Consider the following 57,671-nt stretch of genomic DNA (forward strand, 5'->3'; position numbering starts at 1 on the left):
GTTTTAAATGCTTTTATTGTTGTGTTTAGAAGACTTATTTTAGTATTTGAAACATGTAAATTGGAAAATATTATATGCTTTTTGTGTTACAATCAAATTAATAGTTTAGAAAAAGAATTGGTTGAATTAAAAAAAGAAAGAGAAGAACGATTAGAAACAGTGGTTAGAGACGCTGAAGAGATTTTAGCTGCTGTTGATTATTTTGCCAGGGAAAGTAATGTTGATATCAGAAGTTATCAAAAAAGAAATACAGATAATGGTTATCCCTTTACTTTTGAAATTCAGGGTGGATATTTTGAATTACTATCCTTTCTTCAAATGCTAGATAACTGGGATTATAGATTAGTTGTAGAAAATTTGACTGCCAGTAATGTTCAGCAGCAGGAAAATTTAATTTCTTTAAATTTAAATTTATTTTATCATCAGTCAGATGAGTTAAGAGAGTTTATAGAAAATTCAGCGGGGTGATTTAATGAAGATTTTCAAATTATTATCTATCGTTATTTTAATATTAATGATTAATAGTACAGCTTCTGCTTTAGATCTTGATGTGGAAAGTGATTTAAACGAATTTGCAGCTGCAAATAAACTAAGTAGTACTCAAATTAAAAATTTAAAAAACCCATTTTTTATAGAAATAGAAACTGATGAAATTTCAGATGAAATTGCGACAGAGGAAAATTATCTCACAGAAGAATTTACTGCTGTTGAGGAGAGTAATCAAGTAGAAGAGACAGTTTCAGAACCAGAGATAGTAATTGATGGAGTAATAAAAGCTGCTAATTCTAGAATGGCTTTAATTGTAAGTTATAACCAGGATAAACATCTTCTTAAAATTGGAGATATGATGAATGGCTATAGACTATCTTCTTATCAAAATGGAGAAGCAGTATTTATAAAAAATGGCAGTTCCATTAGAGTTAAATATTAAAAAATTTGAGGCATATTGATTGGAGGCAAAGTAAATGATAAAAATAAAGAAGATTTCTTTTATTATTTTAATATTGGTTATATCTTTAACAGCAGCAGCATCAGCAGGACCACAGGACAAAATAGAAGATATGAATTTCAGAAATGCTGATATTGTTGATGTGTTGAGAGCTATTGCAGAAGTGGCAGATGTTAACTTAATAACTGACAGCCAGGTTGGTGGTAATATTACTGTTCATTTACAGGATATTACTTTTGAAAAATCTTTAGATTTGATAACTAAAACAAGAGGATTAGATTATAAATGGGACAATAACACTGTAGTAGTTGCTCAGCCTGAAAAAATCGATCAAATCTATTCTAATTTAGTTACAGAGTTTGTTAAAGTTAACTCAAGTGACTTTGAGAATATAGGAATTATTGTTAAAGAAATATTTCCTGAAACATTAATTTCGATGGACATATCAAGAAGGCAGTTTATTATTAAAGGAGAGAGTAATCGAGTAGAAGAAATTAAAGAGATGATTAATAGGCTTGATTCTGCTAAAGTACTAAAAGGGAGTAGTGGAACAGATTTTGAAAATAGGGAAAGTGAAGAAACTAAACTATATAGTGAAAGTTACACTGTTTTAAATGCAGATTTAGCTGATTTAGAATCAAAATTACGTATAGTTAATTCAAACTTAAATTTTCAGGTTAACCCTTTAACAGAAACTATAACGATAAGTGGAGAAGAAGAATCAGTTAAGAGTATTTTATCAATGGCTAAAACTTATGATCAGAGTTTGGAGCCTGAAACTCGTAAAATGAGAGTTGACTATATAGATACTGCACAAATAACTGAAATAATAAATAAATTTTATCCAGACATTCAACTTCATGTTAATGCTAAAAGAAAAGAAATTATTATTAATGGGGCAAAAAATAAGCTTGACGGAGTATCAGAGTTAATTAAAGAGATAAATACGCCGCAATATCAGGTTATTATTGAGACCAGGGTAGAAGAAATCTCCTCAGATTTAACTAGAGAAATTGGAATGAAATATTCTGATTCAATGGATGTAGGGATTGGTGATATTATAATTGAAAGAAATACAGATCTTGATAAAATAGAAGATTTAACTTATAAATGGCCTGAAATTTTTAAATTGTTAGACACATCTTCTGACTCTAAAACTTTAGCCAGACCTAGCTTAATGACTTTAAATGGCGAAGAGGCTAATTTATCAATAACTGACAAAGAACCATATGCAGTTCAAGAAGAAGATGATGATGGGGATATTACAACTACCTGGGAACATGTTGAAGCAGGAGTTAAATTAACTTTTACTCCCTGGATTACAGAAAATGATGAAATTGAACTTAAAATTGCACCAGAAGTGAGCAGCTTTTATGAAATTAATCCAGATAGATATTCAAATATAGATACTACACCACCTCCAGCTACTAAAACCAGGAGTGTAGAAACTACTTTGCGTTTAAATAATAATGAAACATTTGTAATAGGTGGCTTAATTCAGACTGATGGAGAAGGAAAAATTACTAAAATACCTCTTTTGGGTGATTTACCTATCTTTGGTGAACTTTTTAAATCTCGCTCAAAAAGTGAATCGACTAATGAGTTATTGATTTTTGTAACTCCAAGAATTATTAAATATGGAGAAGAAATTGAAAATCAGGATTATATCAGAGATGACAATGTAGAAGTAGATTCTGATACTGAAAATTCTTCAGCAGAAAAAACTAAAGCAGAAATAATAAATGAGTATTTACAGGAAAGCGGTAAAAAAAGAAAAGAATTATTAGACAGTCTAAGAAAAAATAATGATAAAAAAGAAAAAGAATTTGAAGGTCTAACTCCTGAAGAACTAGAATCTATATTAGCAAATTAAGATTAAAAATGTGATAAATGTAATTAAAGCTTGGCTTTTAAGCTGGACTTTTTTTGTTAATTTATTATCAATTCAATTTTCAGCTTTATAAATCCTCAATAATTTCTAACATCTAAAATTTTGAGTACTTAATGTTTTTGTGTTACAATTATCATAATACTAATTTACTTAAGAAAAAGCAGTCATAAAAAGAGAGGGAGCATTCTTGTGGATATACTAAAAAAGAGTTTATTTGCTAAATTGATGGTTTTTTTAATTTTGGCTGGGATTATTATATTTGGAATACAAATTTATATCAGCAGTAATTATTATAGAGATAATATGAGAAGTGAGTCCGAAAAATATTTAAAAGAGAAATTGAGAGCGGAATCAGGTTATTTAAACAATGAGTTCACAAGAAGTCAGACTGGCTCAGAAAATATTGCGTCTTTGGTTGCTAATGATGTGAGCCATAATGAGGATCTTCTGTTTAATTATTTTGAAGATGTAATGCAGAATAATTCAATGATTGTTGGTGGTGGAGTATGGATGGAGCCAGGGAAATATATAGAAGGGCAGAAGTATTATGGTCCTTTTTTATATTTAGAGAATAACTCTATTCAGGTCTCCTGGGAATATAGTAATCAAGATGGAAACTATTTTCAGTATGACTGGTATCAAGATGGTCTAGGTCAAGAATCAGTCTGGTCTGAACCATATACTGATCCAATCTCAGGTGTACCAATGATCACTGTGTCTTCTCCTATTAGAAGAAATAATAAAGCAATTGGAGTTGTTACCTTAGATATAGGTTTAGCTAGGATGGAAGAGTATGTTGGCGGACTTGAAATAGGTAAAAACGGCCAGGCTTTTGTAATTAGTGATCAGGGAAATTTTATTGTTAACCAGAATTTAGAAAATGCAATGGAAACTAAAATAACTGATTCTGAAAGTTCATTATCAGGAATTGGAAATCAGATTATAAATGCTGATCAACCGGGTTTAACTAGAACAGTGATTAATGGTGAAGATTATTTGTTATCTTATCAGGAAGTTGGAAATAGTGGATTAAAACTAGTTTTAACACTGCCTGAATCAGAACTTGGAATTACTCAAAATGTAATTAATACCTCAGTTATTTCTGCAGCTGCAATGCTGGCTTTTTTACTAATCATTTATCTGCTTATTAAAAAGTTAGTGCTCAAATATCTAAGAATGGCAGTTGAACATGCAGAAAGTGTGGCTGCCGGAAATTTAATGGCTGAACTTCCAGCTGACTTTGTGAACAGAGAAGATGAATTTGGTCGTTTAGGATCTTCACTAAAAAATATGACTGATAATTTACAACAAATTCTTTCTCAAATTCAGTCGATGGCTCAGCAGGTTGCTGCTTATAGTGAGGAATTGTCAGCTTCTGGAGATGAGGTTGGTACATCTGCTGAAGAAGTAGGAATAGCTATTCAGAATGTTGCTGATGGAGCTGAAGAGCAGTCAATTAAGTTGGAATCTACAGCTGAAAATATAAATAATTTAAGTTCTAAAGTTCAGACAGTAGAAAAACAAGCTCAAGATATGAATCAGGTTTCCAGTGAAGTATTAAAAAAGGTTAAGAGTGGACAAAAATCGATTAATGAATCTATTGAACAAATTTCTAAAGTTGAAAAAGATACTAAAGAAGTTAGTGATGTAATTGAAAGATTAGGTCAGCGATCGGAAGAAATTGGTAAAATCGTTGAACTTATTAATAGTGTTTCCAGTCAAACTAACCTGCTTGCTTTAAATGCAGCCATTGAGGCGGCAAGAGCCGGGGAAGCCGGCAGAGGTTTTTCTGTAGTTGCAGATGAAATTAGAGAATTAGCTGAAGAATCTTCCCAAGCTACTGAAAATATAGCTGAGTTAATTAGTGCTATTCAAAAGGATGTTAATTTAGCTGTTGATCAGATGAATCAAAATACTGACCGGGTTAATCAAAGTTCTGCTAAGATTAATGAAAATGGCGAAATATTTGATAGGATCAGTGAAGAAATTGATAAATTAATTAATATTATCTTTAGTAGTGTGGAAAATATAAACCAGGCTGCTGAGACAAGTCAGGAAATTGAATCTGAAGTAGATGAAGTTAATAGAATTAGTCAGGATTTTGCCGGTAATGCGGAGGAAGTTGCTGCTTCTAGTGAAGAACAGATTGCTTCAACTGAAGAAATAGTATCTTCAGCTAAAAAATTAACAGAGATGGCAGAAGATCTGGCTGAAATATCAAATAAGTTTAAAATTTAAATAGGCATAGAGTAGTTAAATTAAATATAAGGTTGAGATTTATAATAATATATTATTTTTCTGGACTTTCCCCATTTTTTATATACTGCTGCAAAAAGGGGAGATGCAGGAATATTGAAATTTTTAGTCAATGAATCTTAACGAAATGAAGGAAGAAATAGGGTTGAACTGCAGGATGGAGTGAGCTAATCATGAGTCAGGAGGACTCATTGATTAGTGTGCCCTATTTCACACCCGAATTGAGTTTTAGATAAATCTAAAAATTTCGTTGATGACTAAAGCCCCCCTTTTGCAGCTTGAAAATAAATTTTGGGGAAACTCCTAATTATTTTTACATTGACATTAATAATAAAATGTAATACAGAGGTGGTATCATGATTAGTGTAAGATTATCTAAAGAACTTGAGGAAAAAATCAATAATTTATCCGAACAAAAAAATGTAACTAAGTCTGATATTATAAAAGAAGCTCTCGAAAAATATATTGAAGAACAAGAGAAACAAACTAAACCATATGAATTAGGTGTTGAACTTTTTGGAAAACATGGAAGTGGTAAAGGGAATTTATCTAAAACATATAAAAAGAAAGTGAGGGAAAAAATTAATGAAAAGCACCCTCATTGATGCAGGACCACTTATTGCTTTATTTGATAAAGATGATAAATATCATGAAAAAATAAAAGAATTTTTAAAGGAGTATCACGGTAGATTATATACATCTTGGCCTGTAATAACAGAAGTATTGCATATGTTAGATTTTAATGTTGAGGTACAAATTGATTTTTTAAAATGGATAAGAAAGGGTGCATTAAATGCTGTATCCCTAACTAAAGAAAGTATTACTAGAATTATTAATTTATCTAGAAAATATTTGGACGTACCTATGGATTTTTCGGATGCTACTCTTATTGTAATATCAGAAACTAAAAATATAAAAGAAATAATATCTATAGATGCAGATTTATATAATTTTTATATATATATATATATAGAAATGTTAGAAATGAATATTTGCAAAATGTGTTCAAATATCAATAAAAATTTACGATTATTTAGGGGGCTATATAGATACAACAAATATCCAGACACGTCGGAATTCCAAGTAATGTTACATGGTATTGCTAATTAGTAGATTGTGAAGCAAAAAACCTTCTGATTAATTAATCAGAAGGTTTTTTCTCTATTGAGTTTGTATTATTTAAATCATCAGCCCTATATGTCGTGAGGGCAATAAAATAAGGGAGATTGTTCCCTGATTAATCTATATCAAATTTTTTAATTATTTCTTCAAGATTTTCAGCTTTATTTGATAATTCATCTGCAATTGAAGACATTTCTTCAACAGTAGCGTTTTGTTCTTCACTGGCTGCTGCCACTTCTTCAGCAGATGCAGAAGTTTCTTCGGATACTCCAGCAATATTTTGAGCTTCTTCTGATATTCCAGAACTTAGCTTATTTGTTTTCTTGAATTCTTCTACAGAATTTGCCATTCCCTGATTTATTTTTTCTAAAGTTTTTCTAATATCCTTAAATGTTTTATTAGATTCATTTACAAGTTTTTCTCCACTTAGAATTTCATCTTCACTTCTATTCATTTCTTCTCCAACTTTATCGGTTGTTTTGGAAACTTCATCGATTAAGTCTTTGATTTTATCAGCAGAAGCAGAAGATTCTTCAGCTAATTCCCTAATTTCGTCAGCAACAACACTAAATCCCCTACCAGCTTCACCAGCTCTTGCTGCTTCAATAGCTGCATTTAATGCTAATAAATTAGTCTGGTCTGCTATATTGTTTATTAAATCAATAATGCTTTTTATTTCTTCGGAAATAGATTGTAATTCAGCAATATCTGTAGAAACAGTTCTCATAGCTTCAACTATATTTTCCATTTGTTGATTTAAATTATCCATCTTCTGAGAACCTTCATTAGTAACAACATTCATATCATCAGTATAATTTTGTACTTTTTGATTGTTTTGATTTAAATTGTTTAAGCTATCAACTAATTTTTGAATGTTTAAAGATACATTTTCTACACTTTTAGCCTGACTATCTGCTCCTGTTGCAACTTCCTGGATAGACATAGCAACTTGTTCTGATGTATTTCCTACTTCTTTTGAACTAACATCTAAAGTTTTAGATGTTTCAGTAACATCTTCTGAAGTGTTTTTAATATTTTGTACTAAATGCTTTAAGTCCTTTACCATTAAATTAAATGAATTACCTAAACTTCCAAGTTCATCTTTTCTGTTCACTTCTACACTAGCATTTAAATTTCCTTTAGCAACCTTATCCATTTCTTCTGAGTATTTTAAAATAGGTTTTATTACCTGTTTTGAAATGTATAAAATTATAGCTCCTAATAAAACAATTAATACTATAATGGATAAAATTGTAGTTGTTTTTAATATTTTTTGATTTGCTTGATAAGCTTCTTCAGTTGGTATTTGAGCAAAAACAGTTCCTCCAATTTCTTCAATCGGTAAATATGAGGCTAACATTTTTTTATTCTCATTTTGATATTCAAATACCGTATTATTTGAATTTAAAAGATCTTTTAAATTAAACCAGTTGCTAACATTGAAATTATTTTCTATAAGGTTTTGATTCGGATGTGCTAAAAGCTGGCCCTCTTTATTTACAAGAAAAGTATTTCCTGTTTCTCCCACTTTTGTTTCATTAATTAAAGTGCTTATTTGTTTTAATGAAATATCTCCACCGATAACACCAGATATTTGTCCTTTATCATTAACTACTTTTTTAGTAATAGTAATAATTAATTCACCTGTTGCTGCATCTGTATAAGTATCTGTCCAAATAGATGAATTTGAGTTTAAAGCATCTTTATACCAACCTCTATTTCTTGGATCAAAATCATCTCCAAGATCAGCATTTGGATAAGTTAATAATTCCCCATTTTTAGTTCCCATATAAATTAAATTAAATTGAGAATATTCTTTCCCAATATTAGTTAATGTTTTTTTAATTTCAGGTTTGTTCAAATTTTTAAAATTTGTTTCTTCTGCTGTATAATTTACAATTTTTTTACTTTCTTCTAAAAAAGCATTAATTTGTGATTGAACTGCTTTTGTTATATTTTTATTTCTCTGTTTAGCCAAAAGTGTAATTTCTTCTTTTACTACAGAATTAATAAAATAACCTAATGTTGTCAAACCAATTATCATAATTAATGCAACAATAACTATAATTTTTAAATTAAGTTTTTCGTTGATTTTTAAATTTTTAATAATATTATTCACATCATACCTCCTTTCTCCATTTTGATAAATTAATAACTCAATTGGTAATGGATGTTATTATATCATTTATTTTTTGTCTGGTCAATTGATTTTAGCAAAAAAAGGAGGTCCCTCTTTTGCTGCTATAAAGATAATTTTGGGGAAACCCCTTTTTTATGTAAAGATAGTAATTTTTAAACAAATAATAAAACTGCTAATCCTGCTAAAATAGGTACTGGAATTGCTAAAAGCAATCTAAGACCTACAATTTTAGGGCCAAAAAATATTAAGCCATAAGCAACCCTTCCAATTCCAATAGCACCATATCCCATTAACATTGCCATTACTACACTTATATGAGCCCCTTTATCATAAAGAGATTTAATGATAGGGTAAACAGCATAAGGGCCACCTTGTAGTAGACCGGCTAAAAGCCCACCTGCAGTAATACCCTTTAGACCTGAGCCTTCCCCTAAGAGATCACTAACCTTTTCTTCAGGAATTAGTAATCCAATAGCCTGCGAAATTAATAAAGCAGCTATAATTAAAGTCAGTAAGCTGGTAAAGGTTTGAAAAGAATTGATAACCCCTTTTTTTGCTACATTAGGTTTAACTATAAATAAATATGCATATAAAATAGCTGCACCTAATATAATAATCCTTTGTCCCCAACTTTTGCCAATGATAAAATTTATAATATCCATGATTTTCCTCCCTGTTTTGTTTTTTTTAATTATCTTTACCTATGTAAAATATTTCATTAGAAGATTTATATTAGTTTGACATTAAAGCAATTATAACAAATATAGTTTATAATTGCAACTATATATGCTGTGTGTTAAAATTATTATAGAAGATAAATTAAGGGTAAGAAAAGGGGGGTTATAAATGGAAGATTCTCTGGTAAGATATATTACTACAATTTCAAAATATATAAATTATTATATTAATAAGAAAGCAAATGAATTTAATTTAAATATAAAACAGGTGCATATTTTAAGAATTCTTTATAATAATGAAGGAATTAATCAGGAAGAACTGTCAGATATTTTTAAAACAGATAAAGTAACTATTTCCAAACTTTTAAGCGGACTAGTAAAAGAAGGGTATGTAGAAAAAAAGAAAAATGAAGCAGACAAACGTGTTAAAAATTTATATGTTACTAAAAAAGGAAAAAATATAAAAAAGGAAATAAATGATATATTGAAAAGTACTACAGAAATATTATCTTCTGGTTTTACAGAAAAGGAAAATGCTGTTATCAGGAAGCTGCTAAATCAAATGCTAGAAAATATTTATGAAGAAATAAATTTAGAAATATAATAAATGATATTGCCTAACACAGTGTCAGTGTTCCTGTATATACTAAAAACTGGCTTATTCTTGTGCAACATGATCTCTGTTATGTTTTTTAAAATACAGCTAAATGCTGCTTCATTATTTCTATTTAATTTGCTGGTATAATATGATAAGATTAGAATAATAATAAAAATCTGTGGGGTATTTAAATGGATAGATCAAGAAAAAGTAGACAGCATTATCAGAGAACAATGAATTTAATGATGGATAATAATATAACAGAAGCAATAAGTGAACTTAAATTATCACTGAAGTTTAACCCTCGTCATACTGCTTCACTTAATATGCTTGGATTCTGCTATTATCTTAAATGTCGTTTTGACAGAGCAGAAGAAATTTGGGAAAAAAGCCTTTCCATTAAACAAAATTATAATGAAGCAGAAGAATACTTGAACCTGCTTAAAAATGAAAAGTTTTCTAAAATGAGAAAAAAATATAAAGAGATGCTCTTCAGTGATGATAATAAAACCGGCAGAAAAATAAAATTTTTAAAAAAAGTTATAAAAGAATATGGTGATCTAATTGAGCCATATATTATTCTTGGCCTGACCTATATGCAGAAAAAACGTTTTAAAAAAGCACTCCAGTATTTTAACCAGGCATATGAAAAAGATAAAGGTAGTGCAAACATACAGAAATATATTATTGAAGCAGAAAATAAACTGTCACAAAGAAAGAAGATTCCGCCCAGAGTTTTAATTCCTGCTGCAGCAGTAATTATGGTGCTTATATTAGGTTTTACTTTCAATTCGCTGTTGGGAAATTTTGGTCGACCGCTTCCAGCAGGTGAAGAAAGCCAGCAGATGGCTGAAGTTAAAAACATGTCTGGAGAAAGCACTGATTTAGCAGCAGAAAATGTTAAAAAAACTGCTGATAGAAGGGTAAATACAGCAGATAATAATGATAATGATGTAGATTTAAATCAGGTTAGTAGGCAGAATAAAAAGAAATATGATCTTATGGATATCAAGTTTGCTGAAGATATTTTTGCAGGAATTGATTTTAGAAAATTTATAAATAATAGAGATAATAAACTTCGGCCGAATCAGTATAAAATAAGTGTGGAAAATCAGCAGGGAAAATCCCCCTCAAAAAATGTGGGATCAGAAATTGAAGAAAGAAATACAGATAAAAATAATGACAGTACAGTAATAGGAGAGCTAAGTGATCAGCAGCTTTTTAACCTTGCTGTAGATGTTTTTGAAAAAGGTAATTACAGCAGGTCACTTCCCCTTTTTGAAAAATTATATACTGAAGGGAAAAGGAATTATTTAATTAGAGAAGCTCTTTTCTTTCTTGCCAGAAACTATGAACGGCTTGGCGCTTATAAAAAAGCCAAAAATTATTATTACAGTTATATAAATACCTATCAGAAAAGCAATTATTATGATGAGGCACTCTATAATTTAGGTCTGCTTCTTTATGAAAATAATCAAGTTGAAGAGAGCCGGCAAATTATGAAAAAAATTGTGGAAGAAGTTCCCGACAGCCTCTATAATAATTCGCGAGTAAAAGCAATATTGGAAAATAATTAGAAAAACTTTATGAATCAGCCTTTTTATAGTTTAAATAATTAGATAAAATAACGATACTAGTTGAAAAAATGGTGGAAAAGAGGCAGAAAAAAATCAATTTCGGAGAAACTCCAATCTATTCAACAATTTTAATTTCAAATATATGCGGCCAGAGTTTACCTGTTACAAATAACCTGCCGGTATCTTCATCATATGCAATACCATTTAAAACATTTATCTCATGTAAATAATTATCCGGATTAATAATACCTGACAGATTTATCATAGAATTTATTTCTCCACTTTCAGGATTGATCCGTAAAATATAATCTTCAAACCAGATATTGGCAAAAATCTCACCATTTATATATTCCAGTTCATTTATATTAGAAATTTTTTCTCCATATGCTGCCACCTCTATTGTTCTGAGTACAGAAAAATTATCCGGATTTCTGTAATATATTTTATTACTTCCATTGCTCATTATCAGGTGCTGGCTGTCATTTGTCAGCCCCCACCCTTCACCTTTATAACTGAACTCTTTTAGCAAATTAAAATTCAGGTCATAAACATAAGCAGTTTTTGCCTTCCATGTTAGCTGATATATTTTATCATTCAGGATAGTTATACCTTCTCCAAAGTGATTGCCGGGCAGTTTTTTGATTTTTAATATTTCACCAGTATTTAAATTGATCTTTTTTAGTGATGACTTATCATACAGCCCGGTACTTTCATATAGGAATCCATTAAAAAACTCCAGCCCTTGAGTAAAAGCAGTGCTGTCATGTGGATAGGTATTAATAATTTTATAGCTGTAAGATTTAATTTTAGCAGATACAGCAGAAGGGGCGGCAAAAATAGTAATAATTATAAGTAATAATATCGTTTTTTTCATTAATATCTCCTTTCTTTTCCCTATTATAATTCTTCAGAAAAGTTTGAGGACCTGCAAATATATTATTTTTCAAAAAAGATTTTGGTTAAAATAGAATGAATTTTTGAGGCTGAAGTTCTTAATTGAATGAGAGATTATTTAATGGCTGATAAAGATATTTAACTTTTAGAATAATACTTACGATAATAATTATATAAGAGATTTGAGAAGAGGCTGCAGCAAAATGATTTTATGTAAATATGTGCAAAAATTTTAAATAAAAGAGGGAGAGGATCTTTCATAAAATGAAATTACTAAAATTCAAGTCTATCAGAGCAAAGTTTTTAATACCTACACTTATTGTTCTGATAGCAGGGATGGTAATAATAGGATACATAGGCTATGATACACAGAGAAATTATATAATGAATCAGACTGAAGAAACAGCAACATCTAAGATGGAAGAAATAAAAACTATTATTGATGACAGGAAAGAAAATGCCCAGCTTACAGAAGAAGCAATAGATAAACATCTTATCACAATAGCCAGAATGGTAGATCAGTTTTTGTCAACAACATCTGAACCAATGATTCAGGGGAAGATAAATGCACTGATGGAGGAGCTGAATGTGGCAGAAATACATGTAACAGATGCAGATGGAGTAATAAAGTGGTCCAGTGTAAGAGATTTTATTGGCTTTGATTTTAAGGAAACAGAACAGACACGCCCATTTTTGAAAGGGCTGGAAAATGAAGATTTTGAGCTGGCTCAGGCACCTCAACAGAGGGGGACAGATAAAGAATTATTTAAATACATAGGGGTTGGAAGAACAGATAAACCGGGAATTGTACAGATTGGTGTACAGCCGGCAGAACTGCAGGAAATTTTAGCAAAAATAGATATCACCCGCACTGCAGAGATAACCAAATATGGCCGAAATGGTTATGTTTATATAATAGATCAGAATGGAAAAATAATAAGTCATCCAGACAGCAGCTTGATAGGCAGCAGTATTACAGATTACAGCTGGGGAAATACAATTTTAAATACGCAGGAAGGTAGTGATATTATCAATCTGGAGGGAAAAGAACTTCTCCAGCATTATATGCCTTATAATGATTATATTATAGTTACAGCACTGCCGACTTCAGAATATCAGTCAGCACTTGATACATACAGAAATAAAATATTGATTACTATATTAATTGCAATTATTATAGCTACAATTGTAGTCTTTATGGTAACCTCATCTGTAGTAAAGCCTCTTAAAAATGCTATCAGTTTTGCAGAAGAAATAGCAGATGGGAATCTTTCTGTAGCAGAGCTGAAAGTAAAAACTAAAGATGAAGTGGGAAAACTGTCAGAAGCCCTTAACAATATGCTTAAAAGCTTAAAAAGCCTTGTCGGTCAGGTGATAGATATGTCAGGCAATCTGTCGGCTTCTAGTGAAGAACTGTCAGCATCAGGTGAAGAAGTAGCTGCATCTGCTGAACATGTAGGAACAGCAATCCAGGATGTGGCTTCAGGTGCTGAAGAACAGTCCGCACAGGCAGAGGAAACAAATGCTCTGCTTGATGAGCTGACAAAACAGATTAACATAGTCAACACTGCTTCTGAGGCAATGAATAGAAAAGCAGATGAAGTGATAGGAAATATAGAGATTGGTAATAAATCTATAGAAAATTCTGTAGCAGAAGTTAACAAACTTAAAGAAAATTCCAATAATGTATCTGATGCCATAGATTCTCTTGCTGAATCATCACAGAGAATTGGTGAGATAATAAAGTTGATTAAAGATATATCTGCTCAGACAAATTTGCTTGCTCTAAATGCAGCTATTGAAGCAGCAAGAGCAGGAGAAGCAGGCAGAGGATTTAGTGTTGTTGCAGATGAGATAAGAGAACTGGCTGAACAGTCTGGTGAGGCTACAGAAGAAATATCAGAACTGATTGGTGGGATTCAGAAAGATGTACAAGTATCAGTGAAAAATATGAAACAGACCGAAGAAGCTGTAGATACAAGTGTAAACTCAATAGAAGAAAGCGGAAAGTCTTTTGAAGATATAAGTCACGCAGCTTCTGTTTTAAATAATATTATAGAAAATATAATAAACCAAGCTGAAAAGATGGAGCTTAATAGTGATGAAGTAGCATCTGCAGTAAAACAGATTGCAGCAGTCAGCCAGACAGCGGCAAGTAATGCAGAAGAAGTTGCAGCAGCAAGCGAAGAACAGAGTGCCTCAACAGAAGAGATTGTAAATTCTGCTCAGGAACTTGCAGAAATGGCTCAGGAACTCTCAAATGCAGTAAATAAATTTAGAATTTAAAAGGAGGAATATATAAGGAGAAGCCAGGTTGAGATTTTTCTCGGTCTGGCTTTAACTTAAGATTGTTAAATTCTCTATATAAAAAATTATTATTCTAATATTAAATCTACAGCTAAAAAGAAGTATGTAGGCTTTAATTGAAGCTTGTTGGATTACATTGACTGTAGCAGTATTTAAAAACAGCCTTAAATTAACGATAATAATAATGATGACAGATTTAAGGGGGCGGTATTGTGATAGGAAGAGGAATAAACAACAATTTACTGAAAGTTTATGTTGATAACTATCCAGCTAGAAAAGATATCGGCTTCTATAATATTGCAGATATAGGTAAGGATATTGCTGAAAAAGGACAGCAGTCTGCATTTAAGGCAGCTTCCTTTTATGCAGAAACAGGTGATAAGCTGAGGGATTTTGAAAACTACAAAATTTCTGATCTTGCAGAAGAAATTATGTACACAGAGGAAAGAGAATTAACTTTAAAGTTCAAAAGAGGTCCAAATATAGATGTCAGAGCATAAATTAAAGGAGGGATTTAATTGGAAATTTTGAGCCGTGATTTTGGGAAAATTGAGATAGAAAGAGAAAATATACTGCACTTTAAAGAAGGTCTGCCGGGCTTTGAAGATTACAGAGAATTTGTGCTTCTTCCTTACAGTGAAGATTCACCTTTTATAATAATGCAGTCACTAAAAAAGGCAGATATTGCTTTTGTTACAGTAGAGCCGGGAAACTTTATCAATAATTATGAATTTGAGATAAGTGATAAAGCAGAAAAAGAATTGAAGATAAATGATATAGAAGACGTTTTGGTGCTGAATATAATAACATTGAAAGATAAGGTGGAGGAAATTACAGTTAATCTTTCTGCCCCACTGGTAATCAATATGTACGAAAAACTGGGAAAACAGATTATACTAAATAATCAAAAATATAAAGTTAAATATCCCCTTTTTTCTTCTGAAGAATTTGAGGTGGCAGAATAATGCTGGTGCTGTCGCGAAAATGCAACGAAAAAATAGTTATTGATGGTGAGATTGAGATAATTGTAGTTGGTATAGAAAATGGTAAGGTTCAAATTGGTATAGATGCCCCAAAGGAAGTGGAAATTTTAAGAAAAGAACTGATTGAAGAAGTAACAGAAGAAAATAAAGCAGCTGTTATGAAAAGTGAGGCTGCCGAAAAACTGGAAAAGTTTAAATTTAAAAAATAATTTTTGGCAAATTATTTCCAATTATGACATATTATATGTTAAAATAATATGATAAGGAGGATAATTATGAGAGGTAGAAATGCTGAACAGCAGTATAAGCAGATGCAGATTAAGACAGCAGGTCCAGGCAAGCTGCTTTTAATGCTCTATCAGGGAAGTATTAAGTTTATGAAAGTTGCAGTTAAAGAAATAGAGATGAATAATATTGAGGCAGCACATGAAAATATCATTAAAGCTCAGAACATTATTCTGGAATTAAAAGGAACTTTAAATAAAGAACAGGGTGGAGAAATTGCCAAAAATCTAGAAAGGCTGTATAATTTTATTTACCAGGAACTTCTCAGGGCAAATCTCCGTAAAGAAAAAGAACATATTGAAAATGTAATTCCACTGGTAGAAGAACTTTTTGAATCCTATCAGGAAATAGTCAGCAGGAAGAATCCAAAAAAACTTAAAGTAAATGTAGGTGGCTAATTATGGAGGATCTTCTCCAACTTTATGAGAAATTAAGTGATTTAATGAACAGAGAAAAAAAGCTTATTGAATCAGAAGAAATAGAAGCTCTTTCTAATAATTTAAAAGAAAAGGAAAAAATAATGAAAAAAATTGAGTCAGTTGATGTAGATGAATATTTTTCGGAACTGGAAGATGGAGATAAAAAAGCGAAATATCTTTACAGAAGGTTGGAAGAATTAAGGAGTGCTGAAGCAGAAAACATAGAAAAAATGCAGAACAGCCGCGGCAAAATAAAAGAAAAGCTGGTAAATCTCTACAGCAGAGAAAAAAGCATTAAAGGCTATAAAAAAAGAGGGAAATATGAAGCTAAATTCTTTGATGAGAAGAGTTGATTTTACGAAAGCGTAATGAAGTTGAAAAAATCTAAAACTAAAAATTATGTTTGTAATCAATTTAATGGTAGTAATATTATATTTGGAGTCAGCTTTAATCTGGCTGAACATCAGGTAGCAGATATTTTTGAGAGGATATAATTCATTCTGCAGATCTGGTATAAATGGCCGAGAAATTAAATCAACTGGTGAGTGATGTTCTTTAAGCACCTTAAGAATGGGAGGTAAATTAATTGCAGGACAATAATTATTTAGATCTATTTTTTGATGAGACAAAAGAATATATTGAAATACTCAATAATGGGATATTAACTTTAGAAAATAATCCTGATGATAAAGAGACAGTAGATGCTGTCTTTAGAGCAGCACATTCTCTTAAAGGCATGGCAGCAACTATGGGTTTTGAAAATCTTACAGAATTAACCCACAAAATGGAGAATATGCTGGACAGGGTTAGAGATGGGGAATTAAGTGTCACAACTGGTTTTATCGACCTCCTGCTGCAGGGACTGGATAATATCCAGTTTTTAGTTGAAAAAATCAGAGAAAATGAAGGAGAAGAACCGGCAGATATCGATATGGAAGGTTTTATAGAGGAAATATCCAATTTTACTTCAGATCAGAAAAATATCAGAAAAGAGGATAACTCTGAATCAGTTTCTGCCGGATTAACTGCAGAAGAAAAAAGAGATCTTCTTAAAAAGAAAAAAGAAAAAGAAAGAGTTTATCATTTAAGTGTAGAGGTTGATGATGCAGACTTTATAAGTGTGCGTGCTTTTATGGTTATCAAAAAAGTTGAAGAGATGGGAACACTTTTTAAATCAGATCCATCAAGAGATGAAATTGAAAACTCTCAATTTGAAGGTAATAAGTTAGATATTTACTTTTTAAGCTGGCTTCCGTCTGACGAAATAAAAGTGGAAATTAAAGATATCAGTAATATAAAAATACTGAATTTCAACGAATTGGAATCATCAGAACTAGAAAGTGATCAGGAAGAAAAAAAGGAAAGTCTGCATGCAGAACATAAAGTTAATTCTTTTCAATCCAGCTCGACAGTTAGAGTTGATATTTCTAAACTGGATACACTAATGAATATGGTGGGAGAACTTTTAATAAACAAAACCAGACTGCAGTCACTGGATATAGAAAGTGGTAAATTCAAGGAAATAATTCCCCAGTTGGACAGAGTAACTATGGAGCTGCACCATATTGTTATGCAGATAAGAATGGTTCCTGTTGGAGTTATGTTTAGCCGTTTTCCCCGCATGATTAGAGACCTTTCCCAAAAAATGGGCAAAGAAATTAATTTTATTATGGAAGGTCAGGAAACAGAGCTGGATAGATCAATTATTGATGAACTTTCTGATCCCCTTACACATCTGCTGAGAAATGCAATTGACCATGGAATTGAAACATCGGAAGAGAGAAAACAAAAGGGTAAAGCAGAAGAAGGGAAAATTGAACTTAAAGCATATCAAAAAGGCAGTGAAATCATGATAGAAGTTAAAGATGATGGAGCTGGAATAGATGCTGATAAAATAGGTGAAAAAGCTGTCGAGAGAGGTATAGTCTCTGAAGAAGAACTAGAGCAGATGGAGAAAAGAGATATACTGGATTTTATATTTCACCCAGGTTTCAGCACTGCTGAAGAAGTAACTGATGTTTCCGGGCGAGGAGTTGGAATGGATATTGTCCGAAATGTTGTTAAAAAACTGGATGGACAGATAAGTATAGATTCTCAATTAGGGAAAGGCAGCAGTTTTGTGATTTCTCTTCCACTCACCCTTGCTATAACTCAGGCATTGATGGTTAATATAACAGATGACATATTTGCCATACCTCTTAACTCGGTTAGTGAAACACTGATAATTAGTGAAGAAAACATTAAAAAAGTGAGGGGTAAAGATGTAATTGTACTGAGAGATAACACAATTCCTCTTGTGTCTGCAGATAAAATTCTGGGAAATGAAAACAGCAGTTATGTTTCAGACAGCAGAGATCTGTCTGTTGTTATACTTAAAAGTGGAGATAGAAGAATAGGACTTATTGTTGATGAACTGCTTAATCAGCAGGAAATTGTAATTAAGTCTCTGGGCAGTTATCTTCAGGATACCGAATATATTAGTGGAGCAACAATAATTGGAGATGGAGATGTAGCATTAATAATAGATGTACGGGATATAGTAGCATAATTATCAGTATAAATTACCTTATAACTTAAATAATAACAGACAAGTATATTTAAGGAGAGGAAAAAATGTTATTTAATTTGAAAGAAGTAGAGTTTAACAGTATTAGGACCAAAATAATTTTAATTGTGAGTATACTGATTCTTATTTTAATTACTGTTTCATCTGTTTTTACATATTTTCAATCACAAAATATACTTGAGGAAAGTATATATTCAGCAGCACTTGATAAAGCCCGCAACAACTCACAAATAATTGAAATGATGCTTAATATAAGTACTAATTCAATTAAAAATCTTGACCGCACCTGGTTTGATTCTCGAGCAGAGTGGGATTCAGAAATGATGAGGGAGTTTTATTTTATAAATCATAAAGAACTTTTTGTAAATGTTCAGGAAGAAAATCCATATATTTCGTCTATATTTATAACCGATAATACAGGAACAGTGCAGACAACTCTTTCTGAAGAGATATTTGATATTTCAGAGTATCTTTCATTTAAGAAAGTATCTGAGTTAGGAGAAATGGTAATTTCCAATCCTGTTAAAGAACCGGGAAGTTCTAAAGATGTGATATTAATCCTTGACCCAGTTATGATAAATGGTGAGTTAAAAGTAGTTTTTGGTGGGACACTACCACTTGAAGAATTTGCTGCTGTTGCTGAAAATATGAAAATTAGGGGCAGTGGACACGGTTTTATATTTAATTCTGAAGGATATGTTATTGCTCATCAGGATGAAAAATATATTGGCAATAAAATGCTGCTGGATGAAGGTGGAGAAGATATAGAACTTTTATTTAATGAAATGTTTTCAGGACAAAGCAAAATAGATTTTTATGAACTTATGGGAGGAACAAGTGGAGTTGTTTTTTCTCCAATAAAGTCTGCTGACTGGTCTCTAGGGATAATGGCCAGAAACTCAGAAGTCATGGCACCTATTAGAACACTTAGATACATAAGTCTTGGAGTGGCGCTGCTTGCAGTCTTAATAGGTATAGCTGTTTCTTACTACATTGCTAAATATATTTCAGAACCTATACTATCTCTGAGAGATTCTGCCAATATTATTGCAGAAGGAGATTTGACCGAAAGAGTGGAGCTTGATAATGATGACGAAATAGGTGATCTAGCAGATTCGTTTAATAAAATGGTGGAAAGTTTAAAAGATTTAATTTCAAATATTTCTAATTCTGCAGAAAAAACAGGACAGACGAGCAGGAGTTTGCTGTCTAATGCTGAAGAAACATCTAAGTTAAATGATAATGTGGCTTCATCGGTTGAAGAGTTTTCTGCTTCTATAGAAGAAGTAGCAGCATCAGCTGAAGAATTTGCAGCTACAACTGAATCAATTAACAAAAATGTCCAGGAAATAACCTCCAGTACTGATGAAGTAAATAACCTGTCTGAAAAAGGTGTTAAAATGATGCAGAAAACTGAGAAAGAAATGGAAGATACACTTACTGCTTCTTCTGAATCTATAAAAACTATTAATAAATTAAATGATGCGGCAGAAGAAATTGACAGTATTGTTAATATGATTTCTGGAATAGCAGAACAGACAAATTTACTGGCTTTAAATGCAGCCATTGAGGCCGCAAGAGCCGGGGATGCAGGTAGAGGTTTTGCAGTAGTTGCAGATGAGATTAGAGAACTGGCAGAAGAGACTAAAAATTCAACAGAACAGATTAGAGGATTAATAGAGAACCTTCAGGATGAAACACAGTCAGCTGTAATAGCTATAAATAGCAGTAATGAGCAGATGGAACAGGGAGCTGACTCAGTTGCTGAAACTGCAGAAACTTTTAATGAAATAACAGATAGAATTAAGTCTGTGGCAGCTGGTATTAAAGATACTGCTTCAGGAATTAATGATCTTTCAAAAGGAAGTAAAGATATTTCTCGAGTAACAGAGGAACAGGCAGTAAATAGTGATCAAATAGCTGAAGCAGCACAAAAACAAAGCAAATCTGTAGAGGGCTTAAAAGAAGAAGTTGATAATCTAAAAAATATGACAGTAGAGCTGGAAGAATTGGTTGCAAAATTTAAAATTACATAAAAATGTGGGGGTGGAAAAATGGTTTCTCTAACAGAAGCAAAAAATACAAAAAAACAGGGTCAGATGCAGTATGTTGTATTCAATATTGGCCAGGAAGAATATGGTATTGAGATAGATTATACCCGAGAAATAATAAAATCAGCTCAGATAACGAATGTTCCAAATGCAGAAAAACATGTGCTTGGAGTAATAAATTTAAGAGGTATAATTGTACCTGTAATTGATCTTCATAAAAGATTTGAGATAAAAACAGATGAATCACTTTTTGATGAAAGTGAAAGCAGGATAATTACAGTAGAAGTAAATGATGTTCTGCTTGGACTTCAGGTCGACAGAATTGAGGGAATAGTCTGGCTTGATCTGGATAAAATTACACCTGCACCCGATGTTGAAGGTGGTCTGAAGCAGGATTATTTAACTGGAGTTTGTGCTCGAAGTGAAGAACAGCTGTTAATTTTACTCGATCTTGAGAAGACAATTTTTGCATAAAAACAGTCTGGAAGCTGAAGGGATGAAAAAGAATATGAAAAAACTAAGTTACCGCATTGTACTACCTGTAATAGTGATTTTAATAATCACTACAGCAGTTATTGGGTATATGAGTATAGAAAAATCATCAGAAAATATTGCTCGTGAATCTCAATCAAAACTAATAAATATTTCCGGCAGATATGCCAATCAGCTTGATATAAGATTAAAAGATGTGGAAGCTAAAACAGATGCTATTGGTTCGATAATAAGAAGTACAATTGATATGAAGCAGGTGGATACCAATGCATATATGTATACATATAAATATCAGACAGAGAATATAATTAAAGAAATGGCACAAAATACTGAAGATTCGCTGGGTGCTTTTATATTTTTCAATCCAGAACTTCTGGGAAAAGCTAATGACATATATTTTGCTGATTCAAATGGAGATGGAGAATATGAGCTGCAGGAAACCCTTGATATTTCTGCATATCAAGAAAATAATTCGGAAATGGAGTGGTTCTATAAACCCCGCCAGCGGGGGAAAGCTTTATGGACAGATCCGTTTCAATGGCAGGATATAGATGAAGAAATAGTGAGGTTCTCTAAGGCACTAATTATAGATGATAAATTTGTTGGAGTTATTGGAATAGATCTTAAATTTAGTGCTGTGGAGAATATTGTAAATAATATTGAAACTTATGAAACTGGATTTGCCTATCTTTTAAACAGTGATGGAAATTTTTTGGCTCATCCGAATTATGAACGAGGAACAAATATGGCTGACTCCGGTTTTACAGAAACAGCTGAATTAATAGAGCAGAATAGTGAAGGCTTTTTTGTTGTAGAAGATAAAGGTGAAGTGCTTGATAATGGCTTTGCCACCCTAGCCAATGGATGGAAGCTTGGAACAGCAGCACCACAAAGTGAAGTTATGGCAGGTGTGACAGAATTAAAAAATTATCTTATTTATCTTACAATTGCTGCTTTAATTATTGCTGGACTGATAATGGTTTATATTGGCAGAAGAATTGCAAAACCGGTTAGTGATCTTTCCAAAAAAGTGGAGGAATTTGGCAGAGGCAATCTAACTGTTGAATTCACACAGCATACTCAGGATGAAATCGGAGTTATGGAAAAATCACTGCAAAATATGGCAGAAAATTTGAGGGGTATTATTTCTCAAATAGCTTCAATTGCAGGCAGTGTTTCTGCTTCTAGTGAAGAACTGACTGCTTCAGGTGATCAAGTTGGTAAATCTGCCGAACAGGTCGGTAATGCAATTCAGGATGTTGCTTCCGGAGCACAGGAACAGTCTGCTCAGCTGGAAACAGCTGAAAATAATGTCACCAGCCTTATAAAGAGTTTTGAGGATGTAAATTCAGAAACTAATAAAATGAGCCATCAGGCGGATACAGTTGTTTCTGAGGTTGAGTCAGGTAATAAAGCTGTAGACAAATCTGTCAGTAAAATCGAAAGAGTAAAAGATGATACCACAACTGTCAGCAGGCAGATAAATGAACTGGGAAAACTTTCTGAAGAAATTGGAGGAATTATAGAAATAATTAAAAGTATTGCTGATCAGACAAATCTGCTGGCTTTAAATGCAGCTATAGAGGCTGCTAGAGCGGGAGAAGCAGGTAGAGGATTTAGTGTTGTTGCAGATGAAATTAGAGAACTTGCCGAAAATTCTTCTGAAGCAACAGAAAAAATAGTTAAATTAATTGCCGATATTCAGTCAAATGTAAAAAATACTGTCAGTAAGATGAACAGCACCGAAAAAACTGTTACAGAAAGTGTTGAGGCTATCAATATTTCCAAAAATTCCTTTACAGAAATAAACAGTGCGGTAAAAAACCTTAATGAATATATTCAGAGTATAAGTACAAAAACAGCTGAAATGACCGCACAGGGTAAAGAAACTCAGAAAACTGTAGAAGAAGTAATGATGGTAAGTCAGCAGGCTGCAGGTAATGCAGAAGAAGTAGCAGCCTCAAGTGAAGAACAGATTGCAGCTACCGAAGAAATAGTTTCAGGTGCTGAAGAACTTTCGGAGATGGCAGAAAATCTTACAGAAGCAGTTAATAAATTCAAACTTTAATTAAATCAGCCTCTACAGGTACAGTTAAAACGGAGTTAACTGTATTTTTCGGGTGCTGAAGTTACTAAAATTTAGATTTGACGTAACGATTAATATGATGGGGGTGAAAAAATGAAAGCAAAAACAATTACCGAAAGTCAGCAGCAGTATATTATATTTTTTCTGGGGAGCAGGAAATTTGGAGTTAATATTACTCAGACCAGGGAGATTCTTGACAGCAAAAATCTGACATCTGTTCCTGATAGTCCTGAATTTATCAGGGGAATAATTAATTTAAGAGGTTCTGTTGTACCGGTAATAGATCTGCATGTCAGGCTTAATGTTAATCAGAAAAAAGAAGATAAAAATAATAAAAAAATAATTATTGTTGAACTTGATGGTATAACTGCCGGGATGATGGTTGATGACGTAAAAGAGATAAAAGGTCTTACTAGAGAAGAGATAGTCAATCTGCCTGAGCTGTGCAAAAATGTTGATAGTGATTATATTGAAGGAGTAGGCAGAACCGATTCAGATGAACTGCTGCTTCTGCTGGATTTAGCAAAAATTTTGAGCAGAAAGGAAATAAAAGATTTAAAAAGAGTTGATCAGGTTGATCGGGAAGTTCAGGAGGAGAATTAAATGGATTTAAAACCAGAAAAAAAAGATATTCTAAAAGAAGTAGCAAATATTGGAGCAGGTAATGCAGCAACAGCTTTTTCGGAAATGATAGGTTATACTATTAATATGACTGTACCTAAAGTTGAGATTCTTGCAATTGAGAAGTTACCCTGTATTACTGGTGATGAAGAAGATTATATTGCCTGTATAATGATAAATTTTGAAGGTGAAATTTCAGGCAAAATTTTGTTGGTGATAGATAATCAAAATGTGGAAAAAATGTTGAAACTTATTTTTAACACTGATAGTCTTCCAGAAAAAAAGATGCAGATGTCTGCTTTAAATGAATTGGGAAATATATTGAGTGGAGCTTATCTTAGAGCAATAAATGATTTTACAGATCTAAATTTAAATCAATCTGTACCAGCTCTGGCTTTTGATATGGCTGCAGCTGTGCTGAGCTCTTCTGTAATTGATTACAGCCAGACAGAAGATTATATTCTTCTTTTGGAAACGGAATTTATTGCAGGAGATGAAAAGTTAGAGATATTTTATTTCTTTATTCCCGAAAAAGATTCGCTGGATATTCTTTTTGAGCGGCTGGGGGCTGATAGTGTTGATTAATCAGCAGACAGCAGAGAAAATTATCGTTAAAATGGCAGATTATGCAGTAGGAGAACAGGGCCTGCTGCTTGCCACACTGGGTCTTGGTTCATGTGTAGGGATTGCTCTTTATGACAGTTTTAGAAAGATAGGCGGTCTGATTCATATTATGCTGCCAGAAAATCCCGGTCAGAAAAAAATTGTTAAATATGCCGACACCGGTATACCTTTTCTGATTAGTGAGCTAGAAGATATGGGTGCTTCAAAAAGAAGGATGACAGCAAAAATTGTTGGTGGTGCTGGGATGTTTAAGTTTGAAGGTGGAGATCCTGTTATGCAGATTGGACGCAGAAATGTAGAAGCAGTGAAAAATATACTTAAAGAAGAAAATATCAAAATAATCGGGGAAGATGTTGGGAAAGATTATGGTAGATCTATGTATTTTTATTTAGATGATGGAAAGGTAGAAGTAAAGTCATTTAGTCGGGATTTGTTAATAATTTGAAAAAATTATATTTTGACATTGTAAATAAAAATATAATCTGTTATTATAATAAATAATGGCGGCTATAATTCTCAGAGGAGGTAATCATTAAATGCCAAGAGTATTAGTAGTGGACGACGCAGCATTTATGCGCTTGAATTTAAAAAATATATTAAAAGATGAATTTGAAGTTGTAGGTGAAGCAGAAAACGGTAAACAGGCTGTAGAACTATATCAGGAATTAGAGCCGGATATTGTTACTATGGATATAACAATGCCTGTTATGGATGGTCTGGAAGCAATTAAAGCAATTCAGGATATTGATCCTGATGCACAGATAGTTGTCTGCAGTGCAATGGGACAGCAGAAAATTGTTATTCAGGCAATTGAAATGGGAGCAAAAGACTTTATAGTTAAACCATTTAAAAAAGATAGGGTTATGGAATCTTTAAAAAAATTAATATAAAAATAGGATTTTGAGATTATATATCCAATATTATAATAAATAAGAAGAGTTATTATTAGAGTAAAAATTACATATTACGCTATTTTTTAATAAAATAACTTTATTTTACGTTTTAATCTTATTTATTTTTGGCAAAATCGGTGAAAACCGGTGACGCAAAGCTATGGGTCTAATACAAAATGACTGCCAGGCTGCAAAAGCTATTTTTTAATTCTATAGCTGATGCTGCTGTAGAATTTTCTTTTATATGGAGGTGGTTTTTTGACAGATTATATTTCATTAATAACAGCTGCTTTAGATGGAGCCTCCAGACGTGGTGAGTTAATTGCAAATAATATTGCAAATGCAACTACTCCTGGATATAAAAGGCAGGATATTAATTTTCAGCAAGTACTGAAAAGACAAATGAATGGAAGTCAGAATGGTACCAGGTTACGATTGGACACCACTGATAAAAATCATATTTCTGCTCCTGGTGTAAAAAATAATGATTCTTTTAAAAAAAGCAGTTTTTTAGAAAAAAGTAATAAAAATGGAAGTTACAGAAATGATAAAAATAATGTAGATATAGATGTAGAGGTGGCAGAAATGGCGAAAAATAGCATTTATTATAATGTTCTTACAAGGAGAGCTGCTGCAAGATTCTCCACACTTAATCAGGTTATAGAAAAAGGGGGTAGTTAGATTTGTTTAGTGGAATAGATATTAGTGCATCTGGTTTAACTGCTCAGAGATTGAGAATGGATATAATTTCTGGGAATATAGCCAATGTGGAAACTACCAGAACAGAAGATGGTGGTCCATACAGGCGAAAAGTTGCTGTTTTTCAGGAAAAGCTGCAAAATAAAATGTCAGTTTTTGGTTCTGGCTTATCTGTCCTAAATGATAACGCTAACGATAAAGGTGTAGAAGTTAAAGAGATTAGAGAAGACCAGAGCCCCTTTAAAATTGAATACAGACCCAACCACCCTGATGCAGATGAGGATGGTTATTTGCGGCTTCCCAATATAAGTATTATGACAGAAATGATAAATATGATAGATGCAACTAGAGCTTATGAAGCTAATGTTCAGGCAATTTCTAACTACAAGAACATGGCAGCAAGTGCTCTGGATATCAGCAGATAGGAGGAATTACATTGCTGGATAAAATGGGAATTAACCCTGCAACAGATATTTTTGAACATTATTCTCTAGAAAACAAGGAAAAAGAAAATACAAAAAGTGATTTTAAAAATCTTTTCAAAGAGAAAATTATGGAAGTAAACAACCTTCAAAAAAATTCGGAAGAGATGACAGCCAAATTTGCTGCCGGTGAAACAGATAATATTCATCAGGTGATGATAGCTGGAGAAAAGGCTAAAATAGCTTTAAATTTAACCACAGCCGTGCAGAATAAAATTGTGGAAGCATATAAAGAAGTTATGAGAATACAGGTATAATATATATTAATATTAATTTTTACAGAAAAATCAGCAATTTATATTAATGAATTTTCTTTGAGAGAGGTATTAAGATGGCCGATTTTTTTAATAAATATAGAGAAGAATTTAACAAAGTATGGGGAAAATTAAATAATAATATAAAAATCATAATAATTGTAAGTACTATTCTCCTTGCAGCTGGTTTCGGCTATCTAATAATAAGGGGTAGTACAGCAAATTATAAACCCCTTTATACTAATCTTACGACACGGGATACTGCTGCCATTGTCGAAAAATTAAAAGAAGACCAGGTAGATTACAAACTGTCAGGTAATGGCTCCACAATTCTGGTTCCAGAAGATCAGCTGTATCAGTTAAGGATAGAACTTGCTGGAGCAGGACTGCCTGATCAAGGAGTTGTGGGATTTGAAATTTTTGACAGCAGTCAGTTTGGGACAACAGAATTCGAACGAAAAGTAAATTATTATAGGGCACTTGGAGGGGAGTTGAGCAGATCTATTCAATCAATTTCGGGCATCAGCTATTCTCGTGTTCAGATAACACCTCCAGAGCAGAGCCTGTTTATTGCAGAAGAAAAATCAGCAACAGCTTCAGTGCTGATAGATCTGGAGCCAGGGTTTAACGTGAGTCCAGAGGTGGTTGCCTCGATTCAGAATCTTGTGGCCAGCAGTGTTCAGGACCTCCCCATATCTCAGGTTACTGTTGTTGATACTAATGGTAACCTTCTTTCGATTGATGGAGAAACAAATGGAAGCAGCTGGGTATCTGACCCCAAAAACTTTACCCTGCAGAAAAATTTTGAAAAATCTTTAAAAAATGATCTTGCGGCTATGCTGACAAAGGTGCTTGGTCCAGGTAATTTTACAGTTCAGGTCTATGCAAAACTTAATTTTGATCAGCGCCAGGTAGAAAGCAAGACATATTCCCCTGTTGTTGATGAGGATGGAGTAGTTCGCAGCCAGGAAAGCAATACTGAATCTTATGTAGGCAGTAATGCCGGGCCAGCAGCAGGTATACCCGGTACAGACAGCAATATTCCACAGTATCAGGCAGAAGATAGTGAAAATGCGGGCAGCTATGAAAAGGAAAATATAATTACAAATTACGAAATAAATGAAAAAATCGAAAAACATGTTTATGCTCCTGGAGAAATTGAAAAGCTGTCGGTTTCAGTAATGGTTAATCAGGATGCAGATGAAGAAACAATTGAACAGATCAGAAATGCTGTACAGGCAGCTATTGGTTATGATAGAGAAAGAGGAGATGTAGTTAATATAACTGCAATAAAATTTGATAATTCTCTTGCAGAAGCGGCAGCTCAGGCACGTGCTGCAGAAGAAGCTGCAGCTCAAAGGCAGACATATATTTATGCCGGACTTATTATCTTAATACTTGTTATAGCAGCAGCTCTGATAATTTATTTATATAGAAAACAAAAAACAGCACCAGCAGGTTCAGGTGTTGATGTCTCTGTAGAAGAAGAGGAAGAAGAGCTGGATCTTCTCAAGAGAAGTCCTGAAGAGAAAGAAAAAGAACAGGTTGAAAAAGAACTTGAAAGATTGGTTAATTCTGATCCAGAAGGTGCTGCCAAACTTATTCGCAGCTGGCTGGTAGATGAATAGTATAGAAGGGGTTAAACTGTTATGAACAACAAACTTGCAGGAAAAGAAAAGGCGGCTATTCTTCTAATTTCTCTTGGTCCTGATGTTTCTTCAAATATTTTTAAGCATCTGGATGAAGACGAGGTAGAAAAATTAACTCTGGAAATAGCCAATTTAAATAAAATAAATCCCGAACTAAAGCAGAAAATACAGGAAGAATTTCTGCAGCTCAGAAAAGCCAATGATTATATTAACTCTGGCGGAATAAACTATGCGAAAAAAATACTGGAAAAATCATTTGGAAAGGAAAAAACTAAGGCAATCATAAACCGCCTTACAGCAACACTACAGGTAAGACCTTTTGATTCAATACGCAAATCCGATCCCTCACAGCTTTTAAACTTTATTCAGGGAGAACATCCACAAACTATAGCACTTATCCTCGCATATGTAAGTCCTTCCATGGCCTCACAGGTTTTGTCTGCACTTTCTCCGGATATACAGAGTGAAGTAGCCAGAAGAATAGCAGTCATGGATAGAACTTCTCCGGAAATCATTAAGGAAGTTGAGGCAGTATTAGAAAAGAAGTTATCTTCTGTTATGGCAAATGAATATGCCAGTGCTGGCGGTATTTCAGCAATAGTAGATGTTTTAAATCAGGTTGACAGGGGAACAGAAAAAAATATTCTTGATAAGCTGGAGGAAGATGATCCAGAGCTTGTTGAGGAAATCAAAAAGAGGATGTTTGTCTTTGAAGATATTGTTCTTCTTACTGACAGAGCTGTACAGCTTGTACTGCGTCAGGTGGAAACACATGATCTGGCTCTGGCCCTAAAAACAGCAAGTGATGAAGTTGAAGAAATTATTACTGGCAACATGTCGCAAAGAGCTGCTGAAATGCTGACAGAAGACATAGAATTTATGGGTCCGGTCAGACTGCGTGAAGTAGAAGATGCACAGCAGAGAATTGTGAATATTATTCGTGAACTAGAAGAAAGCGGCGAAATTGTTATTGCCCGCGGTGGGGAGAGTGAAGTGATTGTCTAAAATCATTAAAGCATCACAGGTGATAGGCAAATATAGAATAGATAATGAAAAAAAAGTGCTGAAAGCAGATAAAAATAAGTTAAAAAAAAATAAAAATAAAGATACAGACAAAAATGAAAACAATACAAAAAAAACAGCAAATAATAAGACTGCCAGAAGTAAAGAAGAAAAAATAGAAGAAAATGCTGAACATAGAGCTGAAGAGATAATTGAAGCAGCAGAGGTTAAAGCCGCTGAAATACTGACTGAAGCCGAAAAGAAAAAAAATAAAATAATTGAAGAAAAAGGAAAAATATTAAAGGAAGAAAAAGAAAAAGGATATCAGCAGGGACTTAAAGAAGGACGTCAGGAAATAAAAAAAGAAATTGAAAGTCTAATGAAGCTTGCAGACAGCTTCAGCAGTGAAATTACCCGCGAAAAAAATAATTTAAAGAGATCGGTAATAAATCTGGCAGTAAAGATAGCAGGTATAATTATCGATGTTAAACTGGAAAAAGAACATGAAATTATAAATAATATAATATCTGATATGTTAAACGAACTTGGTGAAAACCATAAAGATATGATAATAAAAGTTCATCCAGGTTTTCTTCCCTATATTCAGGAAGACAGGCTGGGCAGGAACTTAAAAGATAAAAACTTCAAATTTGTTGGTGATGATAATCTCAGCAGAGGTGACTGTATTGTTGAAACAAATTTGGGCGGAAAAGAAGGCAGACTGCAGGAAAAATTAATGCTTATAAAAAGAGAATTGCTAGAAGAGGTTGAAGTAAATGGTTAATATTGATTTTGAAAATCTGGGAAAAAGGCTGAATAATATTAATATGACCAGAAATTTTGGCCATATTAATAGAGTAATAGGTCTTGTGATCGAATCTATCGGTCCTGAAGCCTCCATAGGTGAACTCTGTCTTATTGAAACAGAGGAAGGGAATCTTAAAGCAGAAGTAGTTGGCTTTGATGATAATAAGGTTTTAATGATGCCTATCGGGGAAATGGATGGTATTAAACCAGGTGCCAAAGTTACTGCAACAAACGAAAGACTTAAAGTACATGTCGGCAAAAATCTGCTGGGGAAGGTTCTTGACGGAACCGGTCAGGTCATAAGTCAGGACAATTCTAATAAAGCCGGTCTTAAGGAAGTCAATGTTAACAATCGTCCACCTGATCCTATGAAGAGATCAAGAATTAAAGAACCTCTTTCACTGGGAATAAAATGTATTGATGGGCTGCTGACCTGTGGAAAAGGGCAAAGGCTTGGTATATTTTCCGGCAGTGGTGTCGGAAAAAGTACCTTACTGGGAATGGCTGCTAGAAACACAAATGCCGATATCAATGTAATTGGCCTTATAGGAGAAAGAGGGAGAGAGGTAAAGGATTTTCTGGAAAAAGATTTGGGTGAAGAAGGATTAAAAAGATCTATTGTAATAGCTGCTACTTCAGATCAGCCGGCACTGGTGCGGGTTAAAGCAGCAAATATTGCAACTGCTGTAGCCGAATATTTTCGAAATCAGGGAGAAGATGTTCTTCTGATGATGGATTCGGTGACAAGAGTTGCAATGGCTTTAAGAGAAGTAGGGCTGGCTATTGGTGAACCACCTGCAACAAGGGGTTATCCACCTTCTGTTTTTGCAAAACTGCCTAAACTGCTGGAAAGAACAGGAACAAATGATAAAGGATCTATCACAGCACTTTATACGGTATTAGTAGAAGGTGATGACTTCAATGAACCGGTTTCTGATACTGTTCGCGGTATACTTGATGGACATATTTCTTTATCAAGAGAGCTGGCAGAAGCAAGTCACTATCCGGCAGTAGATGTTTTAAGCAGTGTCAGCCGTATAATGAAGGATATTGTTGATGAAGAACATGTAAAAGCCGCTGATAAATTTAAAAAACTTCTGGCAACATATAATCAATCAAAAGATTTAATTAATATTGGAGCATATGAACATGGGTCAAATGCAGAAGTTGATAGAGCTATTGATAAGATTGACAGTATAAATAATTTTCTTACTCAGAATATAAATGAAAAGACAAATTTTGAACAGACTGTGGAACACCTCAAAAATATTGCGGCAGAATAAGGTGATAATTTTTGTATAAATATAATTTTAAATTTGAAAAAATATTAAATCTAAAAAGCAGGCAGGAAGATATGGAAGAAGACAGATACAGGCTGCTGCAGAAAGATTTAAATGATTTAAAGAAAAAATTGGAAAAAATAAAAATTGAAAAAGAAAATATTTTTGCTCACCTGCGAGAAAATGGTAGTGATCTCTGGTTAAATATTGATTACAGAAAATACTTAAAAAAGCAGAGAGAACTGGAAGAAAAAATATCTGTCAAAAAAAGGGAAAAAGAAGCAGAGGTAAAAAAACAGCTTAATGTATTAATGGAAAAACGCAGAGAAAGAAAAACTTTAGAAAAACTGAAAGAAAAAGAAACCGAAAAATTTATTAAAGAATTTTTGCTGGATGAGCAGAAAGAGCTGGATGAAATAGGACGACAATTTATGTCAGGCGGGAGATAAAAATGAAAAAAGCTTTGTTTTTTCTCATATTATTTATAATACTTTCAGCAATGCTTATCTGGTCATTAAATGCACTGGAAATAATTAATTTTAAAGCATCAGTAGTTAATTTGCTGAATAGAATACCATTTGTACAGCAATATATGATAACAAAAGCAGATATTGAAGCTGAAAAAACTAAAAATAAAAAGTTTAGTGCGGAAATTCAGCAGAAAGATGATAAAATAGCTTCACTTGAAGGTGAGATAGAAGAACTAAAAAAGAATCTCAAAGAAACGGAGCTGGCTCTTGAAGCTGAAAAGAAAAGAAACGAAAAATTGAGCAGTGATCAAGAGACTAAAGAAGAAAAATTAAATAAATTGACTGAAATATATCGAAGAATGGAAGCTCCAGCAGCAGCCTCAGTTATACAGCAGCTGGATAGAGAATTTGCTGCAGAAGTTCTTGCCAATTTAAAAGAAGAACAGGCAGCCGCCATACTTCAGGAACTGCCGGAAGGATTGGCAGCAGAACTGTCAAAAATAATTGGATCAGAATAAATAGCTGAGTGCGACGGGCTCGATGCCCTAGTACTGTGACGCACTCGATGTGTTAATACTGAGCTGACCATGCGATTACTAAAAAAAGCTCAGTGAGTCGACCTGGCGTTATAATAATGAAGACTCAGTGAAAGGAGGTGAACAAATGACAGAACATGTGCTGATAAATATGATTCAGCAGAAACCTGGTTCTTTTTCTGAAGTGAAAAAGAAAAAAACTTATCAAAATGCTGATAAAAGTTTTGCTGATATCATAAAAGGAATTAATAAAGCAAAATCAGACAGAAGTGGGAAAAGCCCACCTGATAATGAAAAAAATAAAAAACTGAATAACCAAAAACTGATTAATAATCAGGAATTTTTGGATAAACTGGAAAAGATACTATCTAAAAATAGTGACAAAACAGCTTCAGAACTTTTTTCTTTACTGCAAGGTGGAAGTCTGAACAGACAGCAGGAAATCGTGCTGCAGAATTTGCTTTCTAAAATCGAGAACAGCAGTACTAATTTATCAGAAATTAAATCTCTACTGCAGGAAAATAGTGCAGTTTGTATGCAGGAAACTAGTGTGTTTAACAAAAAATATTCTTCAGATGATAAAGTGTTAGATATAAAGGGTCTTAAACAAATAGAGTCATTGCTGGAAGAAAATAAGATAACATTGACAGAAAAGCAGCAGTCTGTACTAAAAAATGAACTGGACAGTTTTGCAGAGGTGGTTTTAAATAATTCTGATAAAAATTATGCTGAGATTTTAGATGCTGAAACTCTGAAATCGAAGATCCATAAATTGATTTCACTTTCTGATAAAGGTAAAATTGACTCTACTAATCTGGAGGATCTGCTGAAAAGAGAGGATAGTAAATTACCTTTACTGCAGAAGTTAAATTCTATGAGTATTCAAGATATACCTCCTACAGACAGTTTAGCTGAAAGCAATTCGGTATCGGCAGAACTGGCAGATCAATTAAAGCAGCTGTTTGATGATCAAAATGAGAAAAACAGTAAAAACATAAAATTAGATAATTTTACTGCTGATCAAAAAGGGGCTTTTCCGTTAGATAGTAATTCTTCTCTGGGAAAAATATCTGCAGCAGGAAATACAGAAAGCGGCAGTGATAAGAACTTTCTTGATCTGAATAATAATCTTTTTTTCAGCTTTGATCTAGAATCAAGAGGCACAGCTCCAGAAGTGGATAATTTTCCACTGCCGGAAAATAATATAGATTTAAATCAGACAGAGAATACTGATCTTAAAACACAGATCGTCGAAAAATTTACCGGAGAATATTCTGCAGATACAAAAGAAATGCAGATTCATCTGGAACCCCGCTCACTGGGTAAAGTTAATATTAGTTTAGGCTATGACAATGAAAAACTGGTGGGGAAAATGATAGTGGAAAATGAACTTGTCAGGACACAGCTGGAAAACAGTCTAAAACAGCTCAAAATCGATCTGGTAAAACAGGGTATTAATATTGAACAGTTCAAAGTGGAAATAGCAAAAAATTCTCCCCAGCAGGTTGAAAGGCAGAATGAGTTTGCTTTTAGTGATCAGGAAACAGCTTTTGGTGATGGAGAAACTGGCCAAAATCAGGAATATGAACAGCGGAAGTTTTTTCAGGGCCAGTATTATGTCCACCGCAGAAATGACAGATCTAATACAGCCGGTGACAGTGTGGTATTAAAACATCTGAAAATGATAAATAGAGCAGCTTTTTCCAGTGATAAACTAAATCTGCTCGCTTAAAGGAGGGATTGAATGTCAGATATAGCAGGTGTAGGAGCCGTACAGAACTCTCAGTATAAGATTGAAACAGAAAGAGCAAGCCTGGCAGGAAATGATGGTTTAGGTCAGGATGCATTTTTTAAAATCTTAATCACACAGCTTCAAAATCAGGATCCTTTAGATCCGATGGAAGATAAAGAGTTTATCTCTCAGATGGCCGAATTTAGCTCTCTAGAAAAGGTGGAAAAAATATACGGTATGTTAGAACAGCAGTTTAATGTTAATCAGCTTGCAGGTCAGGCAGATCTGATCGGTAAGGAGATAACTGCAGAGATAGAAGGTGTTGAATTAAAAGGTACAGTGGATGGAGTAAAATCTAAAGATGAACAAATATGGGTAGTGCTGGAAAATGGTTCTGAGATAAGAATGGATCACCTTACAGCTATCAGTAAAGCAGGTGGCTCTGAGGAAGAGGTGTAGATTATGGATAATAGATTAAAAATAAATCAGCCAATAAGGCCGCTTGAACAGAATAAAAATATAAATCGTAAAAATCAGCAGAAAAATGATAAAAATGTATCTTTTAAAGAATTATTAAATGAAAAACTTGCTGATAAAAATAAAATTAATTTTTCCAAACATGCGCAAAAAAGGCTGGATTCCCGCTCTATTTCTGTTAGTGAAAAAGATTTGGATCAGCTGACAAGCGGTATTGAAAAAGCTAAAGCAAAAGGTGCAAGAGATTCACTAATAATGGTAAATAATGTAGCCTATATTGTAAGTGTTGAAAATAATACTGTTGTCACAGCTGTTGATGGAAAGAGCATGAAAGAAAATGTTTTTACAAATATTGATAGTGCTGTCATTATGAAATAGAAGAAAAATTAAAAGTTGAAGGTTAAAACTAAGAAAAGAGTAAAGCTAAAATATTGAAATTAATTTGTAATCGGAATGAGCTGGACCTTTTTCAGGAGGCTCTGTCCCGCTGTCGAAAACAGCAGGACTCCGATAAAACTGAAGGAGGAAAATTATATGTTGAGATCGATGTATGCTGGTGTATCAGGGTTAAACAGCCATCAGCAGATGATGGATGTGGTTGGAAATAATATTTCCAATGTAAATACAATTGGTTTTAAAAGCAGTAGAGTAACATTTAAAGAGATGTTAAATCAGACAATAAAAGGTGCATCTGCACCACAGGATAACCGTGCAGGTACAAATCCACAGCAGGTTGGATTGGGAGTTGGTCTGGGGAGTATAGATGCAGATATGTCATCTGGAAACTTACAGCCGACTGGAAAATCATCTGATGTTGCGATCCAGGGAGATGGATTCTTTATACTTCAGGATGGAGAAAAAAATGTGTTTTCCAGAGCAGGTAATTTTAACTTTGATAGAAATGGTAACCTTTATTCTTCCAGCACAGGACTGCTTGTACAGGGATGGAAGGCAGATCAGGGGGAACTACCTACAGATATGGGAAAAAATAATATGGAAGCAATTACTCTTGACAGCCAGATAGGTGCAAAAGCAACAGATTCAATATCTTACAGCAAAAATATAGATGCAGCAGCAGAAAATACACTAAAGGTTGATAATTTAACACTTGACTTAACTACTTCAGGTTATGAAGATTCTCTTTCTTTTGAATTAACTCCAGATGAAAATTCATTTAATACATGGAATTTTACTTTAAAGGCTGAAAATGCAGCTACCACATTTTCTGGTGGCACTGCAAATTTTACAGAGAAGATGACTGGACAGTTAGAACTGGATAGTAATGGCAGCATAATTTCATTTGTATCAGATGATGATGGTTCAGGTAATACTATAGATTTCATTACTAATAATTTGACCGTTGATATTAATGGAAGTGGAGAAACCGTTGTCCTAAATACACCTGCATCTGGAGACAGTATAAATTCAGTAAAACTCTTTGCAGATTCTACTGCACCAGCAGACAACAATTTGACCCTTGATTATAAACTTAATGCAAAAAGAGGTATCTCAGTTGATGTATTTGACAGTCTGGGAGACAAACACAATCTTGAGTTTACTCTTAAAAAAGTGGATAACAGACTCTGGAGAATTTATGAAAATGATATTTCAATTGATGGTTCCAGCAGTCAGGATATTGGTGGCCCCTACCATGAAATAAAATTTGGGCCAGAGGGTAAGGTTGAATCAGGTGGAATACTCGATTTTACATTTCATCCAGTAGGTCCTGATGCAGATCAGACAGTAGAACTGGATTTCAGTAAAATAACTCAGTATGCAGGTGAAATGTCTGCAAACTTTGAAAATATAAATGGAAATGCGAAAGGTTCTTTAGAATCATTTTCATTTACTGAGACTGGAGATATAATTGGTTCTTACAGTAATGGACTGACACAGGTACAGGCAAGAATTGCCCTTGCCAATTTTCAGAATCCTGCCGGACTTATCAGACAGGAAGGTGTATTCAGCGAGTCAGCTAACTCTGGTGATGCAGAGGTGGTTAGTCCTTCAGAAGGTGGCGCGGGGTCTCTGGCCCCATCAACACTGGAGATGTCCAATGTTAACCTTTCACAGGAGTTTACTAATATGATAACTGCTCAGAGAGGATTTCAGGCCAGTTCAAAACTGATAACAACATCTGATGAAATGCTGCAGGAACTTGTTAATCTAAAAAGGTAATTTTAGTTAAGCTGTCAGACCTCATTTCAGTATTGAGGTCTGGCAGGATAATAAAGGAAGTGGAAGATGATTAAGGTAGAGAAAACAAATGGTGAAGAAGTAACACTTAATTCCGATCTTATTGAACAAATTCAGGAAACACCTGATACAGTAATTACTTTAACCAACTGTAAAAAAATACTGGTCAAAGAAACATCTGATGAAATTATAGAAAAAGTTATAGCTTACCGGAGAAAGATACTATCTGGAATTTCAAGAACAGGGGAGAGATAGGTTATGGATCTAGCAACAATTATTGGAATAATAGGTGGTGCAGCTGTCTTTGCATCTGTTGCATTATTGGGGGGTAATGCGGTTATATTTGTCAGTGTCCAGTCCTCATTAGTAGTTTTAGGTGGAACACTGGCCGGTACACTGATAAGTTATTCTTTTGAAGATCTAAAAAAAGTTCCTGAACTGGTAAAAGTATCTCTTCAAAATGATTTAATGAAATCTGATTTCATTATTGAAGATCTGGTGAATTTTGCTGAAAAGGCCAGGCGGGAAGGTCTGCTTGCTTTAGAAGATGATGCAAATGAGATGGAAGATGAGTTTTTAAAAAAAGGAATTCAGCTGGTTGTGGATGGTACTGATCCAGAGCTTGTGCGAAATATTCTGGAAACAAAATTGACTTTTCTGGAAGAAAGACACGGTAAAGGACAGGGTATATTTGCCACAATGGGACAGCTGGCCCCTGCTTTTGGAATGATAGGTACACTGATTGGTTTAATCCAGATGTTGAGTCAGCTGGATGATCCAACAAAGCTAGGTTCCGGTATGGCTGTTGCCCTTATTACAACACTTTATGGTGCACTGATGGCCAACTGGATTTTTATCCCGCTTGCCAAAAATCTTGAAACTAGAAGTGCTCACGAAGTTTTGATAAAAGAAGTAATAATAGAAGGTATACTGTCTATTCAGGCAGGAGAAAATCCAAGAATAGTAAAAGAAAAACTGCATGCCTTCCTATCAGAGGGAGAAAAGGAAGAAGTAGAAGCCAGAATAAATAATAATGAGGCGGCACCTGACAATGCGTAAAAAAAGAAACAGCTCCAATCAAAATCAGGATGGTGGAGGTTCTCCGGCATGGATGACAACCTTTGGAGATATGATGACATTACTGCTGGTATTTTTTGTGCTTCTTTATTCGTTTTCTTCACTGGATGTGCAGAAATTTAAAGGATTTATATCAGCACTTCAGAATCAGCTTGGGGTACTTGAAGGTGGAAAAACTATAATAGATGAACCTAACATTACTGCAGGAAATATAAGTGAAGATTTAGGTGATGCTCCACAGAATTTAGGGCGGGTAATGGATCAGATGCAGAAATATATAGATAAAAATAATTTAAATGATAGAGTAAATATTGATAGAAAGAGAAAGGGTGTTGTAATAAGTCTGACAGGCGAAATTCTCTATGATCTGGGAAAAGCAGATCTAAAACCTCAGGGAAGAGAAGTTCTAACAATGATAGCAGAAAATCTCAAAGAAATACCCAATGACATCATGATAGAAGGACATACTGACTATCTGCCTATAAATAATCAGCAGTATCCATCAAACTGGGAACTTTCCACAGCTCGAGCCGTTAATGTTATTAAATATTTAATAGAAGAAAATGACTTTACCCCTTCTCGACTTTCTGCAGCAGGTTATTCTAAATTCAGGCCTGTAGTTGATGAAGATACTCCGGAAGCACGGGCAAAAAATAGAAGGGTAGAGATTGTAATATTAAATTCACAGTATGGAAGTGAACAGTATAATAATTAGGGAGGGGGGACCCAATGGATGATGGTAAAGTGAATATAAAAATGATTGCTCTAATTGTAGTATTGGTGATAATAATTACTGGAATAATGAGCTTTACCTTTTTTACATTTTTCTCAGTTTCAGAAAATAATACAGGAGAAAACGGGAAAGTAAAAAGTGTCAAAGATTTAAAACCAACATATAGTGTTGGAGATTTTGTTGTAAATTTATCTGGCAGTTCAAACATGAGCTTTATTAAAGCTAACATTGTTTTTGAATTAGAAGATAAAGATATGGTAGAAGAGCTGGATAAGCGTAAGCCTCAGATAAGAGATGAAATAATTTCAATATTGAGGGCCCAGAGCAAAAAACTAATTGAGGAGCCAGAAGCAAAAACCATTAAATCAATGATTCAAAATTCTATTAATCAGCTTTTAATATCAGGTAAGATACACAATGTCTGGTTTACAGAACTGGTTGTTCAGTAGGGAGGAAAGAAAATGGCTGAAGTATTAAATCAAAATGAAATAGACTCTCTTCTCTCTGCGCTGAGCAGTGGAAATCTGGATGTTGAAGAAGTAAAAGAACAGTCTGAAGAAAAAGAAGTTAAAAGTTACGACTTTCGAAGACCTAATAAGCTGTCAAAAGAACAGATGCGCACACTGCAGATGATTCACGAAAATATGTCCAGAAATTTCACTACCACACTGTCAACCAAACTGAGGAGTATGGTTAATTTTGATGTAGCTTCAATAGAACAGCTTTCTTACTCAGAATTTATTCATTCTCTATCAGAACCAACTATTATTGGTATCTGCAGCTTGGAACCTTTGAAAGGACAGTTTATTTTTGAAATTAATCCGGAAATAGGGTTTGCAATAATCGATCGGTTGTTTGGAGGTTTTGGGAAGGCAATAACAGAGGTAAGAGCTTTTACAGATATAGAACAGGTGGTAATCAAAAAAGTTATGTCCTGGATACTGGGAGATTTTAAAGAATCCTGGCAGAATATTGCAGAATTAAAACCCAGGCTTTTGGAATTAGAATCCAATCCACAGTTTACACAGATTGTTCCAGATAGTGATATGACAATTATCATTACTTTATCTGCTCGAATAGCTGATATAGAAGGACTTATAAATATCTGTATTCCTTATATAATGTTAGAACCACTTGTTTCCAACTTAAATGCACAGTACTGGTTTTCCAGCACCAGGGAAAAACAGACTGCCGAACATATAGAACAGTTAAAAAAACGACTCCAGGATGCCAGTTTAGAAATTCATGCTGAACTGGGCAAAACAGAGCTTACAATTGAGGATTTTCTATATCTCCAGCCGGGAGATGTAATAACTCTTGACAAAAAAGTAAAAGAAAATGTAGATGTGCGAATAGGTGATTTTAGAAAATATAGGGCAGCTGCAGGAACAAAAAACAGACATAAAGCAGTTAAAATACTCGGTGTAGCAGAAAATACGGTAGAGGAGAGTGATTATGATGAGTAATGATGGGAATTTTTTATCCCAGGAAGAAATAGATGCTCTAATGAACAGCCAGGAAGAGGAAGAAGATGGTGAAGAAATCTTAACCTCAGAAGAAATAGATGTAATAGGAGAAATAGGAAATATTTCTATGGGTTCTTCTGCAACTGCACTCTCTACCCTATTGGATAAAAAGGTGGAAATTACAGCTCCTGAAGTCAAAGTAATTAAATTTCAGGAAGTAATAGATGAATATGACCGCCCCTGTGTTCTGGTCCGGGTTAAATATATTAAAGGGCTTGAAGGAGTAAATCTTCTTGTAATAAATACTGAAGATGCTGCTATTATTGCAGACCTCATGATGGGGGGGGATGGAATCAGTGGTGTAGATGAAGATTCACTCAATGATATATATATAAGTGCTGTAGGTGAAGCGATGAATCAGATGATGGGGTCAGCATCTACCGCTATGTCAAATATACTGGATGAAATTGTAAATATTTCTCCACCGGCAGCAGAATATATAGAACTTAATGATGTACTAAAAAGTGATGAGGACTGGTTTAAGGCAGATGAAGAAGTTGTGGTAACTTCCTTTAACCTAAAAGTTGGAGATCTTATTGACAGTACCTTTAAACAGATATCATCTCTAGCTTTTGTAAAGGAACTGGCTGATTCTCTTTTACATGAAGGTGAAGGTCTGATCGACAAAACTATTGATGAAGAAAAACTGGCTGAAGAAGCAAAAGAAGAGGTGGATATGTCTGCTAAAAGGGAGCTGCAGAATTCATTAGGGGAAACATCATCAGCTGCAGAAAGCTCTCCTACTGATCAGCAGAGGTCAGCAGCATCTTCGAGAAAACAGACCAAAAATAGAAATGTTAAAAAAGAAGAAACTGTTGCTGTACAGACAGCACAATTTCCGGAATTTGATGAGCAGATATCTCAGCCTCTGCCAAATAATATGGAATTAATTAAAGATGTTCCTCTTGAGGTAACGGTAAGACTCGGCAAAACCAGCATGAAGATAAGGGAAATTTTAGAGCTTGGTGATGGTTCAATAATTGAACTCGATAAACTGGCCGGTGAACCTGTGGATTTGCTTGTAAATGGAAAGCTGGTTGCTAAAGGTGAAGTGGTTGTAATTGATGAAAACTTTGGCTTCAGGGTAAAAGATATTATAAGTCCTGCTGAACGCCTTACACAGCTTTAGGATAGGGAGCAGAAATGAGTTATATCTGGGAAACAGCAAAAATAATTTTTTCACTTGGAATTGTAATTATATTAATTTTTCTTCTTTATTATCTGCTGAGGGATAGGCTGAATTTTACAAACAGCTCCAAACATATGAAGGTGATAGATATTATGCGCCTCGGCAGTGGTGAAATTATTTATCTGGTAGATAGTTTTGATAAGATAATTATGATTGTTTCCGGTAAACAGGGGTCTACCAAAATTGAAAGCTGGAAAAAAAGTGAAATTAAACTGGAGCTTGATAAAATAGATGATAATAATAAATCTGGTAAATTTAAGAAAGATATTTTTAAAGATAAATTTATGCAGGCTTTAAATAGAACAAATTACAGCGAAAAAAAACAAAAAAGTCGTGATAATGATGAATAAAAGGCTCACTTTAGTTCTGTTTTTAGTTTTTTTATTTTTTATTTTTAATAGTTCAGTTATTGCACAGAATTTTAATCTTCCTGAATTTAGTTTTGAAATGAACAGTGGTGGTAATGAAGCAGATGATCTTGTTCTGTCACTGAGAATACTACTTCTGCTGACAGTTCTTTCTCTTGCTCCTGCTGTTATTATATTATTTACTTCATTTACCAGAATAATAATTGTGTTTTCAATTTTGAAGCGGGCTCTGGCATTAAATAATATGCCGCCAAATCAGGTTTTAATTGGGATTGCAATATTCTTAACTATATTTATTATGGCACCTGTTTGGCAGGGAATAAATCAGGATGCACTTCAGCCCTATCTCAATGAAGAAATTTCTCTGGAAACTGCTTATGAAAACACATTAACTCCGGTTAGAAATTTTATGTTTGATCAGGTTGATGAGAGGTCAATGGCACTTTTTACTGATATGGCGAAAATGGAGAGACCTGAAACTCGGGATGATATTCCCACTTATGTTCTTATTCCTGCCTTTCTGGTTAATGAAATAAAAATTGCTTTTCAAATAGGTTTTTTAATTTACATACCATTTTTAATGATAGATATGATAGTTGCCAGTATTCTGATGTCAATGGGAATGATGATGCTTCCACCTGTTATAATATCTTTACCTTTTAAAATTCTTCTATTTGTACTGGCAGATGGCTGGCATTTACTAATTGGTTCACTTGTACAGACTTTTAATTAGTAAGGAGGCAGTATTTTGAATGAAGCTCTTGTGGTTGACATAGGCCGCCAGGCTGTTTATATTGTGCTAAAAGTTATACTGCCTGTTCTTGGTGCAGGTCTAATTACCGGTCTGATAGTTGCTGTAATACAGGCAACAACTCAGATTCAGGAGCAGACACTTGCTTTTGTACCAAAAATATTTGCAGTTCTGGCTGCAATCGGGTTTTTTGGACCCTGGATTATGAGAACTGTTGTGGAATTTGTGCAGGAACTGCTGCGGAATATACCCCTGTATGTGGGGGGCTGATGATAGATGGGAGCAGAATTTTTAGGCAATAATTCTATATATCTTTTTGTACTGATTATGATCCGCTATATTGGCATGATGCTGATTACACCTATCTTTGGCAGTCAGGTAATAATAAATAGAGTTAAAATCATTCTTGCTGTAGCTCTGGCGGTTTTTACATATCCAATTCTGCAGCAGATGTATCAAATAGAATTTAACTTAAAACCTATTCAGCTGCTTATAAATATTATGAGTGAAATTAGTATTGGACTTTTTATGGGATTTGCTGTTTTTTTAGTATTTTCAGCTGTACAGATGGCGGGTCAGTTTATTGATATGCAGATGGGTTTCAGGATCGCAAATGTTGTTGACCCTTTTACAGGGGCCAATTCACCGGTGATTGGTCAGTTTAAAAATATATTGATAACACTTATATTTCTGTCAGTAAATGGGCATTTATTTTTAATAAGGCAGCTTTTTTCTTCATTTGAAATAATACCCCCGGGACGGATAAATTTTGGTGAGCAAATCTGGCAGTATTTTTTCCGCAGAAGTGCAGATATGTTTGTGCTGGCGGTAAAAATGGCTCTTCCAATTGTGGGAGCTGTTTTCGTGATAGATATTATACTTGCTTTTTTGGCCAGAGCTGTACCACAGATGAATCTTTTTATTATTGGACTGCCGGTAAAAATAATGGCTGGTCTGGTAGTGCTGTTTTTGCTTTTAGGTGTTTTAACTCATTTTTACAGTCAAATTATTATGGATATAATTTATGAAATTGGTGATTTATTTAAACTGCTTGCACCAGAATAGAGGAGATTTAAATGCCTGATAATGGAACTGGAGAAAAAACAGAGGAGCCAACGCCGAAGCGGAAACGTGAGGCAAGGGAAAAAGGTAATGTTGCTAAAAGTAAAGAGATTAGTCAGGCATTTACCCTACTGGCCAGTTTTTTGTTTCTTTACTTTTTTATGCAGGAGATAATGTTCAATGTAATGGCAGGTATTGAAAGATATTTTTCAGCTCTTATTGTAGATCCACTTTCAGTGGATACAGCCGGCAGACTGCTGCAGGATGCAATGATTTATACAGTTCAAACTATTTATCCGGTGCTTATAGTTACTGCTGTAGTTGGTTTTTTTATAAACTTTTTACAGATAGGACCACTATTTACAACAAAAAATCTTGCGCCAGATATTAAAAAATTGAATCCTATAAAAGGGTTAAAAAATATCTTTTCACTTCGAGGATTTGTGGAATTTTTAAAATCACTTTTAAAACTGGGAATAATAACATTTATAGCTCAAAGTTTTCTAAAAAATAATATTATTATTTTCAGAAGATCTCTAGATCAGAGTCTAAATCTTGCACTTGCAGAAATAGCATTGCTGATCAGCAAAATGGGATTTACTATAATTGCTGCCATGGTTTTGCTGGGCATTTTTGACCTATTATATCAGCGATGGCAGCACAATAAAGATCTCAAAATGTCAAAATATGAGGTCAAACAGGAGAGAAAAGAAATGGAGGGAGATCCTGTTATCCTCCAGAAAAGAAGAGAAAAGCAGAGGCAGTTTAGCTTAAATAGGATGATGAATGCAGTAAAAGATGCAGATGTTGTTATTACAAATCCAACCCATATTGCAGTAGCTCTTCAGTATGATCTTGATGAAATGGATGCACCGATAGTTGCTGCCAAAGGTGAAGGTTTTGTTGCTGAAAAGATTAAGGAAAAAGCAAAAGAACTTGAAATAGAGATTGTGGAGAACAAGCCGCTGGCCCGCTCTTTAAATTCAATGACAGAGATTGGTGATCAGGTTCCAGTTGAGCTTTATCAGGCTGTGGCTGAAGTGCTGGCACATGTATTTAAGGAAAATAATCGTATTAATGGAGGTTAATCTCAGCAGTGGATAATAGTTTAGTATACGCAAAGATAACAAAAAATAGTGATATTATATTTGCTCTCATGGTAGTAGGTATAATTGTCATGTTCATTATACCTATGCCCACAGTGCTGATGGATATACTGCTGGCAGCAAACATTACATTTTCCATGGTTATAATTCTGGTCAGTATTTATACAATAGAGCCTCTTGATATCTCTGTTTTCCCATCACTGCTCCTATTTGCAACCCTATTTAGGCTGGGATTAAATGTATCGACAACAAGGCTGATACTTGGACAGGGATATGCTGGTGAGATTATCATGAGTTTTGGTAATTTTGTTGTCGGAGGCAACTATGTTGTTGGACTTATAATATTCTTAATTTTGATTGTAATTCAGTTTATAGTAATTACCAAAGGTGCAGAAAGAGTTGCTGAGGTTGCTGCTCGTTTTACACTTGATGCAATGCCGGGTAAACAGATGAGCATAGATGCTGATCTTAATGCTGGTATTATAGATGAGAAGGAAGCTAAATATGAAAGAGCTAAAATAAGGAAAGAAGCAGATTTTTATGGAGCTATGGATGGTGCCAGTAAATTTGTTAAAGGAGATGCAATTGCCGGTATAATTATAACTTTTATAAATATTATCGGTGGTTTAATAATTGGTATGATTCAGCAGAATATGGGTTTTGCAGAAGCAGCACAGACATATACTCTGCTGACAGTAGGAGATGGACTGGTATCACAGATACCTGCTCTGCTTATTTCTACTGCCACAGGTATGGTTGTTACAAGATCAGCTTCTGAAAATAATATGGGTCAGGAGATGACAGATCAGCTTCTCAAACAGCCCAAAGCCTTATTTATAGCTGCTGCAGTTCTCACTGTTTTAGGATTTGTACCTGGGCTGCCGACACTTCCTTTTATTTTTCTAGCAGTATTTATAGCTGTGATGGGATATTTAATGTTAAATGCATCTGTAGAGGAAAAAGCTGTTGAAAAATCTCCAGAACAAACACAGATAAGTGAAGCCCAAAAACAGGAAGCAAGACAGGAGGAGTTAAAACAGCTAATTAAAGTAGATAAGCTGGAAATAGAAGTAGGATATAATCTAATTTCACTTGTTCTGCCAAAACAGGGTGGAGATTTTCTGGAAAGAGTTTCAGTTATTAGAAAGCAGATTGCAGCTGAACTTGGTATTATTTTACCACCTGTACGTATAGTTGACAATCTTCAGCTTGAGCCAAATATATACTGTATTAAGCTGCAGGGGGTAGAAATAAGCAGATATAGACTTTATGCAGATAAATATCTGGCCATGGATCCAGGTCATACTCTAGAAGAAATCGAAGGAATTGAAACAGAAGAACCTGCCTTTGGTACACCTGCGATCTGGATTGAGGAAGAAGATAGAGAAAGAGCAGAAATGGCAAATTATACAGTGGTAGACCCCAGCTCAGTGTTGGCTACCCACCTGACAGAAGTTATAAAAAAACATTCCCACGAACTGCTGGGAAGACAGGAAGTAAAAAAACTTATAGATAATATTAAGGATGATCAGAAAGCAGTTATAGATGAACTTATACCGGATAAGATGAATTTGGGTGGAATACAGAAAATACTGCAGAATCTTCTTTGGGAGAATATACCGATTAAAAATCTTGTTTTAATACTGGAAACACTTGCTGATCATGCAGGAAGAACAAATGATATAACTGTTTTGACAGAATATGTAAGACAGGCACTATCACGTCAGATAAGCAGTCAATTTACAGGGCCAGACAATACCCTTTATGTATTTACCATAGATCCAGCAAAAGAAGAACAGCTGGTCAATGCACTGGAGCAGTCTGATCAGGGCAATTATCTATCTCTACAGCCCGCCCAGGCACAGAATATTATCAATCAAATCGTAGAACAGGCAAAAGAACTTTTAGAAAAAGGTAATGATCCAATTTTACTGACATCACCTATGATCAGGCGTCCAATTAAAGAACTGGTACACAGAACATTTGAAGATTTAATTGTTCTGTCATTTAATGAACTTGAACCTGATGTTGATCTTCAAGTACAGGGGGTTGTTAAATAGATGAAAATAAAGAAATATACTGGAGAAACAATACAGGATGTAATATTCAAAGTAAAAGCTGATCTGGGTCCAGAAGCAATTATTATAGAAAAAAGAAAATTTCAAAAAGGCGGTATTTTTGGATTTTTTGGAAAAACAGTTGTTGAAGTACTGGCAGCACTTGAAGAAAAAAGCCGGCCCCATTATCAGCCGGTTGACAGCAGGGTCAGCAGAAAAAAAGAAGAATTAGTTAAAGAAAAGCTGCCTGACAGACCGGAAGAATTATTAAAAAGTGAAACAGAAGCACCTAAAGCAGAAAAAATAGAATCTAAAAATATAGAGGATAAAAATAAAGAAAGAGCTGATTTTTCAGCTGAAAGAAAAAAAGATGAGAAGATAGAAGAAGATCATAAAGCAGAGATTAGTGTCGAAAAAGAAATCAAGGAAAGCTACAAAAATACTAAAATATATAATCATCTTTTCCATCAGGGAGTAGAAGAAGATTGTTTAAATTCTTTTATTAATAAGCTGAATAAAGGTGCAGGTTTTCCACTTAATGATAATTACAGCGAAAAAATAGAATCATTCAGCCGCAAATATTTTGCCGACTGTTCACCTATAAAAATAGATAAAAAGAGAAAGGTTGTTTCATTTATTGGTCCTACAGGAGTTGGTAAAACTACAACAATTGCCAAAATAGCAGCTTATTTTGCAGTAGATAAAAACAAAAAAGTCGGTTTAATAACGGCAGACACCTACAGAATAGCTGCTGTAGAACAGCTGCAGACATACAGCAATATAATAGATATTCCCTTTAAAGTATGCTACAGCAGTGGTAAACTTAAATCTATGATAGAGGGTAAGTTTAAAAACTGTGATCTAATATTTATTGATACTCCTGGCAGCAGCTGGAAAGATCAGCTTCAGCTGGGTAGACTTAAGGATTACACTGAAAACGAGATAATAGATGAAGTTCACCTTCTTGTCAGCTTGAATATTAAGAGCAGGGACATGTATAATATTATTGAGCGCTTCGAAAAAATGAATCCGGATAAAATACTGCTGACAAAGCTTGATGAGACAGGCAGCTATGGCGACTTAATTAATATTAAAGAAAGATATAATCTTCCATTTTCTTATCTAACTTTTGGACAGGATGTTCCAGAAGACATTAATCCGGCCTGCCCGGAAATATTATTTAAATATTTATTTGGTGATTATCATGTTTAGTCAGGCTGCAAAATTAAAAGAAATAGTTCAAAAGAAAAAAGAAAAGATGCTGGAAAACAGTGGTGATAATAATTCCATTAGGCATAAGAGTAGAGCTAGGACAATAGCTATTGCCAGCGGCAAAGGTGGTGTTGGTAAATCAACCCTTACCGTTAATCTGGCTTATAATTTAGCCAGGCTGAAAAAAAAAGTGCTGATAATTGACAGTGATATTGGAATGGCAAATCTGGATATTATGCTCGATATCAGTCCAATTTATGATATGGGGCATCTTTTGAGGGGAGAATGTACCCTTCAGGAAGCAATTGTCAAAGATCCAAGTGGAATTAGTATTCTCAGCGGAATTACTGGAGATGACACTTTTATAGATCTTAATACAGATATGATGAACAAAATAATTAATATAGCTGGAGAAATGGAAAAAGATTATGATTATCTGCTGATTGATTTAGGTGCAGGAGCAGGTAAAAATATAGTCAGTACAATTCTTTCTGCAGAGGAGCTTCTTTTGGTTCTTACTACAGAACCAACATCTGTAATGGACAGCTACAGCCTTATAAAAATACTGGCAAAATATAATTTTGATAAATCAGTTAAACTTGTATTAAATCAGGTCGATAGAAAAAAAGATGCCCAAAAAACTGCCGAAAGAATGAAAAAGACAGTTAAAAAATATCTAAACATTGAGCTGGATTTAGTCGGCCAGATATCTCACGACAGAAATATCAGCACTGCTGTAAAAAAGCAGAGGCCTTTTTCTGAAATATATGCTGGAAGATCTGCAGCAGAAGATTTTGAAAAGTTAGCTAAAAAAATTAGTGGAGAAGAAGGAGAAAAGCAGAGCAAAGGTGTTAAAAGCTATTTTTACAAAATGATAGGATTTTTTAACAGCAGCAGGAAATAATCACTGGAGTTGAAGATGATGAAATTACCAGAAATTAATCAAAAATTAGAAATAGAAATTTTGACTGGACTTTACAAGGGTAAATATTTAAGCAAAGTTGCTGATATAAAAAAGGGCGGAATTCTTATTACTGGCCTGTATCGGGAAGGAGCGTCTTTGCCGGTTAGGATCAACCAGGATATTGAAGTCTATTTTACAACAGAGAGGGCAGCATATAAGTTTAAGAGCAGAGTAAAAAAGAGATTAAAAGAACCATTTCCACTTCTCTATATAGAAAAACCGGAAAACATAATCAGAATTCAGCGCAGAGACTATTTCCGCCTTGAAGTCAGTGGACAAATAACTATATACAGTCAGGAAGAAGAGAAGCTTATGGAAGCAAGACTGCTTGATATCAGTGGGGGAGGAATTAAAATAGAAGTAGATGAACATTTTGATAAAGGTCAGAAAATTAAGGTTGAGCTCAAAAATATTTTAAAGGAAAAAGAGCTGATCAGTGCTTCTGTTGTGAGATCACATAAAAAAGATCACAAAAGCTGGGAACTTGGAATTAAATTTGAAGATATTGAAGAGAATTTAAGAGAAGAGATTATTCAGTGGATATTTGCATATCAGCGAGAAAACAGAAAAAAAGGATTAAGTTAAATGCTTTTTAAATCAATTTTATTTGGCTTTATATTTTATGTTTTAAATACAATATATTATTTAATAAATAAAATGGAACTAAAAACAGTCTTTTTTAAAAGTATCAATAGAACTATTATTTTTGTGCTGATATTTAATCTTATATTTCTTTTAACTTCAATTTTGAAAGACCGCAGTAGTAAAAATAGTTCTGATTTAAGTAATGAAAGTAAAGATAAAAATCAATCAGATACTAAAGAATCTGACGAAGGAAATGCGGAAGATGATGGGTTTTCACCAATTAATCCTCCTGAAATAGAATATACTCAGAGGGAAGATTAATAATCAAAAAAAGGAAGATTATTATGCCTAATAATGAAAAACTATGGCAGAAGTATAAAGAACAGGATGATATGCAGGCCAGAGAAGCTCTTATTTTAGAACATATTAATCTTGTTAGATATGCTGCAGGCAGAATAAGTGTTATACTGCCTGATCATATAGATAGAGATGATCTGGAAAGCTATGGAATCATTGGTCTGATAGAAGCTGTAGAAAATTTTGACTGGAGCAGAAATATTAATTTTTCCACCTTTGCACTGCCGCGTATAAAAGGAGAAATTTTTGATCATTTAAGAAGTCAGGATTGGCTTCCCAGCAGCATGAGGAGACAGATTAAATTAATAGAGGAAAGAAAATTAGATTTTAAAAATGATCAGGGCCGTGACCCTTCAAACAGTGAATTAGCAGAAATAATGAATATGGATATAGAAAAAATTGAAGACATACTTTACCGCAAATATCTATCTGACTGGATATCGCTGTCTTATGAGTATGATGGCTCAGAATTGATACAGCTTATAGATTCAGGTGCAGATAAGCCAGTTTCTAAAATGGAAGAAGAAGATGCAGTAGAACTGCTGGCTGAAAAAATTGATAGCCTCAAAGAAAGAGAAAAACTTCTTGTCCAGCTGTATTACTATGAAGAACTGACACAGTTAGAGATAGCAGAAATAATGGATATTAGTCCGGCCAGAGTATCTCAGCTACATAAACAGATTGTCCGCCGACTCAGAGGAATGTTGAGCAGAAGTAAAGAATATTTTTTCTAATGAAAAGCAGGTGAATCAAATTGAATAAAAACAAAAATCAATTTAACGGAAAAGAATATCTTCTTAAATTTACTGATAGTGATGTAAAAATTAAGATAAATTATGATAGTGATATTTCACTGTCTGATATAAAGGATTCTTTGCAGGAAAAAAATATTGTAGAAGTAGATTCTGAGCTGCTTGAGGAAAGATTTCAGGATAGATATGAAGATTGGTTTACAATTGCTCCAAGAATTAAAGATTTAGATGAAGACGACAAAATTAGTTTAAAGATTTCTGATGACAGAATGAAAGCATTTATGAGCTTTGATCCAGGTAATGGGAGCAGTATTATTCATTATGAAGATGTAAAAATACTGCTGGAAGAAAAAGATATTTGTTTTGGTTTAAAAGAAGACCAGATCAAGAAGATAATTGAAAATCGAATTCCCGTTAATGAAACATTAATAGCTGAAGGGAAAAAACCTGAAGCAGGTAAAGATTCAGAATTGATCTATCATTTTGAACAAAAAGAAAAAAATGTTGGAACTCTGCGTCAGGATGGAACAATGGATTTTCACAACAGAAATTTGATAACAAATGTTAAAAAGGGAGAAAAGCTTCTGACAAAAATTCCGGCCCAGAAAGGTAAACCGGGCAGAAATGTTAAAGGAGATGAAGTTAAACCTCAGCCTGTAAAAGATAAAAAACTTCCCAGAGGGAAAAACACTGTAAAAAAAGATTTGTGTGTTTATGCAGCTATTGACGGCCAGGTAATAAAAGAAAAAGATAAGGTTCATGTAAGACCTGTGCTGAATATAAAAGGTGATGTAGACCTAACTACAGGTAATATTGATTTTTTGGGAAGTGTTAAAATAAGTGGTGATGTTAGAGAAGGTTTTATTGTTAAAGCAGCTGGAGATATAGATATACAGGGTAATGTTGGAGCTGCAGAAATTAAAAGCAGCCAAAATGTGAGTATCAAAAAAGGTTTTTTGGGCAGAGGTAAAGGAAAAATTGAAGCTGAAGGTGAAGTAAGGGTTCGTTTTGTTGAAAACGGAAGTATTACAGCTGAAAAAATTATGATTCATGATGCATCTATGCACAGTGAGCTGAAGGCAAAAGATAGAATTGTCGTCAAAGGTGGAAAGGGTTTAATTGTAGGTGGAAAAGCATCAGCACACAGTTTAATTGAAGCTAATATTGTTGGTTCAAGCCTTGCAACAAAAACCATATTGGAGGTAGGACTGGATCCGGGAATTCATGCTAAATATAAAGAAAAAAAAGATGAGATGGAGTCACTTAAAAAAAACTTAGATAAAGTGATGAAAGGAATTAGAATGTTGAAACAGTTGAAAAACAAGGGTATAAAGCTGACCAAAGATAAAATAGTGATGTTTAATAAATTTTTGGAAACCGAAAAAGAGCTGAAAAAGAAAGAAAAGAATCTAAAAGAGGAAATAGAAGATCTGGAGCTGCAGCTATCTAATAATGTAAAAGGAGAGATAAAAATTAATGAATTAGTTTTTCCCGGAGTTCATCTTTTAAGCAGTAAGGATAAGCTGATAATTCAAAATAAAACTGCAGAATCGTGTTTTACAGAGGTAAATGGAGAATTAAGACAAAAAACTTTATAAAGGGGGTGAAAAATTTTGATAAAAGGACTTTATACAGCTGGGGCAGCAATGTTAGCTGCTGAAAAACAGAGCAGTATTACTGCTAATAATCTTGCAAATGCAGGTACAGTTGGTTTTAAAAGGGCAGGCAGTCTTAAAAGGTCTTTCCCAGAAATGCTGCTTAAGAAAATTGAAGCAGGAGAAAAAAACCGCGAAATTGGGTCTATTTCTTCTGGAGTTTATACTGAAAGAAAATTTAAAGATATGAGTCAGGGTGATCTGCGGAAAACAGGAAATAAGCTGGATCTTTTTATTCAGGGAGAAGGATTTTTTGCTGTCCAAACACCTGGCGGAATACGCTATACGCGTAATGGTAATTTTACACTTAATAGAAATTCAGAAATAGTTACACAGTCTGGTTATCAGCTGCTTGACATAAATGGTGAGCCGGTACAGACAATTCCAGAACGCGAATTTTTTATTGATGGACAGGGCCAGCTTTCGTTTTCTGGTGGACTTCAAGGAGCAGAAATTGCAGTTGTTAATTTTCCGGAAGAGGAAAGCTTAATTCAGGAAGGTGACAATCTTTATGTTCCAGCAGATGAAGCACAAATGCCGGCAGCAACCGATGCTGTTATTCTGCAGGGATATCTTGAAAACTCAAATGTTGAAATTGTAAAAGAAATGGTCAATATGATTAAAACGACCCGCCATTATGAAGCAGGTCAGAAAGTCATCTCAAGTATAGATGACAGTCTGGGTAAAGCTATTAATGAAGTTGGTAAAGCATAAAGAATCAAATTCAGCTGGACCTCAAAGAGGAAGCTGAAACAGACACCGTTGACTGATAGATATGGTGTTAAATTACAATTAAAATGAGGTGGAAATATGATTAGTGCACTCTGGACTGCTGCAACAGGAATGAATTCTCAGCAGACCAATATAGATGTTATTTCAAATAATCTTTCCAATGTAAACACAAGTGGATTTAAGAAGACAAGGGTAAATTTTGCAGATTTAATGTATTCTGAGATAAAACAGCCGGGAACTCCTAATACTAGTGGAGCCCAAATTCCGGTCGGAATAGAAGTAGGACATGGGACAAAAGTAAACAGCACTCAAAAAATGTTTACTCCTGGTAATGTTCAGAATACAGATAATCCACTGGATTTTCTTATAGAAGGAGACGGGTTTTTTAGAGTAATGCGGCCTGATGGAAGTTATGTCTATACTAGAGATGGTTCATTTAAACGAGACAGCACAGGTCAGGTGGTTACAGCAGATGGATACATTCTTTCTCCACAAATAGTTATCCCGGAAGAATCTACAAGTATATCGGTTACTTCTGATGGTGCTGTTAATGTAAAAAATCCGGATGGTACAGTACAGCAGATTGGAGAAATTGAACTCTACAGATTTGCAAATCCTGCCGGACTCATCAGTGAAGGAAGAAATCAGTTTTCTATTTCAAGTGCTTCTGGTGATCCAAGAGCAGGTGTGCCTGGAGAAGAGGGATATGGAACAATAAGCCAGGGCTTTCTGGAAATGTCAAATGTAAAAGTAGTGGAAGAAATGGTAAATATGATAGCTGCACAGAGAGCTTATGAAGTTAATTCAAAGGCGATAACTGCAGCAGATGAGATGCTTCAGACTGCCAATCAGCTGAGGAGATAGTATTAAAAAGGGTGAATATAATATAATGCTAAAAAAAATACTGCTGCTGGTTCTGCTGCTGATTTTTAGTTTTAATGTTCAGGCCTTTGATATTTCAATACCACCGGAAATTTCTATTAATTCGGACAGGATTACTTTAGAAGAGATATCGATAATAGAGGCAGGAGATCTTTCTGCAGCAGAGCTAAAAAAGTTAAAGAAATTGGATTTTGGGAGGGCACCACTGCCTGGATATGAAAAAACACTCAGTCAGGCTCTTGTAGAAATTTCCATAAAAAATCTCGGATATAATAATAATGATTTTAAATTAACTATGCCTTCAGATATAGTTGTGAAGAGAAACAGCAGCCAAATTACAGCTGAACAAATAGCAGAAGTAGTGAAAAAACAGCTGAAAAAGAAGGCAAATATTGATAAAGATAAGATACTGATAAAAATTAACAGTCAGCCTGACCCAATAATGATACCAGCTGGAGAATATGAGATTATTATAAATGATAATTATAATTTAAAACTGGGCCAAATACTTGTAGTGTTAGAAATATATCAGAATGGCAGTCAGTATAAAAAAATATATGTGCCTTTAAAGCTGGGGGTCAAAATGACAGTATTTAAAGCAAAAAGAAGATTTAATCATGGAGAAAAAATTAATAGAGAAGATTTTGAGAAAGTGGAAGATGAAGTTTATTCTGACAAAAACAATCTTGTTTCTGAATGGAATAATAAAAAAATCAATGGAAAAGTATTTAGAAGGTCGCTTCCTGCTGGGAGCTATCTTTCCTATGATGATTTTAAAGATCCTGTTTTGGTCAGGTGGGGAGACAGAGTTAAAGCAGTTGTAGAGATAAATAATATATCTGTAACTGCTTTTGTCACTGCCCGTGGGCGAGGCAAACTGGGAGATATAATAGAAGTTGAAAATCCACAGACAGGGTTTCGCTTTCAGGCAGAGGTAATTTCAGCTTCTGAAGTCAGATTTATGTCCAAATAAAAATTTGTTTTGTCTGGTGAAAAAATGAATAAATTTGTTTAGTTTTCGCAAAAATGAGGTGGAAAAATGTTAATACAAAATAAGGTGGTTATTATTCTGCTTCTTTTTCTAATAATATTTACTTCAGCAGTTTGTGGTAAATCTCTCTGGAGTGAAGATGGTTCTGGATTTTATAATGATTATCCAGATTACAGCTCTGGAGATATAATAACAGTTGTGATAGAAGAAGATGCAAGTGCGATCCAGACTGCCAACACTGATACAAGTCAGTCAAACAGTGTTGATGGATCTGCTGGAACAGGTTTTTTAGATTTTCTTGATTCATTTGGTTTCGGTTATTCTGATTCTGATTCTGCCGATGGACAGACACAGAGAAGCGGTACCCTGACAGCTGATATCACAACAGAAATTGTTGAAATTACCAAAAATGGAAATCTGAAGATAGAGGGAAGAAAGGTTGTTAAGATCAATGGAGAAACACAGATTATTAAACTGTCAGGTGTAGTTCGCCCTGAGGATGTTGATTTTGAGAACAATGTTTCTTCAAAAAATATTGCTCAGGCAGAGATTGAATATGAAGGTGAAGGTCCTGTGGGGGACAAACAGCAGCCGGGACTGCTGGGCAGACTGTTTAACTTCATCTTTTAATGGAAGAAGGGATATATTGTTGAAATTTACTTTAAAGATTAAAATAAAAGTGGTGGCTTTATTAATAATGGTTCTTTTTACTTTTCAGTTTTCTACCACAGCAGCAGAACCATCTGTTGAAATAGGAAATATAACCAGAATTAAAGGAATGCGCGAAAATCAGCTGATAGGTTATGGTATAGTTGTTGGTCTAAATGATAGTGGTGATTCCAATAGAAGTCAGTCAACAGTACAGAGTGTGGCGAATATGCTGCGGAATTTTGGTATATATGTTGATTCTGGACAGGTTGCAAGCCAAAATATAGCTGCTGTAATGGTTACCGGCAAACTGCCTCCAGTTGTCCACAGCGGAGATCAGATAGATGTAACTGTCAGTTCCATTGGTGATGCTGAAAGCCTTCAGGGAGGAACACTTCTTATGACTCCACTAAAAGCTCCAAATGGAGAAGTTTTTGCCTCTGCACAGGGAGCTATCTCTATTGGAGGCTATAATGTCAGCGGTGGTGGAAATACCCAGAGAGAAAATCATCCGACCGTGGGGAGGATCCCTGGTGGGGCTATGATAGAAAAAGAACTTTCGGTTAATTTACACGGAAACAGTCTTACCTATGTACTGGATAATCCAAACTTTGAAACTGCAGGTCAAATTGCAGAAATGATAAACAGCAAATTTTCATCACCAGATATAGCCAGAGCTCAGGATTCATCTACTGTAAATATAGAAATACCAGCAAACTATTCAAATAAAGTTGTAGAATTTATTGCAGAGGTAAATAATCTTAAGGTTAGACCTGGACTGGAAGCAAAAGTTGTTATAGATGAAAGGACCGGTACGGTTGTCTTCAGCCATAATGTGAGGATTTCTACAGTTGCTGTTGCACACGGAAATCTATCTGTTAAGATTACAACAGATACAGAAGTTTCCCAGCCACCTCCATTAAGTGCAGGTGAAACAGAAGTAACAGAAGATGTGCAGATAGAAGTTAAAGAGGGTGAAGAAGGTAATATGATGGTAGTAGGGCAGCAGACAACAATTGAAGATTTAGTAACTGCATTAAATGCAATAGGTGCTACACCAAGAGATATAATTTCAATAATACAGAAGATAAAGGCAGCCGGTGCACTACATGCTAAATTGGAAATAATATAAAATGCTGGAGGTTTAAGCTATGCAGATAAATAATTTAGACAGCAGTGCCAGATATTCAGCTCTGCAGCAGATGGAAACGAGAAAGTCAGCTGAGCTAAAAAATGCAGTTAAAAATGGTCAAAAGCTTGAAGAAACTGCTGCAGAATTCACATCTATATTTATCGAAAAAATGTTTTCAGCAATGAGAAATACGCTTTCCGATGAAAAACTTATTGATGGTGGGTATGCGGAAGATGTATTTACAGATATGCTATATAAAGAATACAGCCTTATGGCAGGGAAGCAGGGTCTACTGGCAGACTTAAATAGAAAACTTGTAGTTCAGCTGAGATCAGAATAAATATGTGAATATTTTCATTTGTACCGGGTACGAAAAGGCCTTTTCGTACCCGGTACATAAACATAAAATATTTTGACATTTATTTTTAAATAATATATAATATTAGTAATTAATGTTCTAGCTGATTTTAGTTTTAGAGAAGAGACGAGATTAGATTAGTTTTTCAAAAAAAAATGAGGAGAGATGAGTTGAGATGAAAACTAAAGACTTAGCACAGGCAGCACTTTTGGTGGCGATTGGTTTTATTTTACACGCACTTTTTCCACCAATTGTACTGGGGATGAAGCCGGATTTTGCTCTGGCTATGATGTTTATTTTGTTGATTATCAAGCAGGATTTTAAACTTGGATTTTTGGTAGCAGTATCGACAGGTATTTTTACTGCTTTAACAACCGGTTTTCCGGGAGGTCAGCTGGCCAATATGGTGGATAAACTAGTCACTTTTTTAATTATTTATCCTCTGATACCGTTAATTTTAAAACTTCCTTCAGTTAAGCTGTCAACTGCTATAATTACTTTTATGGGAACACTGGTAAG

The 57,671-nt window shown here is 34.1% G+C and carries 63 protein-coding genes and 1 riboswitch (1 of these 64 running past the window's edge); of the genes, 60 read left to right on the plus strand and 3 right to left on the minus strand.

Annotation, left to right across the window (positions count from 1 at the left end; genetic code table 11):
• The 6 genes from DER71_RS05925 to DER71_RS05950 form a co-directional block, all read left to right on the plus strand.
• Positions 1 to 468: hypothetical protein (locus tag DER71_RS05925; RefSeq protein ID WP_158531793.1), on the plus strand; the 468-nt coding region annotated here is incomplete at its 5' end.
• Between the two features lie 4 nt (positions 469 to 472).
• Complete coding sequence (locus tag DER71_RS05930) at positions 473 to 931, plus strand: hypothetical protein (protein WP_089716662.1); 459 nt, start codon at positions 473 to 475, stop codon at positions 929 to 931.
• A gap of 34 nt (positions 932 to 965) precedes the next feature.
• Positions 966 to 2,822 carry a type II secretion system protein GspD gene (locus tag DER71_RS05935; RefSeq protein WP_114474412.1) on the plus strand — a complete coding sequence of 619 codons (1,857 nt, stop codon included), beginning with the start codon at positions 966 to 968 and terminating at the stop codon, positions 2,820 to 2,822.
• 207 nt (positions 2,823 to 3,029) lie between these two features.
• Positions 3,030 to 5,078 (plus strand): methyl-accepting chemotaxis protein, encoded by a 2,049-nt coding sequence (locus tag DER71_RS05940; protein WP_114458147.1) that lies wholly within the window; start codon positions 3,030 to 3,032, stop codon positions 5,076 to 5,078.
• 374 nt (positions 5,079 to 5,452) lie between these two features.
• Positions 5,453 to 5,701 carry a DUF6290 family protein gene (locus tag DER71_RS05945; RefSeq protein ID WP_114458146.1) on the plus strand — a complete coding sequence of 83 codons (249 nt, stop codon included), beginning with the start codon at positions 5,453 to 5,455 and terminating at the stop codon, positions 5,699 to 5,701.
• Positions 5,682 to 6,206 carry a type II toxin-antitoxin system VapC family toxin gene (locus tag DER71_RS05950; RefSeq protein ID WP_199505642.1) on the plus strand — a complete coding sequence of 175 codons (525 nt, stop codon included), beginning with the start codon at positions 5,682 to 5,684 and terminating at the stop codon, positions 6,204 to 6,206. Before DER71_RS05945 ends, DER71_RS05950 begins: the two co-directional genes overlap by 20 nt.
• Before the next feature lie 127 nt (positions 6,207 to 6,333).
• Here DER71_RS05950 and DER71_RS05955 read toward each other — a convergent pair whose 3' ends face one another.
• Together DER71_RS05955 and DER71_RS05960 are read right to left on the minus strand one after the other, a co-directional pair.
• Positions 6,334 to 8,337 (minus strand): methyl-accepting chemotaxis protein, encoded by a 2,004-nt coding sequence (locus tag DER71_RS05955; RefSeq protein ID WP_233487018.1) that lies wholly within the window; start codon positions 8,335 to 8,337, stop codon positions 6,334 to 6,336.
• 173 nt (positions 8,338 to 8,510) lie between these two features.
• The gene (locus DER71_RS05960; protein ID WP_114458145.1) at positions 8,511 to 9,020 is read right to left on the minus strand and encodes a permease; all 510 of its coding nucleotides are present in this window, start codon (positions 9,018 to 9,020) and stop codon (positions 8,511 to 8,513) included.
• A 184-nt stretch (positions 9,021 to 9,204) separates the two neighbouring features.
• On the opposite strand from DER71_RS05960, the gene DER71_RS05965 reads away from it, so the two are divergent.
• On the plus strand, positions 9,205 to 9,639 hold the full coding sequence (locus DER71_RS05965) for a MarR family winged helix-turn-helix transcriptional regulator (RefSeq protein ID WP_114458144.1): 435 nt from the start codon (positions 9,205 to 9,207) through the stop codon (positions 9,637 to 9,639).
• A 185-nt stretch (positions 9,640 to 9,824) separates the two neighbouring features.
• Positions 9,825 to 11,210, plus strand: coding sequence for a tol-pal system YbgF family protein (locus tag DER71_RS05970; RefSeq protein WP_114458143.1), 1,386 nt, complete (start codon positions 9,825 to 9,827; stop codon positions 11,208 to 11,210).
• A 115-nt stretch (positions 11,211 to 11,325) separates the two neighbouring features.
• Here the strand turns inward: DER71_RS05970 and DER71_RS05975 are convergent, their stop codons facing one another.
• A complete protein-coding gene (locus tag DER71_RS05975) occupies positions 11,326 to 12,084 on the minus strand; it encodes a glutaminyl-peptide cyclotransferase (RefSeq protein WP_114458142.1) in 759 nt (252 codons plus the stop codon).
• 284 nt (positions 12,085 to 12,368) lie between these two features.
• Between DER71_RS05975 and DER71_RS05980 the strand changes: the two genes are divergently transcribed.
• The 52 genes from DER71_RS05980 to DER71_RS06235 all read left to right on the plus strand — a co-directional run.
• Positions 12,369 to 14,390, plus strand: a complete 2,022-nt coding sequence (locus tag DER71_RS05980) for a methyl-accepting chemotaxis protein (protein ID WP_114458141.1) — start codon at positions 12,369 to 12,371, stop codon at positions 14,388 to 14,390.
• 233 nt (positions 14,391 to 14,623) lie between these two features.
• Positions 14,624 to 14,911, plus strand: coding sequence for a DUF6470 family protein (locus DER71_RS05985; RefSeq protein WP_233487017.1), 288 nt, complete (start codon positions 14,624 to 14,626; stop codon positions 14,909 to 14,911).
• Positions 14,912 to 14,929: 18 nt separating this feature from the next.
• Positions 14,930 to 15,376 (plus strand): flagellar assembly protein FliW, encoded by a 447-nt coding sequence (gene fliW / locus DER71_RS05990; RefSeq protein WP_114458140.1) that lies wholly within the window; start codon positions 14,930 to 14,932, stop codon positions 15,374 to 15,376.
• Complete coding sequence (gene csrA, locus DER71_RS05995; RefSeq protein WP_114458139.1) at positions 15,376 to 15,603, plus strand: carbon storage regulator CsrA; 228 nt, start codon at positions 15,376 to 15,378, stop codon at positions 15,601 to 15,603. Before fliW ends, csrA begins: the two co-directional genes overlap by 1 nt.
• Before the next feature lie 66 nt (positions 15,604 to 15,669).
• On the plus strand, positions 15,670 to 16,077 hold the full coding sequence (gene fliS / locus DER71_RS06000; RefSeq protein ID WP_114458138.1) for a flagellar export chaperone FliS: 408 nt from the start codon (positions 15,670 to 15,672) through the stop codon (positions 16,075 to 16,077).
• Positions 16,078 to 16,079: 2 nt separating this feature from the next.
• Positions 16,080 to 16,451 (plus strand): hypothetical protein, encoded by a 372-nt coding sequence (locus tag DER71_RS06005; protein WP_114458137.1) that lies wholly within the window; start codon positions 16,080 to 16,082, stop codon positions 16,449 to 16,451.
• Between the two features lie 233 nt (positions 16,452 to 16,684).
• Positions 16,685 to 18,646, plus strand: coding sequence for a chemotaxis protein CheA (locus DER71_RS06010; protein WP_114458136.1), 1,962 nt, complete (start codon positions 16,685 to 16,687; stop codon positions 18,644 to 18,646).
• A 65-nt stretch (positions 18,647 to 18,711) separates the two neighbouring features.
• Positions 18,712 to 20,700 carry a methyl-accepting chemotaxis protein gene (locus tag DER71_RS06015; protein ID WP_114474413.1) on the plus strand — a complete coding sequence of 663 codons (1,989 nt, stop codon included), beginning with the start codon at positions 18,712 to 18,714 and terminating at the stop codon, positions 20,698 to 20,700.
• Between the two features lie 18 nt (positions 20,701 to 20,718).
• Positions 20,719 to 21,189, plus strand: a complete 471-nt coding sequence (locus tag DER71_RS06020; protein ID WP_114458134.1) for a chemotaxis protein CheW — start codon at positions 20,719 to 20,721, stop codon at positions 21,187 to 21,189.
• Complete coding sequence (locus tag DER71_RS06025) at positions 21,182 to 23,275, plus strand: methyl-accepting chemotaxis protein (protein WP_114458133.1); 2,094 nt, start codon at positions 21,182 to 21,184, stop codon at positions 23,273 to 23,275. The genes DER71_RS06020 and DER71_RS06025 overlap by 8 nt, the downstream gene beginning before the upstream one ends.
• A gap of 111 nt (positions 23,276 to 23,386) precedes the next feature.
• Positions 23,387 to 23,896, plus strand: coding sequence for a chemotaxis protein CheW (locus DER71_RS06030; RefSeq protein WP_114458132.1), 510 nt, complete (start codon positions 23,387 to 23,389; stop codon positions 23,894 to 23,896).
• On the plus strand, positions 23,897 to 24,499 hold the full coding sequence (locus tag DER71_RS06035) for a chemotaxis protein CheC (RefSeq protein ID WP_114458131.1): 603 nt from the start codon (positions 23,897 to 23,899) through the stop codon (positions 24,497 to 24,499).
• The gene (locus DER71_RS06040) at positions 24,489 to 24,983 is read left to right on the plus strand and encodes a chemotaxis protein CheD (protein ID WP_233487016.1); all 495 of its coding nucleotides are present in this window, start codon (positions 24,489 to 24,491) and stop codon (positions 24,981 to 24,983) included. The genes DER71_RS06035 and DER71_RS06040 overlap by 11 nt, the downstream gene beginning before the upstream one ends.
• 91 nt (positions 24,984 to 25,074) lie before the next feature.
• On the plus strand, positions 25,075 to 25,428 hold the full coding sequence (locus DER71_RS06045) for a response regulator (RefSeq protein WP_114458130.1): 354 nt from the start codon (positions 25,075 to 25,077) through the stop codon (positions 25,426 to 25,428).
• Between the two features lie 120 nt (positions 25,429 to 25,548).
• Positions 25,549 to 25,627, plus strand: a riboswitch (cyclic di-GMP riboswitch).
• Positions 25,628 to 25,689: 62 nt separating this feature from the next.
• The gene (gene flgB, locus DER71_RS06050; protein ID WP_114458129.1) at positions 25,690 to 26,112 is read left to right on the plus strand and encodes a flagellar basal body rod protein FlgB; all 423 of its coding nucleotides are present in this window, start codon (positions 25,690 to 25,692) and stop codon (positions 26,110 to 26,112) included.
• 2 nt (positions 26,113 to 26,114) lie between these two features.
• Complete coding sequence (gene flgC, locus DER71_RS06055; protein ID WP_114458128.1) at positions 26,115 to 26,555, plus strand: flagellar basal body rod protein FlgC; 441 nt, start codon at positions 26,115 to 26,117, stop codon at positions 26,553 to 26,555.
• Positions 26,556 to 26,566: 11 nt separating this feature from the next.
• Positions 26,567 to 26,869 (plus strand): flagellar hook-basal body complex protein FliE, encoded by a 303-nt coding sequence (gene fliE / locus DER71_RS06060; protein ID WP_233487015.1) that lies wholly within the window; start codon positions 26,567 to 26,569, stop codon positions 26,867 to 26,869.
• Positions 26,870 to 26,943: 74 nt separating this feature from the next.
• On the plus strand, positions 26,944 to 28,494 hold the full coding sequence (fliF, locus tag DER71_RS06065) for a flagellar basal-body MS-ring/collar protein FliF (protein ID WP_114458127.1): 1,551 nt from the start codon (positions 26,944 to 26,946) through the stop codon (positions 28,492 to 28,494).
• 21 nt (positions 28,495 to 28,515) lie between these two features.
• Positions 28,516 to 29,520: a flagellar motor switch protein FliG gene (gene fliG, locus DER71_RS06070; protein ID WP_114474414.1), complete on the plus strand. Its 1,005-nt coding sequence runs from the start codon at positions 28,516 to 28,518 to the stop codon at positions 29,518 to 29,520.
• On the plus strand, positions 29,513 to 30,301 hold the full coding sequence (locus tag DER71_RS06075) for a FliH/SctL family protein (protein ID WP_114458125.1): 789 nt from the start codon (positions 29,513 to 29,515) through the stop codon (positions 30,299 to 30,301). Before fliG ends, DER71_RS06075 begins: the two co-directional genes overlap by 8 nt.
• A complete protein-coding gene (gene fliI / locus DER71_RS06080; RefSeq protein WP_114458124.1) occupies positions 30,294 to 31,607 on the plus strand; it encodes a flagellar protein export ATPase FliI in 1,314 nt (437 codons plus the stop codon). The genes DER71_RS06075 and fliI overlap by 8 nt, the downstream gene beginning before the upstream one ends.
• An 11-nt stretch (positions 31,608 to 31,618) precedes the next feature.
• A complete protein-coding gene (locus tag DER71_RS06085) occupies positions 31,619 to 32,053 on the plus strand; it encodes a flagellar FliJ family protein (protein ID WP_114458123.1) in 435 nt (144 codons plus the stop codon).
• 2 nt (positions 32,054 to 32,055) lie between these two features.
• Entirely contained in the window at positions 32,056 to 32,592 is a 537-nt protein-coding gene (locus DER71_RS06090; RefSeq protein ID WP_114474415.1) for a MotE family protein, read from the plus strand.
• A 145-nt stretch (positions 32,593 to 32,737) separates the two neighbouring features.
• Entirely contained in the window at positions 32,738 to 34,342 is a 1,605-nt protein-coding gene (locus tag DER71_RS06095) for a flagellar hook-length control protein FliK (protein ID WP_114458121.1), read from the plus strand.
• Between the two features lie 12 nt (positions 34,343 to 34,354).
• On the plus strand, positions 34,355 to 34,801 hold the full coding sequence (locus tag DER71_RS06100; RefSeq protein WP_114458120.1) for a flagellar hook capping FlgD N-terminal domain-containing protein: 447 nt from the start codon (positions 34,355 to 34,357) through the stop codon (positions 34,799 to 34,801).
• 3 nt (positions 34,802 to 34,804) lie between these two features.
• Positions 34,805 to 35,197, plus strand: coding sequence for a TIGR02530 family flagellar biosynthesis protein (locus DER71_RS06105; RefSeq protein ID WP_114458119.1), 393 nt, complete (start codon positions 34,805 to 34,807; stop codon positions 35,195 to 35,197).
• A 156-nt stretch (positions 35,198 to 35,353) separates the two neighbouring features.
• Positions 35,354 to 36,997 (plus strand): flagellar hook protein FlgE, encoded by a 1,644-nt coding sequence (locus DER71_RS06110; RefSeq protein ID WP_158531794.1) that lies wholly within the window; start codon positions 35,354 to 35,356, stop codon positions 36,995 to 36,997.
• Positions 36,998 to 37,063: 66 nt separating this feature from the next.
• Positions 37,064 to 37,270, plus strand: a complete 207-nt coding sequence (locus tag DER71_RS06115; protein WP_114458117.1) for a flagellar FlbD family protein — start codon at positions 37,064 to 37,066, stop codon at positions 37,268 to 37,270.
• 3 nt (positions 37,271 to 37,273) lie between these two features.
• On the plus strand, positions 37,274 to 38,074 hold the full coding sequence (locus tag DER71_RS06120) for a motility protein A (RefSeq protein ID WP_114458116.1): 801 nt from the start codon (positions 37,274 to 37,276) through the stop codon (positions 38,072 to 38,074).
• Positions 38,067 to 38,807, plus strand: a complete 741-nt coding sequence (locus DER71_RS06125; protein WP_114458115.1) for a flagellar motor protein MotB — start codon at positions 38,067 to 38,069, stop codon at positions 38,805 to 38,807. Before DER71_RS06120 ends, DER71_RS06125 begins: the two co-directional genes overlap by 8 nt.
• Before the next feature lie 14 nt (positions 38,808 to 38,821).
• On the plus strand, positions 38,822 to 39,274 hold the full coding sequence (gene fliL / locus DER71_RS06130) for a flagellar basal body-associated protein FliL (RefSeq protein ID WP_114458114.1): 453 nt from the start codon (positions 38,822 to 38,824) through the stop codon (positions 39,272 to 39,274).
• Positions 39,275 to 39,286: 12 nt separating this feature from the next.
• Positions 39,287 to 40,291 carry a flagellar motor switch protein FliM gene (gene fliM / locus DER71_RS06135; RefSeq protein ID WP_114458113.1) on the plus strand — a complete coding sequence of 335 codons (1,005 nt, stop codon included), beginning with the start codon at positions 39,287 to 39,289 and terminating at the stop codon, positions 40,289 to 40,291.
• Complete coding sequence (gene fliY, locus DER71_RS06140; protein ID WP_233487014.1) at positions 40,281 to 41,480, plus strand: flagellar motor switch phosphatase FliY; 1,200 nt, start codon at positions 40,281 to 40,283, stop codon at positions 41,478 to 41,480. The genes fliM and fliY overlap by 11 nt, the downstream gene beginning before the upstream one ends.
• Before the next feature lie 14 nt (positions 41,481 to 41,494).
• Positions 41,495 to 41,890 carry a flagellar biosynthetic protein FliO gene (locus tag DER71_RS06145; protein WP_114458112.1) on the plus strand — a complete coding sequence of 132 codons (396 nt, stop codon included), beginning with the start codon at positions 41,495 to 41,497 and terminating at the stop codon, positions 41,888 to 41,890.
• On the plus strand, positions 41,883 to 42,641 hold the full coding sequence (gene fliP, locus DER71_RS06150; RefSeq protein WP_114458152.1) for a flagellar type III secretion system pore protein FliP: 759 nt from the start codon (positions 41,883 to 41,885) through the stop codon (positions 42,639 to 42,641). The genes DER71_RS06145 and fliP overlap by 8 nt, the downstream gene beginning before the upstream one ends.
• A gap of 15 nt (positions 42,642 to 42,656) precedes the next feature.
• Positions 42,657 to 42,929 (plus strand): flagellar biosynthesis protein FliQ, encoded by a 273-nt coding sequence (fliQ, locus tag DER71_RS06155; protein ID WP_114458111.1) that lies wholly within the window; start codon positions 42,657 to 42,659, stop codon positions 42,927 to 42,929.
• A 6-nt stretch (positions 42,930 to 42,935) separates the two neighbouring features.
• Positions 42,936 to 43,724, plus strand: a complete 789-nt coding sequence (fliR, locus tag DER71_RS06160) for a flagellar biosynthetic protein FliR (protein WP_114458110.1) — start codon at positions 42,936 to 42,938, stop codon at positions 43,722 to 43,724.
• A gap of 11 nt (positions 43,725 to 43,735) precedes the next feature.
• Entirely contained in the window at positions 43,736 to 44,809 is a 1,074-nt protein-coding gene (gene flhB / locus DER71_RS06165; protein WP_114458109.1) for a flagellar biosynthesis protein FlhB, read from the plus strand.
• 68 nt (positions 44,810 to 44,877) lie between these two features.
• On the plus strand, positions 44,878 to 46,887 hold the full coding sequence (gene flhA, locus DER71_RS06170; RefSeq protein ID WP_369834985.1) for a flagellar biosynthesis protein FlhA: 2,010 nt from the start codon (positions 44,878 to 44,880) through the stop codon (positions 46,885 to 46,887).
• Positions 46,888 to 48,096 carry a flagellar biosynthesis protein FlhF gene (gene flhF, locus DER71_RS06175; RefSeq protein ID WP_114458107.1) on the plus strand — a complete coding sequence of 403 codons (1,209 nt, stop codon included), beginning with the start codon at positions 46,888 to 46,890 and terminating at the stop codon, positions 48,094 to 48,096. It begins immediately after the preceding gene.
• Positions 48,089 to 49,000 carry a MinD/ParA family protein gene (locus DER71_RS06180; protein WP_114458106.1) on the plus strand — a complete coding sequence of 304 codons (912 nt, stop codon included), beginning with the start codon at positions 48,089 to 48,091 and terminating at the stop codon, positions 48,998 to 49,000. The genes flhF and DER71_RS06180 overlap by 8 nt, the downstream gene beginning before the upstream one ends.
• Before the next feature lie 18 nt (positions 49,001 to 49,018).
• Positions 49,019 to 49,645 carry a flagellar brake protein gene (locus DER71_RS06185; RefSeq protein ID WP_114458105.1) on the plus strand — a complete coding sequence of 209 codons (627 nt, stop codon included), beginning with the start codon at positions 49,019 to 49,021 and terminating at the stop codon, positions 49,643 to 49,645.
• Entirely contained in the window at positions 49,646 to 49,966 is a 321-nt protein-coding gene (locus DER71_RS06190) for a hypothetical protein (protein ID WP_114458104.1), read from the plus strand. It abuts the gene before it with no gap.
• Between the two features lie 23 nt (positions 49,967 to 49,989).
• Complete coding sequence (locus DER71_RS06195; protein ID WP_114458103.1) at positions 49,990 to 50,736, plus strand: sigma-70 family RNA polymerase sigma factor; 747 nt, start codon at positions 49,990 to 49,992, stop codon at positions 50,734 to 50,736.
• Between the two features lie 20 nt (positions 50,737 to 50,756).
• Positions 50,757 to 52,352, plus strand: coding sequence for a DUF342 domain-containing protein (locus tag DER71_RS06200; protein ID WP_114458102.1), 1,596 nt, complete (start codon positions 50,757 to 50,759; stop codon positions 52,350 to 52,352).
• A gap of 15 nt (positions 52,353 to 52,367) precedes the next feature.
• Positions 52,368 to 53,123 (plus strand): flagellar basal-body rod protein FlgF, encoded by a 756-nt coding sequence (gene flgF, locus DER71_RS06205; RefSeq protein WP_114458101.1) that lies wholly within the window; start codon positions 52,368 to 52,370, stop codon positions 53,121 to 53,123.
• A 96-nt stretch (positions 53,124 to 53,219) separates the two neighbouring features.
• The gene (flgG, locus tag DER71_RS06210) at positions 53,220 to 54,005 is read left to right on the plus strand and encodes a flagellar basal-body rod protein FlgG (RefSeq protein ID WP_114458100.1); all 786 of its coding nucleotides are present in this window, start codon (positions 53,220 to 53,222) and stop codon (positions 54,003 to 54,005) included.
• Between the two features lie 25 nt (positions 54,006 to 54,030).
• Positions 54,031 to 54,996, plus strand: a complete 966-nt coding sequence (gene flgA / locus DER71_RS06215) for a flagellar basal body P-ring formation chaperone FlgA (protein ID WP_114474418.1) — start codon at positions 54,031 to 54,033, stop codon at positions 54,994 to 54,996.
• A 66-nt stretch (positions 54,997 to 55,062) separates the two neighbouring features.
• Complete coding sequence (locus DER71_RS06220; protein WP_114458098.1) at positions 55,063 to 55,644, plus strand: flagellar basal body L-ring protein FlgH; 582 nt, start codon at positions 55,063 to 55,065, stop codon at positions 55,642 to 55,644.
• Positions 55,645 to 55,663: 19 nt separating this feature from the next.
• Positions 55,664 to 56,794 carry a flagellar basal body P-ring protein FlgI gene (locus DER71_RS06225; protein WP_233487012.1) on the plus strand — a complete coding sequence of 377 codons (1,131 nt, stop codon included), beginning with the start codon at positions 55,664 to 55,666 and terminating at the stop codon, positions 56,792 to 56,794.
• Between the two features lie 19 nt (positions 56,795 to 56,813).
• Complete coding sequence (locus DER71_RS06230) at positions 56,814 to 57,134, plus strand: rod-binding protein (RefSeq protein ID WP_114458096.1); 321 nt, start codon at positions 56,814 to 56,816, stop codon at positions 57,132 to 57,134.
• A 193-nt stretch (positions 57,135 to 57,327) separates the two neighbouring features.
• Positions 57,328 to 57,671 carry the 5' portion of a tryptophan transporter gene (locus DER71_RS06235; RefSeq protein ID WP_114458095.1) on the plus strand. 181 nt of this gene lie beyond the right edge of the window, so the window shows 344 of its 525 coding nt (coding positions 1-344); its start codon is at positions 57,328 to 57,330; its stop codon lies off the right edge, out of view.

The sequence above is a fragment of the Halanaerobium sp. DL-01 genome (assembly GCF_003338615.1).
In the GTDB taxonomy this organism is placed as follows: Bacteria; Bacillota; Halanaerobiia; order Halanaerobiales; family Halanaerobiaceae; genus QPJE01.

Bases quoted from the DNA above. Each gene is read 5' to 3' on its own strand.
- DER71_RS05930 (WP_089716662.1), top strand. From the start codon at position 473: ATGAAGATTTTCAAATTATTATCTATCGTTATTTTAATATTAATGATT.
- DER71_RS05935 (WP_114474412.1), top strand. From the start codon at position 966: ATGATAAAAATAAAGAAGATTTCTTTTATTATTTTAATATTGGTTATA.
- DER71_RS05945 (WP_114458146.1), top strand. From the start codon at position 5,453: ATGATTAGTGTAAGATTATCTAAAGAACTTGAGGAAAAAATCAATAAT.
- DER71_RS05950 (WP_199505642.1), top strand. From the start codon at position 5,682: ATGAAAAGCACCCTCATTGATGCAGGACCACTTATTGCTTTATTTGAT.
- DER71_RS05960 (WP_114458145.1), bottom strand. From the start codon at position 9,020: ATGGATATTATAAATTTTATCATTGGCAAAAGTTGGGGACAAAGGATT.
- DER71_RS05965 (WP_114458144.1), top strand. From the start codon at position 9,205: ATGGAAGATTCTCTGGTAAGATATATTACTACAATTTCAAAATATATA.
- DER71_RS05970 (WP_114458143.1), top strand. From the start codon at position 9,825: ATGGATAGATCAAGAAAAAGTAGACAGCATTATCAGAGAACAATGAAT.
- DER71_RS05975 (WP_114458142.1), bottom strand. From the start codon at position 12,084: ATGAAAAAAACGATATTATTACTTATAATTATTACTATTTTTGCCGCC.
- DER71_RS05980 (WP_114458141.1), top strand. From the start codon at position 12,369: ATGAAATTACTAAAATTCAAGTCTATCAGAGCAAAGTTTTTAATACCT.
- csrA (WP_114458139.1), top strand. From the start codon at position 15,376: ATGCTGGTGCTGTCGCGAAAATGCAACGAAAAAATAGTTATTGATGGT.
- fliS (WP_114458138.1), top strand. From the start codon at position 15,670: ATGAGAGGTAGAAATGCTGAACAGCAGTATAAGCAGATGCAGATTAAG.
- DER71_RS06005 (WP_114458137.1), top strand. From the start codon at position 16,080: ATGGAGGATCTTCTCCAACTTTATGAGAAATTAAGTGATTTAATGAAC.
- DER71_RS06015 (WP_114474413.1), top strand. From the start codon at position 18,712: ATGTTATTTAATTTGAAAGAAGTAGAGTTTAACAGTATTAGGACCAAA.
- DER71_RS06020 (WP_114458134.1), top strand. From the start codon at position 20,719: ATGGTTTCTCTAACAGAAGCAAAAAATACAAAAAAACAGGGTCAGATG.
- DER71_RS06030 (WP_114458132.1), top strand. From the start codon at position 23,387: ATGAAAGCAAAAACAATTACCGAAAGTCAGCAGCAGTATATTATATTT.
- DER71_RS06035 (WP_114458131.1), top strand. From the start codon at position 23,897: ATGGATTTAAAACCAGAAAAAAAAGATATTCTAAAAGAAGTAGCAAAT.
- DER71_RS06045 (WP_114458130.1), top strand. From the start codon at position 25,075: ATGCCAAGAGTATTAGTAGTGGACGACGCAGCATTTATGCGCTTGAAT.
- fliF (WP_114458127.1), top strand. From the start codon at position 26,944: ATGGCCGATTTTTTTAATAAATATAGAGAAGAATTTAACAAAGTATGG.
- fliG (WP_114474414.1), top strand. From the start codon at position 28,516: ATGAACAACAAACTTGCAGGAAAAGAAAAGGCGGCTATTCTTCTAATT.
- fliI (WP_114458124.1), top strand. From the start codon at position 30,294: ATGGTTAATATTGATTTTGAAAATCTGGGAAAAAGGCTGAATAATATT.
- DER71_RS06090 (WP_114474415.1), top strand. From the start codon at position 32,056: ATGAAAAAAGCTTTGTTTTTTCTCATATTATTTATAATACTTTCAGCA.
- DER71_RS06095 (WP_114458121.1), top strand. From the start codon at position 32,738: ATGACAGAACATGTGCTGATAAATATGATTCAGCAGAAACCTGGTTCT.
- DER71_RS06100 (WP_114458120.1), top strand. From the start codon at position 34,355: ATGTCAGATATAGCAGGTGTAGGAGCCGTACAGAACTCTCAGTATAAG.
- DER71_RS06105 (WP_114458119.1), top strand. From the start codon at position 34,805: ATGGATAATAGATTAAAAATAAATCAGCCAATAAGGCCGCTTGAACAG.
- DER71_RS06110 (WP_158531794.1), top strand. From the start codon at position 35,354: ATGTTGAGATCGATGTATGCTGGTGTATCAGGGTTAAACAGCCATCAG.
- DER71_RS06115 (WP_114458117.1), top strand. From the start codon at position 37,064: ATGATTAAGGTAGAGAAAACAAATGGTGAAGAAGTAACACTTAATTCC.
- DER71_RS06120 (WP_114458116.1), top strand. From the start codon at position 37,274: ATGGATCTAGCAACAATTATTGGAATAATAGGTGGTGCAGCTGTCTTT.
- DER71_RS06125 (WP_114458115.1), top strand. From the start codon at position 38,067: ATGCGTAAAAAAAGAAACAGCTCCAATCAAAATCAGGATGGTGGAGGT.
- fliL (WP_114458114.1), top strand. From the start codon at position 38,822: ATGGATGATGGTAAAGTGAATATAAAAATGATTGCTCTAATTGTAGTA.
- fliM (WP_114458113.1), top strand. From the start codon at position 39,287: ATGGCTGAAGTATTAAATCAAAATGAAATAGACTCTCTTCTCTCTGCG.
- fliY (WP_233487014.1), top strand. From the start codon at position 40,281: ATGATGAGTAATGATGGGAATTTTTTATCCCAGGAAGAAATAGATGCT.
- DER71_RS06145 (WP_114458112.1), top strand. From the start codon at position 41,495: ATGAGTTATATCTGGGAAACAGCAAAAATAATTTTTTCACTTGGAATT.
- fliP (WP_114458152.1), top strand. From the start codon at position 41,883: ATGAATAAAAGGCTCACTTTAGTTCTGTTTTTAGTTTTTTTATTTTTT.
- fliR (WP_114458110.1), top strand. From the start codon at position 42,936: ATGGGAGCAGAATTTTTAGGCAATAATTCTATATATCTTTTTGTACTG.
- flhB (WP_114458109.1), top strand. From the start codon at position 43,736: ATGCCTGATAATGGAACTGGAGAAAAAACAGAGGAGCCAACGCCGAAG.
- flhA (WP_369834985.1), top strand. From the start codon at position 44,878: ATGGTAGTAGGTATAATTGTCATGTTCATTATACCTATGCCCACAGTG.
- flhF (WP_114458107.1), top strand. From the start codon at position 46,888: ATGAAAATAAAGAAATATACTGGAGAAACAATACAGGATGTAATATTC.
- DER71_RS06180 (WP_114458106.1), top strand. From the start codon at position 48,089: ATGTTTAGTCAGGCTGCAAAATTAAAAGAAATAGTTCAAAAGAAAAAA.
- DER71_RS06185 (WP_114458105.1), top strand. From the start codon at position 49,019: ATGAAATTACCAGAAATTAATCAAAAATTAGAAATAGAAATTTTGACT.
- DER71_RS06190 (WP_114458104.1), top strand. From the start codon at position 49,646: ATGCTTTTTAAATCAATTTTATTTGGCTTTATATTTTATGTTTTAAAT.
- DER71_RS06195 (WP_114458103.1), top strand. From the start codon at position 49,990: ATGCCTAATAATGAAAAACTATGGCAGAAGTATAAAGAACAGGATGAT.
- flgG (WP_114458100.1), top strand. From the start codon at position 53,220: ATGATTAGTGCACTCTGGACTGCTGCAACAGGAATGAATTCTCAGCAG.
- flgA (WP_114474418.1), top strand. From the start codon at position 54,031: ATGCTAAAAAAAATACTGCTGCTGGTTCTGCTGCTGATTTTTAGTTTT.
- DER71_RS06220 (WP_114458098.1), top strand. From the start codon at position 55,063: ATGTTAATACAAAATAAGGTGGTTATTATTCTGCTTCTTTTTCTAATA.
- DER71_RS06230 (WP_114458096.1), top strand. From the start codon at position 56,814: ATGCAGATAAATAATTTAGACAGCAGTGCCAGATATTCAGCTCTGCAG.